Raw genomic sequence first — 57,248 nt, 5'->3', positions numbered from 1 at the left:
AGTCGGTGATCGACGACGATGCCGTGCGGTTCCGGCACGAGCGGTTCCTGGTGTCGCGCCTCGCGACCGGGATCGTGATGATGGCCTGCCTCCCGCCTTATCTGCTCTGGCGGGGCGTCCCCAGCGGTCTCGAAGTGCTGGCCATCGCCAGCCTGATCCTTCCGATCTTCGCCGCCGTGTTCCTGTCGCGGACCGGGATCCTCTGGGTCGCCCATGCGATCTCGTCGGCGGGTCTCACCGGCCTCGTGGTCTGCCTCGCCCAGATGTCGGGCGGGGTGAATTCCGCCGCCGCGATCTGGTTGGTGGCGATCCCGTTGGAAGCCGTCGTGTCCGGCTCGCGCCGCGCGACGCTGGCCGCCGCCTTCATCGCGATGATCGGCGCCCTGGTCGTCGCCTTCCTGCCGCCGGGCAGCATCTCGCTGCCCCTCCTCGACCTGTCCCGCTCCCTGGCGATGCCGGTCTTCGCCATCACGGCCATCGGTCACGTGGCCGCCCAGGCCCTGGAGCATCTGCGCCACGAGGACCGCTGGCTGGCCCGCATGCGCGACAACGAATTGCGCGACCGCATGCTGCTCTCGGCCATCGACGACCTCGTGACCTGGCACGACCGGAACGGTCGCGTCATCGATGCGAGCGCCTCCTCGACACGTTTCGTCGGAATCGAACCGGGGCGCCTGCGCGGACACGGCCTGCTCGACCGCGTCCATGTGGGAGACCGTCCGGCCCTGCTGCAGACGATCAGCGACGTGGCCGCCAGCGGCAAACCCGCCACCGTCCAGTTCCGGCTGCATCTCGACGCGGCCGCCCAGCGCGCCGAAGGCGAGCCGCGGGTGATCTTCGCCGAAATGCGGGCCCATTGCATCGTCGGCACCCTGTCGGGGATCGAGGGATCGAGTGTGGTTTCCGTGACCCGCGACGTCAGCGAGCACCGTCGCCACGCCGAGGAACTGGAGCGCGCCCGCGCCGAGGCCGAACGCGCCGACGACCTCAAGAGCCGGTTCCTCGCCACCGTCAGCCACGAATTGCGCACGCCCCTCAACGCCATCATCGGCTTCTCGGAAGTCCTCGCCGGGCAAAGCTCCATGACGCTCGGGCCCGAGCGCAGCCGCGAATATGCCGAGATCATCGGCAGTTCCGGTCGCCATCTCCTGGACGTGGTGAACGCGCTCCTCGACATGTCGCGCATCCAGAGCGGCAATTTCGATTACGTCCCCGAGGTGGTGAATGTCGGCGCGCTGGTGCGGACCTGCTGCGACCTGATGCAGCTGAGGGCCGACCAGGGCGGGATCACGCTGGTGCGCGGCACCGACGGGTTGGGGATCGACATCATGGCGGACCCCCGCGCCTGCCGTCAGGTGCTCATCAACCTCCTCTCCAACGCGGTGAAGTTCACCGCGCCCGGCGGGCGGATCGAGGTCTCCGTCCGGCGAAGCGCGGCGCATCTCGACATCGTGGTGGCCGATACCGGGATCGGGATCGGCGCGGACGACCTGCCGCGTATCGGCGCGCCGTTCTTCCAGGCGGGCAGCGGCTACGACCGGACGCATGAGGGGACCGGCCTCGGTCTTTCGGTGGTGCAGGGCCTCGTCGGCCTCCATGGCGGCAGCATCTCCATCGAGAGCGCCGAACGCCAGGGCACCAGCGTGACCGTGACGCTTCCCCTCGATTGCCGGCGCGGATCCAGCACCGCACCGCCGGCCCCGATCCGCACCGGCATCCGCCGTTCGACGCCGCTGCCGAGCCTCGACGGGACGGTGGTGCCGGTGCGCCGACCGATGGGGCTGTTCGACCCCGCACCCGAGGCGGTGAGCGAACGCTACATCCCGATGCAGCGCGCGGGATGAGAAATCTCCGCGACCCCCAAGGCCCCACGCGCGCCTCGTCCCGGCTTCGATGCCCCGGACGAGGCGCGCGCATTCCGTACCGGCACGGCGTTTCGCCGGGGCCGGTTTTCCGTTCCCGGCTCGATCTGTCGGGCCGTCGTCTGCGTTCGAGGGGATAGACCATGCGCGAACCGCTGCCGAAGCGCGACCAGCGCGAGATCGTCGTGCCGACCAGGGCGGCGCAGGCCTCCGCGCCCCGCCGCAAACCCGCCTCCGGTCCCGCCCGGCGGCCCGCCTCCGGCTGGTTCCGGAACGTCGTGCAAGCCGTCGGCGGGTTCGGGCGGTTGTGCCTGCGCCGGCCGGGAGAGGTGCTCGGCTCGGTCGTTGCCATCGGTGCAGTGGCGGCCGTCGCCCTGAATGCGCTCGGCTACCAGGGTGGCCGCCACCCCGCGCCGCTCTTCCCCACCCTCGGCAAGGGTGCCGGCACCACCACCGCCGCCAAGCCGGTATCCGGCCAGGCAGCCGAGCCGGCGAAACTGGCGGAGGCCGCGCCGCGCAAGATCGAGGTGCCGAAGCCCGAGACCGCTCCCGAGCCGAAAGCCGCGCCGGCCATCGAGGCGGCCAAACCCGCGCCCAAGCCCGCGCCGGCGGCGGCGTCGACCAAGCGCGATGTCATCGCAGACATCATCAAGGCCGGGGAAACCACGGCGTCGGTGACGCCGAAACCCGATCAGGCCGTGGCGCAGGCACAGCGCGCCCTGGTGAAACTCGGTTACGGACCGCTCGTCGCCGATGGCGTCCTCGGCCCCGGCACACGTGCGGCCATCGAGAAATTCGAGCGTGACCGCAAGCTCCCGGTCAAGGGCGTCGCCGCCGGCCGCACCTTGCGCGAACTCGCCTCCCGTGCCGGCTCGACCAAGGGATAAGGGTCGGATCCGGCGTTCGGCCTCTGTCCTCTGTGTATGAGGGATTGAAAGCGGCAAGGCCGCTTTCGGTGTCGACGGCGCGCGAACGCGCGAAGCCCCCGCGATGTCGGCGTGGAACGGTCAAACGGGAATCGTCGTTCCTGCCCGCTCGCGCCTCTCTCCTGACGGTTCAGGAATGGCGGAGATTCTGGCCGAACACCGTTTGGCAGTTCCGGCCAACCAGTCCTTTCTCGAGCAGGGCAAGTCCCTGAACGGTCGGCCACGCTCGGGGTAAATAGAACGGCGAGTTAATCTGCCGTTCAGATAGGCGCTTTGCTCAAGTAAGCTGCATTTTGTTGGAACGGTATTTGGCAGGTCTCCGTTTATTGCTCCGTAAAGACTACAACAACTGGAGCAACCTTATGTTGAAGCAGATTCGCATCGTCGCCCTCACGACCACGTTCGTCCTCGGTGGCGCTGCCCTGGCGGTCGCGCAGTCGTCGTCCACCGTCGGAACCGGCGGCTCTTCCGCGGGCGGTGGCACCAGTTCTTCGACGGTCGGTACGGGTGGTTCGTCGGCTGGCTCCGGAAGCGGCTCGGGCACGTCCTCGACGCTGGGCACGGGCGGTTCGTCGGCCGGTGGCGGCAACAGCTCCTCGACCGTCGGCACGGGTGGTTCGTCCGCCGGCACGGGTAGCGGCTCGGGCTCGACGGTCGGTACCGGCGGTTCGTCGGCCGGCAAGGGCACTAGCGGCTCGACGGTCGGCACCGGTGGCTCGTCCGCCGGAACGTCCGGCGGCGCCGGCAAGTCCGGCAGCGCCGCTGGCCACGACAAGAGCGGTCCCGGCAATTCCGAGAACGCGCCCGGCCATAACAAGCGCTGAGCCGCAGGTCTGACCCCTCGGGCGCGGTTCCCCGGAGCCGCGCCCATCCCGCTTCCGAGGAGAGTTGCACCATGGCGCGTATGATCCTGCCGCTTCTCGGCGGCGCCCTCGCCATTGCCGGGGTCGCCGCGAGCCATGCCCAGACCAGCACCGTCACCGCGGGACCGAACGGCGTCTCGGGCGGCACGACGGTCACCACCGGGCCGAACGGAAAACCCTGTAAAATCGTCTCGTCCGATGCGGCGAAGAACACCGGAGCGGTGTCGAGTTCGGTCACGGCCGGTCCGGACGGCGTGAAGAGTTCCTCCACCGGGGGCCCGTCCGTCACCACCCGATCCGCCGATGGCACGATGAGCAGCTCGGCCTCGAGTTCGAGCTCCGGCAACGGCACCACGATGACCACCACCGGCGACGGCGACTGCGTGGTCACCGTTCCCAAGGACAAGAGGTGAGGCTGACATGACGATGACCAAGGTTCTTCCCGCGCTCGCGGCCCTCGGGCTCCTCCTCGCGCCCGCCATCGCCGATGCCCAGACTCGCGGCAGCGCGACGGGCGGCAGCGCCGGTTCCGCCGCCGCCGGCGGCACGTCCGCCTCGACGGTCGGGACGGGCGGCACCTCGACGGGCTCGGACGGCGCGACGGGCTCCTCGCTCGCGACCGGTGGCAGCGCCGCCGGCGGCAAGAGCAAGGATCGCTCGCACGTGAACGAGACCGGTAACGGTGGCCTGAACGGACAGGCCAAGGCGATGTCCCATGACGGCGGCACCTTCTCGAAGTCGCAGACCAAGACCAAGGTCCGCGATGGCGAGAGCGTCGAATCCCGCACCAAGACGATGTCGCACGAGCCGGGTTCGAAGCCGGTGAAATCGACCACCACGACCGGTTCGACCGTCGCCCAGTAGGTCTTCCGGGCAGACCCGATCCTGGCGTGCTAAGGCTGGACGCTTCTCTGGAAACCCAACGGGACCGCCCCTCGCAAGGGTGGTCCCGTTTGTGTCTGATCCAGGCGCAGGAGCCTTGTCGATCAACCCGGCACCGGTCGATTTATAGACCCGAGACGGGCGATCGCCATCGAGCGTCGGATCCAATCCGGGCATTGGTCCACAGAGGCCGATGCTTGCGCCAATCCATCGGTGCTATAGGCGGGCCATGCCTCGCCTGCGCTCCGATTTCTGGGTCTCGGCCCATCTCCGCCGTCTCGCCGTCGAGGGGATCGACGCGGTGCAGCGACGGCGCGGTGCGCCCGAGGCGGGAGCCATCTTCGTGAAGGTCGACCGTCTGGATGGCCGGGCGGACCTTTATGGTCCGGCCCCGCAATCCCTCGTCGATACCGGGGACGGGGCGGACCGCAGCTTCGTCCGGCTGATGAGCGAAGCCTCGCCGCCCGATGTCGAACTCCGCATCGGCAAGGAACTGCGTTTCGACGACGATCTCTGGATCATCGAGATCGACGACCGCGCAGGCCGCCACCATCTCGATCTCGCCGAATAGAACGACGCGGGCTCCGGCGGACCGTCAGGCCGTTCCGGACTGCCGCACCCTGCCGGGAAGGGCCGGGCGTAGCGGGGCGCGCTCGGTGGCGGGCATGCGGGGACGCACCGCGTCGGGGGCCGCGTAGGGCTGGTGGGCGGAGCCGCCGTTGAGCCGCTCGGCCAGTGGCATGTCGAGAACCGCACAGAGAAGGTCTCGGGCCGCACCGCGCGGGATGGTGCGGAACAGCTTCACCAGATCGTAGACCCGGTCCACGGAGCGGGCCACGGTCTCGTTGAGGGTGAGGAAGACATACACCGCCTCTTCCTCGTGCAGCCCGACCGCGCGAAGCGCCAGGGTCAGGAGGTCGTAGCGGCGGCTCGGGTCGGGTGTCCCGGCGAGAAAATTGCGCTGCAGCCCGAGCATGTCCGACAGTGCGCCGACGAAGCCGGCCACGTCCTTGCGCCCGGAGAAACCCGTGAGGATGGCTCCGGCCTCCCGCGGCAGGGGCGGCGCTGGCCGAAGTGCGGCGCGCGAGCCCACCGCCCGGCCGATCGCCTCGCGGAGTTCCTCGTCGGAGTACAGAAACAGTGGTCCGAGATCGCCCGGAGCGAGGTCGGGACGGGCGAGCAGCGCCTGGGCCAGGTCCGGCCTGGTACGAGCGCGACCGACCAGGAGCGCGACGGTGGTGCCCTGAAGGCTGAGCTGCCAGTTCTCGGCAAGCGCGAGATCGATGGCCGCGACGTCGCGGGAGGCCATCTCGTCGATGAGGCTGCGGCTCAGATCGGCCCGTCGGGCGATGGCGACGGCGATGTCCGACCCGTCCGCCAGTGCGGCCTCGATCACGAGCGCCGACAGGTCCGGCGCCTGCGCGATGACCAGATCCCTGATCTCACCGCCGCGTGCGGCGAGTGCGGCGAGGACGGATTGCGGGGTCGCGGGGAAGGGCGCCAGCTTGCGCGCCACGATCTCGGCTGTCTCGTCGTCGACGGTCGGGATCAGGCCGCCGGCCAGGGATTCGAAGGCCTCCACCGTCTTCCTGTCCCGCGCGGTCGCGGTGAGGAAGAGATCGGTCTGCACCCGGAGGATGACAGGTTTCAGATCGAGGTCACCGAGACGCGACAGTTCGATCAGGCCGGAGAAGTCCGGCGCATCGTCGAGAGATGGGGACATGGCACTTCGTTTACGCAGAACTCGCTGGACACAGCTTTAGCGAGCTTGCGTGAACCGACCTTTAAAGGGCGACGCCGCCGCGCCGCCCTTCTTGCCCCATTGCGGGATCAGCCGACCAGACGCGCCTTGTTCTCAGACGTGGAATCGGAACCCTTCGGCGGGGGGAACACCACCGGTGTCACGGCACCGGGTGCCATCGGACCCGTGGCCGGCGCGGAGGGTTTCGACACCATAGCGGCGCCGTTCACCGGCTGGGGTTCGGCGGGTTTCGCAGGTGACGCGACGGGCGCAGGCACCGGTGCCGGCATCTCGTTGCCCTGCAGGGCTGGCGCGAGGGCCGGTTGGCTGCGATCGTCCTTGTCGACGAGGTCGCCGGTGACATCGTCGCTGGACGGCCCCTCGAGCAACTCGGTCGGCGCCTTCCAGACGAAGGCGTCGAGATGGCCGGTGACCGGCGAGACCGGCGCCCAGCGCTCCGAGGCGATCCCGTCCGCGATCCACATCGGGTCGCGCGGGGCGTGGGCGGCCTTGGCCAGCCATTCGCGTGCCCGGCCTGTTCCCGCACCGTGCTCGGCCTCTTCGATCTTCGCCATGGCGAGGCAGGTGCGGACGGTCGGACGCTCGGCGAGAAGGGGCGCCAGCGCTTCGCGGGCCTTGCCGAATTCCTGCGCCTCCAAGGCGGCCTGCGCCATGGCGAGGCGGGCTTCGGGGTGCCAGGTGGAAATCTTGGCGAGGGTTTCGGCCCGGGCGAGCCGGTCGCGCACGGAATCGCCCACGCGCAGGCCGAGATAGACCTTGGCAAGGTCCGGGTGGGGATTGGCGCGCCAGGCCGCTTCGACGATCTTGGCCGCTTTCCTCAGGTCGCCGCGCCGCGCGAGCAGGCGTCCGGCGATGCAGGCGGCCGGGACGAGGTCGGGCGCGAGCTTGACCGCATCGAGAGCGCGCTGCGTCGCCGCTTCGGGCTCGCCGGCCTCGCGGGTCTGCGCTGCGGCGGTGAGAAGGACCGCGCGCTGGCGACGGGCGAGCCCCTTCTCGATGAGACCGAGGGAGGCACGGCGCTCCACCGTCTCGACGGCGCCGCTCCAATCGCCATCGGCGCATTGCGCCTCCAGCACGGCCTCGTTGGCCCAGGTGACGCTGGGAGCGAGGCGCGCGGCCTCGGACGCATAGGCACGGGCGGCCACGTCGTCCTCGCGGCGGCGGGCTTCCACGAACAACCCGCGCAGGCCGAGCACCCGCGTCTCGGGATCGTTGACCATGCGCTGGAACGCGTGTTCCGCCGCCTCGCGGTCACCGGAGATCTGGGCGGCCTGCGCCTTCAGGAGGAGCGCCAGGGGCTCGGCACCGAGCAGACGCTCGGCGTCGCTGGCATGGCGACGCGCCGCCAGGGGATCGCCCGAGCCGACCGCGACCATGCCCCGCGAGAGGGCGGAGAAACCCTTGGCCCGGCGACGCTCCTTGGAGCCACGGACCAGGGCCTCGGGAAGCGTGATGATTCCCCTCACCACGGCCCAGATGAACCCGATGACGATGGCGGCGATGAGCACCCCGATCAGGGCGATGGCGAGGCTCGTGGCGACCTCGTACCCGTTCCACACGATGGTGACCGTGCCGGGCCGGTCGGCGATCCATGTCGCCCCGAAGGCGGCAATGGCGAGGAGGGCTAGAAAGGCGAGGGCGCGCCACATGGGATCACGAACTCCGGAAGGTGGCGTCGGCCGGGGAGGGGACGCGAGTATCGGGAAAGGCGGGCAAGCTGCGCCCGCACACAATGATCGAGACGACGCCGTCCGGCGATCCGCGCAGACGGACGGACCTCACCGGGCTGTACCGGTCGACGGCAAGGCCTTGAACGCGTCCGCCAGCAGCATCCGCGCGGCGTCACCCGCCGCGGCCCGCGAGGCGAGCTTGGTGCCAAACTCGCCGAACTGCCCGCGTACATCCTCGGGCAGGCCGGCAAAGGCCTTGGCCGCCTCGGCAATGGCACCGCGATCCAGGGCATCCTGCACCTTCGGCACGGCATCCTCGGTGACGGTTTCGCCGGGCTTTGCCGGCGCGTCGACCTTGCGGACTTGGACGATGGATTCGGCCATGCTCATCAGGCGCTGCTTGATGTCGCCTGTCTCGGCCACCGATTTCGCCTGGGCCGCCTTGCGGTTCGCGGCGATCCGCTCGGCGATGGGACGGAACTCGGCGGCGAGAGACGCGGCCGTCGGAGCGCCCTTGTCGGCGAAGGCCGCGACGGCGCTGAGCCGTGCCGGATCGCCGGGTTCGGAGCTGCGCAGGGCCGCCAGTGCATCGGCATAGGGCGAGCCGGTATTCAGCGCGCCGACGATGCGGTCCGCCGCGACGACCCGCATGGCGGCCTGGACGGTGGAGGCCTCCGCGCGGCTGGCCAGGGCCTGATCGAGGCCGGCGATCTTCTCGGATTGGGCCTGGATGAGCCGCTCCACGCCCTTGGCCGCTTCGGCCGCCTGCGCCTTGTTGGCGTCGACCGCCTGCTGGCTGGCCTGCGTCGCGGTCTGGACCGCTTCCGTCGCGGCCTTCACGCGGCTCTCGAGGGTTTGCTGCAGGCTCGCGAGCTTCTGGTTCAGCGCTTCCCCGGCCTCGGCATTCGCCTTGGTGCGCGTCTCGAGTTCACCCTTCAGGGCGGTGACCTGGCTCGCAAGCCCGTCGTTGGCGGCGGGCTTGGCGGCGGTGTCGACCTTGCCCTCGACGGCCTTCAGCCTGTCCTCGAGACCGGTCAGGGTCTGGGGGGTGATGGCGGTGAGACCGGCATTGCCGGATTGGTCGCGTCCCGGCTCTTCCTGTAGAGCCGCCACGCGCTGGTCGAGCCCATCGAGCCGGGCCATGAGATCCGGCGGCAGGGTCGCGGCTGGCGCGGATCCGTCACCGGTCGGCGCCGTGGTCGGTACCGCGGACACGGATCCCGCCTTCTGCAGCGCCTCCTTGGCGATGGCATCGGCCGAGCGAATGGATTCTTGCAGCGGCTTCAGGCCGGCCTCGTTGGCGCCGATGCGCTTGTCGAGGGCGGCGAGGGCCTCCTTCGGCGCAAGCGCGGCGATCTTCTGGTCGAGGGCGGCGATGCGACCGTCCTCCGCGACGCCCAGGGCACCGGAGCGCTCCACGGCGAAAAGCAGGCCGGCACCGATGACACCACCGAGGAGCCCGGCCGTGGCGACCGAGCCGAAGCCCGCGCCGCCGCGCCTGGGTTCGGGCGCGGCAACGGCCGGACCGATCTTGGGTGTTGTCGAACCGGCGCTCTTCGCGTCGGAGGGCGCGGACGGCTTGTCCGGGCTGCCCGTGAAGGTGGTGGAGCCGGAGGGTTTGGTCGCGCTCGAAGCAGGACCGGTCTTGGTGGCCTCGGGGGAATCGGAAATCCGCTTCGCCTTCAGGTCGATGATCGGCCCGTCGGTGATCTCTGCCTTCTGCGGCGTGGATTGCGGGCCGCTGGTGGCCGCCCCGGTTTTCGGCGCATCGTTACGCATCGATGACGCACCGCTCGCCGCCGGACCTGCGCCGATGGGGCCGGAACCGGCAGGCTTCGCCGGCTCCGACTTCGCCGGATCGGGCTTGGACAGATCGGGCTTGGGGCCACCCGCCTTGCCGGCGTCGAAGCTCGATGCGGCAGATTTCGGCGGCTCGGATTTGACGGGCTCCGCCTTCGGCGCATCCGCTTTCACGGGGCTGGACGGAGACGTGCCCGCCTTCGCGGCGTCGGGCTTCAGCTCAGCCGGCTTCACGTCGGCCGGCTTGCCGTCCGAAGGTTTGGCGACCGTCGATACCGGTGTCGTGCCGGCGACAGGCGTCTCGGCCTTGGCCGGCTGGGCCTGTGATCCTACGGGCGGCACGATGGGCTTTGCTTCGCCTGAACTTGCGGAGCCGGGATTCGAAGAGCCAGGATTCGTGGAGCCCGGCTTGGCGGTGGCAGGATTCGTGGAGGCAGCACTCGTGGAGCCGGGAATCGGTGTGCCGGGCTTGCCCACTTCAGGCTTGCCGGTTTCGGGCTTGCCGGTCTCGGGTTTGGGGCCGTTCGCCCCGGTGGGCGTTCCCGGACCTTTTCCGTCGCTGTTGGGTGGATTCACGGGCTTCTTGCTCCCTTCCCGACTTTCGTCTGCCGCATTCCGCAACCTGGCGCGTTCCGCGCTCCGTTTGCCGCCCTGCGGTCACAGCTTGTCATTCGTCCTAGCACCGAGGCCGCCGCCTCGGCGAGACCGCTTGTCAGAATCCTGATGTCAGGCCCGCGAGAAGTGAATCCTCATTGGCCTGTCCGGCAACGAAATGGGGAGCGATCCCAACCCGAGCCAGGGGAGCCGCCACGTCCGCCGACAAGCAGTAATGCCTGAGCGCCGCGAAAGCTCCGCCATATCCCGCCTTGATGGCGAGTTCGCAAGCCGTCGCGGCGCTTCTTCGTGAGTAGTGCAACACGCCTGTCAGCGTGGACGGGGGCGCGAGCGCCGACGCCACCAATGCGGGCAGCGACGGCACGGCTCGTGCGCCATAGGCAATGTGGCTCGTCAGCCGGAAGCCGGCTCGTGTCAGGGATGCCTCCGGTTCCGCCTTGCGGTCCTCCCCCGCCACATGCAGCAGGGATGCTCCCGGCGAGACTTCCCGCTCCACGAGGCCGACGAGATCGGCGGCGTTGCCGTCGGCCGTCTTTACCGATGTAAACCCGCATTCCCGTGCCAGCGCCGCCGTGCGTGCACCCACCGCGAAGACGGGGACGCTATGAAGCGGGTGCCATCGCGAGGCTTGCCGAAGCGCGTTCGCGCTGGTGACGACGAGACCGTCGAAGGGGCCTTCCGGCAGGGGAGCATCCGTCGCCGCCACCACGAGGACCGGCGCCACCAGGGGCTCGAAGCCCAGGGCGGAGAGTCGCTCGGCCGTGCGCGTGGCGCCCGGCTCGGGCCGCGCGATCCAGATTCGTGTCGCCACCATGGCTTCGGATTCGCTCCTCGGCGGGCCGTTGGCAAGCCGCTTCGATGACACGTCGTTGCCGGTGGACGACCATCGCTGGCTCCGGCCGTCGTTGCCCTCCACCGTCATGCCCGGCTAGGGTGGGAAACCTTGTCTCCGTGAAATCCAAAGCATCGTCATGAACGTCCTCGGCATCGAAACGACCTGCGACGAGACGGCCGCCTCCGTCGTGATGCCGGGCGAGGACGGGCGAGGCCGCATCCTCTCCAACGAGGTTCTGAGCCAGATCGCCGAGCACGCGGCCTATGGCGGCGTCGTGCCCGAGATCGCGGCCCGCGCCCATGTGGAGGTGCTCGACCGCCTCGTCGCCCGTGCCCTCGACGGCGCCGGAATGAGGCTGTCGCAGGTGGACGGCATCGCGGTCGCGGCCGGGCCGGGCCTGATCGGCGGGGTGCTGATCGGCCTCGTCACGGCCAAGACCCTGTCGCTGGTGGCGCGAAAGCCCCTCATCGCGGTGAACCATCTGGAGGCGCATGCGCTGACGGCCCGGCTCACTGACGGCATCGGCTTTCCCTACCTGCTGCTGCTGGCTTCCGGCGGGCACACGCAGCTCGTGGCGGTGAAGGGCGTGGGCGATTACGTCCGCCTCGGCACCACTGTGGACGATGCCATCGGCGAGGCGTTCGACAAGGTGGCAAAGCTCCTGGGCCTCGGCTATCCAGGCGGCCCCGAGGTCGAGCGCATGGCCGAGACCGGCAACGGGGAGCGTTTCGCCCTGCCGCGGCCCATGCTCGGCCGCCGCGAGCCGAACTTCTCCCTGTCGGGCCTCAAGACCGCCCTGCGGATCGAGGCCGAGCGGCTGGCCCCGCTCTCCAGCGCCGATGTGGCCGATCTCTGCGCCAGCTTCCAGGCGGCGGTGGTGGACGTGGTGGTGGACAGGGTCCGTGTCGCCCTGCGCGAGTTCGGCTCCATCGCGGGCCATCCGACCGCCCTCGTCGCCGCCGGCGGGGTCGCCGCCAACGGCGCGATCCGGCGTGCGCTGACGACACAGGCAAACGAGGCCGGTCTCGCTTTCGTGGCCCCACCCCTGTCCCTCTGTGGCGATAACGGCGCGATGATCGCCTGGGCGGGAATCGAGCGCTTGCGCCTCGGCCTCGTGGACGATCTCACCGCGCCCGCGCGCGCGCGCTGGCCCTTCGCCGAGGCGGCGGCGGTTGCCTGAGGGTCTTTTGAAAGGGACCGTGCCGCCCGTCGCCCTGCAGAGGCGCTGGCGCGACCTCGTCGACCGGCGTCTTCCCCAAGCGGCCCGTGCCCGGCCGGAATGGCCGGTGCGCCTCGATCATTGTTTCGCGCGCATCCTCCTCGACAATGCCTGCGGCGGTCCCTGGCGCGAGAGCGTCGCCCCGCCCGCCTGGGCGAACATGCCGCCCGACCGGCTCTCCCTCGCCATCGATCTCGGCGAGGCGGTGCTGGCCGAGAAGGCCGATCTCGGACTCCTCAACCGGCGTTCCCTTGCCTGGCGCGGCAAGATCCGGCGCAGCGTGCCGCCGCCGGTTCCCGCCTCGCTCAAGGGGCAAGGCTTCGTCCTCCGGCGCTGGCTTCGTGCGGACGATCGGCCTTTCGCGGATCTCAATGCCGATGCGGAGGGGATGCGTCATTTCCCCTCCACCAAGAGCCGGGGCGAGAGCCTGATCGAGGCGCGCGCCATCGACCGGCGCTTCGAGTCCGACGGGTTCGGGCCCTGGGCGCTCGACGTGCCGGGGGAGGGGTTCGTCGGCTTCGTCGGCGCCATGCGGCTGATCCGACCCATGCCGTTCGGGGGTGGGGAGACGGCGGGCGCGACGGTGGAGATCGGCTGGCGACTGGCCCGCTCCGCCTGGGGACGCGGCCTCGCCACGAGAGCCGCAAAGCTCGCCCTCGACGACCTGTTCGGGCGCTGCGGCGTGCCGGCCGTGGTGGCCTTCACCGCCGCGTGCAACACCCCGTCGCTGCGGGTCATGCACCGGCTCGGCATGGTGTTCGCCGAGGATTTCCTGCATCCGGCCCTCCCGGCGGACGACCGTCTCCAGCCGCATCGGCTCTATCGGCTGAAGGCGGGCGGGACATCCTCGATCGGGGACCAAGCGCCAGAGGACCATCGATCATGAGCGAGCGGATTGCGGTGGTAGGCGGGGGCGCCTGGGGAACGGCGCTGGCCAACGCGGCGGCGGCCACGGGGCGGCCCGTGACCCTGTGGCTGCGCGACGGGGAGGCCGCCGCTCGGCTTCAGGCCAGCCGCGAGAACGCCCGCTACCTGCCCGGCGTGACGCTGCACGACGGCATCCGCGCCACCGGCGAAGCGCGCGATCTCGCCGGGGCGGGCATCGTCCTGCTGGTGACGCCGGCCCAGACCCTGCGCGGCGTTCTGGGAACCCTGCGCCCGTCCCTCGATCCGCAGGCGGCCATCGTCCTCTGCGCCAAGGGAATCGAGCGGGGCAGCGACGCCTTCATGAGCGCGGTGGCGGCCGAGGCGATGCCCGGCGCGCCCGTGGCCGTCCTGTCCGGCCCGAGCTTCGCGGCGGATGTCGCCCGCAACCTGCCCACCGCCGTGACTCTGGCCGCGGAGGATGGCGCCCTCGCCGGCCGCCTCGCCGCCGCTTTGTCCGGCCCGGCTCTGCGCGTCTACCACACCGACGACGTGCGCGGCGTCGAGATCGGCGGGGCGGGCAAGAACGTGCTCGCCATCGCCTCCGGCATCGTCGCGGGGCGCGGCCTCGGTGAGAGCGCCCGCGCCGCCCTGATCGCGCGGGCCTTCGCCGAGCTGATGCGCTTTGCCCGCGCCTATGGCGGACGGCCCGAGACGCTGATGGGATTGTCTGGCCTCGGCGATCTCGTCCTCACCGCCTCTTCGCCGCAATCGCGCAACTTCGCCTTCGGCCAGCGCCTCGGCGCCGGGGCCACCCCGGAGGAGGCGGCGGGCGGCAAGCTCGCCGAGGGCGCCTTCACCGCCGCCGCGCTCATCGCCCTGGCGCGCCGCAACGCGGTGGAGATGCCGGTGGCCGAGGCCGTGGCCGCCATCGTCTCCGGGGGAGCGAGCGTAGATGCCGTGGTGGCGGGGCTCCTCGCCCGTCCCCTCAAGGGGGAGGCCGAATGAGCACGGGGCCGATCCACGCCTTCCTCGCCGGCACGGGTCGTGATGGCGCGCGGCGCAGCCTCGCCGACATCCTCGCCTTCGACGATGCGCGGATCGAGGGCGTGCACGACTACATCCAATGGTGCTTTCCCCTGGCCAAAGCCAGCCGCGCGGTGCCGGGCGCCCCGGTGCTGGGGCGCGACGAGGCCGAGGCGATCCGCGCCGACGAGACCGCGCGAGCGGGCCTGCGCTCGGCGCTCGCACGGATGCGGCTCTTCTATACCCGCACCGACGGCTGGCTGCGCCCCTACGACCACAACCACCTGCGCATCACCCGGATACTCACCGCGAGCCGCAGCCTTCTCAGTCCGGACGAGGCGGAGGCATTCCACGCCTTCGTGACCGCGCGCAACGCGCAAGCCGGCTCGCCCATCAACGAAGACAGCTTGCGCTACTGGGGATCGGCCCTGCACGACGCCTGACGGCTACGCTTTCCCGCGCTAAGGAGGCGCGACGATCGAAAAGGCGAGCGATGGCGTACTGGCTCTACAAATCCGAACCCAAGACCTGGTCCTGGGACCAGCAGGTCGAGGCGGGGGAGCACGGCACGCCGTGGAACGGGGTGCGCAACCACGTCGCCAAGCTCAACCTGATGGCGATGCAGGTGGGCGAGCGCGGCTTCTTCTACCATTCCAACGAGGGCAAGGCGGTGGTGGGGATCGTCGAGGTGATCCGCCCCTACTACCCCGACGACACCGACCCGACCGGCCGGTTCGGCATGGTCGACCTGCGGGCCGTCGAGCCGCTGAAGAAGCCGGTGACCCTGGAGGCGATCAAGGCCGAGCCGCGACTGAAGGCGATGGTACTGGCCAACAATTCCCGCCTCTCGGTCCAGCCGGTGACGGAGGAGGAATGGGCGATCGTGCGCGGGATGGGTGGGCTCGTTTAGAGCTTCCCCACCCCGTCCGACCAAGCGATCAGCCCATCATGAATTGCGCCACGGCACCCTGGAACGTCTCCGGCGCTTCCTCGGCGACGAAATGGCCGCTCTCCTCGACGATGACCGTCTCCAGCCGATCGCTCTCGCGGCTCAGGGCGTCCGACAGGCGCGAGCCCACCCCGTAACGGCCCGTGATGGCCAGGACCGGCATTGCGAGACGGCGTCCGGCGAAGCTGGCCGCGAGCGCGGCGTCGTCCTTGAGAGCGCGATAGTAGTTGAACCCCGCTTTCATGCCGCCGGGCAATGCATAGTGCCGCGCGTACTCCGCGATCGCCTCGTCCGTAACGGCCTCCTTGCGGTGGGACCACGCCCTGATCTGGTCGCGGATATAGCCACGCTCCCGACCGGCCGTGAGCTTTTCGGGGATGTCGGGGGCCATGTGGAATCCATAGTGCCACGCTCCGCCCTGGAGCGGGTCCATGTTCTCCGTGCCGGGAAGAAGGCAATCGGCGAGGACGAGTCGGGAGATCTGGTCGGGGTGCAGATGCGCCAGGACGTAGGCCGCCTTGCCGCCCATGTCGTGCCCGACCACGCCCGCACGGCCACCCGCCTCGTGGTCGATCAGAGCACGGATATCCTCCGCAATCGTACGTTTGTCGTAGCCCGATACGGTGCGCTCCGAGAGACCGAGCCCCCTGAGATCGGGCGCGATGACGGTGAAGCGGTCGGACAAGGCGGCCATCGTGGCCTTCCAGGCCGCCCATGTCTGCGGCCAGCCATGCAGAAGGACCAGGGGCGGGCCGGATCCGGCGACGACGTAATGCATGCGGATGCCATTGAGCTGCGCGAAGCGACTGGCCGCTCCCGGCGGCAGCACGCCCGCATCCAGCCCGGAATCGGGCACCGCCCCGAGCGCGGGCGCGATCCCGAGCGCGAGGGAGGCGCATGCGGCGGAACGGAGGAGGTCTCGGCGCTGGATCGGCATGTCGGCATCCGTCATGGTTGCGATGCAGAATGGTTGTCCGATGCCGACGCAGCGTCTACGCGCTGGACAGCGCTCGTTGCCATAACCAGGGGTTATGCGTGGATCTCACCGTCGCCCTCCGAGCCTTCATTCGCACCGTGGAGCGCGGTTCGATGACGGCGGCCGCCGAGGATCTCGGGATCTCGCAGCCGGCGGTGAGCAAGCTCCTTCGCAATCTCGAAGCGCATACCCGCGCCCGGCTGCTGGAGCGAAACTCCCGCGCCATCCGGCCGACACCCGTGGGCTTGCGTCTCTACGAAGCCTCCAATGGCGCCCTCGCCACCATCGACGCCGCAATCGACGAGGCTCGGAACGAAGCCGGGACGATCGGAGGTTCCCTGCGCGTGCATGGCCCGGTTTGCTTGGGAGAGAGCCGCCTCCACCGGATCGTCGCCGACTTTCAGGATCGGCACCCGGCCGTCTCGGTCCGCCTGACCCTCGAGAACCGCTCGGCCGATCTCATCCACGAAGGCTTCGATCTCGCCATCCGCATGGGCCGCCCGGTCGACCAGGAGGCGATCCTGCGTCGGATCGGGCTGGTCCAGCGCATCCTCGTCGCGGCACCGTCGTATCTCGAGACACGCGCTTCGGTCACCGAGCCGCACGATCTCCTCGACCACAGCCTCCTCGTCACCGACACGGTGTTGTCCCGGGCCGATACATTGCCCCTGTGCCGGAACGGTGAGACGGTCGAAGTCCCGGTGCGGCCGGTGCTGACGACCAACAACGCGCGCGTCCTCATCGACGCCATGTTGTCGGGGCGGGGGATAGGGACGGCGCAGGTCCAACTCGTCACGGAGGAACTGGCGAGCGGGCGTCTGGTCAGAGTCCTGGGTGATCACGAGATCCGGCCGACCGAGCTTTACCTCACCTACTCCTCGGCGAAGTTCCTACGGCCGACGGTGCGCGCCTTCGTCGATTTCGTCGTCCCGGCCCTGCGCCGGATCGACGGCATCGTCTGATTGCCGGGGGGCTATCTCACCCCTGCCGCTGCGCCTGCGTCACCGCCACGTGGATGAGTTCGGCCAGCGTCCGAACGCCGAGCTTCTGGCGCATCTGCGAGCAGGCGTTGGTGACGGTCTTGTAGCTCACCGACAGGTCGCTCGCGATGACGCCATAGGACTTGCCCTGGGCCAGCCGGGTGAGGATCTGCTGCTCGCGCGGGGTCAATTGCGATTCCGGCGTACGGCGCGGGTCTGTGCGCAGCATGGCGACTTCGGTGGCGAGGCGACGGTCGAGATAGACCTGGCCGGAACGGACCTTCTCGAAGGCTTCGTACAATTCCACCGATGCATGGTCCTTCAGCACGTAGCCCAGCGCCCCAGCCTCCAGCGCTCGCGATACGATCACCGGATCGTTGTGCATGCTGAAGACCAGGATGCGAATGCCGGGCGAGGCGCTGCGCATCCGGCGGATGAGATCGAGACCCGCGAGCCCGCTGCCCTGGAAGGTCAGGTCGCAGATCACCATCGAGGGGCGCAGGCGGAAGAACAGGCGGTAGCCCGCCACCGTGCTGGTCGCCTCGGCGATCCGCTCGATACCGGCGTCTTCGAGGACGCGACGGCAGCCCTGGAGGACGATCGGATGATCGTCGATCACGAGGACGGGCGCTTGGGTCGATGTCGGTGTGAACGCGTTCATACGGAAACGATCGGGCTCGTGTCCTCGGTCCGCTCGGGATCGAGCGGTATCACTATCCGGACAACCGTCCCCGGCGCCGCGTTGTCAAGGTGAAATGTGCCGCTGAGCGCTTCGACGCGCTCTCGCATCCCCGACAAACCGATTCCACCGCGGAAACCTCCGTCGAGATCGGACGTGCGTTTCTCCGCCAGCCCGGTGCCGTCGTCGCGGATCTCGACCCGCAACGCGTCGGAGGCGTGGCTCTCGCTCACCTCCGCCATCACATGGCGCGCCTCCCCATGCCGGACCGCGTTGGTCATGCTCTCCTGGATGCAGCGGAAGACGGTGAGGTCGACGAGGTCGCCGTAGCCGCGGGCGAGGTCGGTGAAGCGGCCTTCGAACACCGTCTCGGAATGGCGGCTGCGAAAATTCCGCAGGAGAAGCTGCAGGCACTCGGCCAGAGGCACCTGACCCAGGGCATGGGGACGCAGGCGATTCAGAAGGTCGCGGTTCAGCCCCTGCACCTGCCCGACGATGGCGCTGATCTCGTCGGCGCGGGCGGTGAGCTTGGCCCGGTCCGGCTGGCTCTCGGCCTGCGCCATCCGCGTCACCGAGGCGGCATTGGCCTCGAGCGCGAAGAGGCAGGGGCCGAACTCGTCGTGGAGTTCCAGCGCGGTGCGCCGCCGCTCGTCGTCCTGCGCCGTGAGAAGCTGCCGGTTGAGGCGGCCATTGGCGGCGCGGGCTTCGGAGAGCGCCTCCGCGACGCTGTTGAAGCGCTCGGCGATGATGGCGAGTTCGCGTGAGGCGGGCGGGTCGAGCCGCACCGTGTAATCGTGCCGCTCGAGCTGGGTCAGGCCGTCCGCCAGCTGCGTCAGGGGAGCGAGGACGCGGCCGAAGGCGATGTAGAGGGCGCCGAGAAGCCCGAGATTGAGGCACAGGCTCGCGAGCGAGAGGGAGACCGTGTAGCCCCAGACCTCGTCGATCTCGTCGAGGGGTTCGGTGGTGATGAGCGCGGTGCCGATCCGCTGGCCCTGCGCCACGATGGGCAACTCGTCGCGCTGTGGTGCCGGGGCGATCAGGGCGGCGAACCAGCGCGGGGCGAGATGGCTCTCGCGGCGCGCGCGCGGGTTGGCCAGGGCGACCTTACCGCCCTCGGCATCGAACACCGCGACGCGGACATGGCGGAGGTCCTGCACCCTTAATTCCAGCGTGCGCAGCAGGCTCGCGGGGGAGGCCGATTGCGCGAGGCCGATCGTGTCGGCCACGACCAGTTCGATATTGGCGAGGGTCGCCTGCATCTCGACCTGCACGGCCGAGCGGGCATTGACCACGATGAGGCTGAACGAGACCACGGCCGCCAGCAGATCGATGGCGAGGACGAGGACGACGAGGCGTGCCCGCGTCGGCAGGGAGGCCCAGCGTAGGCGCGGCGAGGCGCGTCTGGCCGGTTCCACAGGCGGGGGGCCGGGGGGAGATAGGGTCATCGTCGATCGTACCGGGATGGATCGGGTGCGGCTGTGCGCTTGTAGCGATAACCCATCCGCTGGGAATGCGCGCATGCGGGATGGGGCGCACAGCGCCCGTTTCACCCCGACGCCGCGACCATCTGAAAATGGCGCTCGGCCGCAAGTGCTCGACGGATACCGAGCGTTAAGCGCCAATGCTTTATCCAGATACATGTGAGCGACGACACGGGCGTGACTGGCACGATGTCCGAGGACATCTTTGTGCCCGAATGTCGGCATCACGTCCGTTCCGCGCCGTCGCGATTCCGTGACGGTCAAACGTTTTTTCGACCATTGTTAGAGAACTCGCCCGATGATGCAGGTTGCCATCGACCCGAGCGAAAGGCGCGACGCTGGCTCCCGCAAGCCCGTCGCTGACAAGGTTGTTGCTGACAAGCCGGTCGCGGCCAGGCCGGTGAAGCCTGGGTCGAAGCTTGGGTCGAAGCCCGCCGCGCGCGGTCGCATGGTCGTTCTCGGAACGTTGGGCTGCGTCGCCGTGGCCGGCCTGTCCTACGCGGCCTATTCGGCGATGGGCAGTCTCGCTGGTCCGCAGGTGGCGCGGCCGAACCTCTACCAGATGCAGAAGGCGCAGGCCCTCCAGGCCAAAGCGGCCGATTGGCCCGACCTGCGCGACGGCGTGCCCGCCCTTGCCTCGGTCGCCGGATCACCCGCGGCGGTCCGGGATACCGGCATTCAACTCGTGGAGAGGCGGGCCCTCGTCGAGGAGCCGGTTACGGCCGAGGCGATGTCGAAGGTTCAAAGTCCCGCGCCGGTCGAGGCCGCTGCCAAGGTCGAAGCACCCCCGAAGGTCGATACTCCCGTGACGCTGGCGGCGGCGACGCCCGCTCCCTCGATCGTCAAGGCCGAAGCGCCCCGTCCGAAGGCGCTGCCGCCGATCGAGCCGGTGAGCCTGGCGCTGCCGCCCAACGCACTCTCGCCCATCGTGCCGAACCGCGTCGCTTCGGTCATCGCCCCGAGTGCGGCCCAGACCATCCGCGCGCGCTCGGCGGCCACGAGCTTCGCGTCGCTTCCCCCTGAGCCGACCCGTGCCGAGGCCGGTGCGGAAACGTCGAAGCCCAGCGCCAGCGTAGTCGTGAAGCCCGCCGCCAGTGTCGCCAAGCCGAGTGTGGCTGTGGCCAAGCCCAAGCCGGCCAAGCCCGCGAAGCCCGTGCAGGAAGCCAGCGCCGAACCCGCAGCGGCACCCGCAGCGGCACCGGAACCCGAACAGAGCGAAATCTTCGGCCTGAAAGTGCCGTCCCTCGCCCCGGCCGGTCGCAAGATCGCCGAGAGCGTGGAAGCCCTCGGCAACGCCGTGAAGAACCTGCCGAACCAGTTCTGACCCTCGACGATGACGGGGGCCGTTGACCTGATAGCCCGTCCGGAACCTAGATCTCGTCCCGTGGCGGGTGCCCGAACAGGGCCTTGTAGGCGCGGCTGAACGCGGCCTCCGACGTATAGCCGACCCGCAGCCCGATCTCGCCGACCCGTGCCTCCCGCCTCGCCAGCATGTCTCGCGCGAGGCTGAGCCGCCACTCGTTCTGGTATCGCAGCGGCGAACGTCCCACGAGTTCGGTGAACCGCTCGGCGAAGCCCGAGCGGGACATGCCGGCGAGGCCTGCCAATTCGTCGATACGCCAGGGCTGCATCGGCCGCTCGTGCATGGCCTTGAGCACGCGGGCGATGCGGGCATCGGAGAGACCGCTTAGCCAGCCGGACGAATGCCCGAGATGGACCCAGGTCCGCAGGGTGCGAATCACGAGCAGATCGATGATCCGCGAGATCATCAGGGCCGCGCCGGGCTGCGGGTCGGTCGTCTCCCGCATCATGAAATGCACCATGCCATCCAGCCATTCCGCCCCTTCGGCGTGTCGGATGTGGATGAGGTCCGGCAGGGCCGCGATCATGCCGCGAAGGCTGTACGGGTCGAACCAGAACCGACAGACGATGACCGTCGCCGGCGTGGGTGATGCGACCAGCCGCGCCGCCCCGGGGCCGCGTGGCAGGAGCATGAGGTCGCCGGTGTCGAGCACGAGCGGTTGTCCGGGGCTTCCGCCGACCTGAAGCGCACCTGCGGCGACGACGAGAACATGCGCCGCATCGACGTCCAGTTTCAGCGGCTCGCCGTGCGAAACGGTCCGGGCCTGGACCCGGTCACCGTTCAGCCGAATCTGCGCCAACACCTGCGACAGGAGATCGGCGTTCTCCGCGCCGGGGGAAACGATCTCCGGACGATCGGTCAAGTCTTTCGGCGGAACCGTCATGGCCGATGCGGGGTCCAAAAATTATACATGCGGTCCTTGGAGACGTTTCCCCCCTGTGGCGATGGGCAAGGTCTCACGAGAGCCGAGGATACCGCAAGGCCTTCAGCGCGCTGGCGCTGCTTTGCCGATCCTCGGAGCGACAGGCATAGGAGAAGGACATCGACATGCCAGTTCCCGCGTCGACACAATGGCTAACATCCTACTATTTCGTCCGTGCCGGCGTTGCCGCCGCCTGGGTCGCCGCAGCCGTGACCGTCGGACGAAGCGTATCCCCGGTCGCGGCGGTCCTTCTCGTGGCGTATCCCGCCTGGGATGCAGGGGCCAATCTCGTCGATGCGCAGCGCAGCGGTGGATGGAGAGCCAATCCCAGCCAGATCGGCAACGCCGCGATCAGCACCGTCACCGCTCTCGCGGTCGCCGTCTCCCTCGGCCTCGGCCCCCACGCGATCCTCGCGGTGTTCGGCTGCTGGGCCATCCTCTCCGGAATGTCGCAGCTCGCCACCGGCATCCGGCGCTGGAACGGCGGTGCCCAATGGGCGATGGTTCTCAGCGGGGCGCAATCGTCGCTCGCGGGCCTCTTTTTCCTTGCGAAGGCGAACGACGTCGCAACGCCCGGCATCATGGACGTCGTACCCTACGCCGGCTTCGGCGCCTTCTATTTCCTCGTCTCGGCCGTGTGGCTGGCGGTGGCACGGGCGCGGCAAGCCTCGGTGGAGGGCACAGCGTGATGTCGGGATCGGCAATCATGGCCGGGTTCCATGGTCCGGCCTCCTCGCATCACGGTCGCGATGCCGTGTTGCAGATGTGCGGGATCGAAACTGAAGGTGACGGCGCGATCGTCGAAGAAGAGGCGACCCGAACATGACGCGAATCCTGCCATGGCGTTTGGCATTCTGGGCGTGTCTTCTGGCGGCCGCCGCTGCGCTCGCCCATCCGATGGAGCGGGAAGGAGCGGTCATGAACGTCGACTGGCGAGTGGAGCCTCATGCCGGGATCGGCCGTCTCGTCTTCGGTCTCACGCCGGGGGAGGTCGCCTCCGCGGCGGTCCCGGTCTACGGCACCCCGACTCCGCTCATTCGAGGAGCGGATGCGGCGGCCGATACCGAAGGACTGATCGCCGCGTTGGGACCATCTCTGTCGGCGGCCGACATCTCCACCATGAGGCGAGCCGCCACCGATCTGGCGAGCCTGGACCGGCAGAACCTCGAGAAGGACCGCACGCCCATCCTTCTGGAATATCGCAACGGCCGGTTGGATGGCGTGACGGTCGAAGCGCGTCATGCCGAGACGCATTTTCGGAACGAACGGATCTTCTCCCTCGATGCGCGGGAGGTGCTGCGCCTGTTCGAGCGGGCGAACGGTGCCCCCGGCCGATTCCGCTCCACCGAAGCCGCCTTCGACAACCTCGCGGTCTCCCTTTTCTCGTTCAGTAGGGTCTCACCGGACGGCAAGGTCCGGGTCTTGCGGGACGACGACCCGGATTTCACCGAGCGCTCCGTCACCCTGCGCCGCGCGCCCTACCGGCCCGCGAACGAGATGGATCAGTTCGTTACGGCGTCGTTCGAGTGATGGAGCGGTGTTGCCGGTACTGCTCTTTCCCCTTGAGTGGCTGGCTTCATACCTCTGCTTTGACAAGCAGACGGCGTCCCTCTCCCCCTTGTGGGGAGAGGTCAGGAGTGGGGGTGGCGCCGCTAGCCTCTGCCGGTCGAGGGTCACCCAACCACCCCCACCTCCAACTCCTCCCCACAAGGGGGAGGAGGGTTAGGACGGCGCATCCCGCGACATGCGGGAATGCCGTAGCCGCACATGGACGGAGGGAGAGAAGAAGCCTTCAGCGCGGACGGCGCTGCGGCGGCTTCTTTCCGGCTTCGCGTTCGTGGCGGGCGGCGCGGGGGCTCTTGAACCCCTTCGGGCCCTCGGCCTCACGCTCGGGCTCGCCGCCGAGAAGCGCCTCGACCTGGATTTCCGGCGAGCCGTTCTTGGCGAAGGTGGCGGCGAAGCGCGAGGCGGCGCCGCCACGAATCTCGAACTTGGTCTCCCGGTCGAAGATGCGGATGGCGCCGATCTCCTGGCGGCCGATATTGCCGCGACGGGTCAGCATCGGCAGGAGGCGACGCGGGTCGGCATTGTCGCGACGGCCGAGATTGAGCCGGAACCAGACCGAGGGGCCTTCCGCATCGATCCGTGCCGAATCGGCGGGGTCGTAGACCTTGCGCTCCTTGCGCTCGGGGCCGGCGCCCGGATCGGTCACGTCCTCGGGCTCGGGCAGGCGGGCGCGGTAGATCTTGGCGAGAGCGGCGGCCAGTTCCTGCGGCGTGCGCTGGGCGAGCAGCGCCTCGCCCATGGCGAGGTCTTCCTCGGAGGGCGTCTCGGTGAAGAGCGGGTCCTGCCACATACGCTCGCCGTCGAGGCGGCGGATCTCGTCGGCCGTGGGCGGGGCGGCCCATTCGGCATTGACCTTGGCGATGGCCAGCATCTGCTCGGCGCGGCGGCGCTTGGAGGCCGGGATCAGCAGCACGCTGGTGCCCTTGCGGCCCGCGCGCCCCGTCCGGCCGGACCGGTGCTGCAGCACCTCGGCATCGTGGGGCAGGTCGGCATGGATGACGAGGCTCACCGTCGGCAGGTCGATGCCGCGTGCGGCGACGTCGGTGGCGACGCAGACCTTGGCGCGGCCGTCACGCAGGGCCTGGAGCGCGGCGTTGCGCTCGCCCTGGCCGAGCTCGCCCGACAGGGCGACGGCCGAGAAGCCGCGCTCGGTGAGCACCGCCTGGAGATGGCGGACGGCGTTGCGGGTGTTGCAGAAGACGATGGCGGTGGGCGCATCGGTGTAGCGCAGGGTGTTGACCACCACGTGCTCGATCTCGCGCGGCACCACCCGCACGGCGCGGTAGGTGATGTCGGTATGGCCGCGCTCCTGGCCCTTCACGGCGATGCGCAGGGCGTCGTTCTGGTAGCGCTCGGCCAGACTCGCGATCGCCTTCGGCAGGGTCGCGGAGAAGAGCAGGGTGCGCCGCTCCTTCGGGGTCACCGAGAGGATGAATTCGAGGTCGTCCCGGAAACCGAGATCGAGCATCTCGTCGGCCTCGTCGAGGACGGCGACACGCAGGTTCTGGGTGGCGAGGTTACGCCGCTCCAGATGGTCGCGCAGGCGGCCCGGCGTGCCGACGACGATATGGGCGCCCTCGGCGAGAGCCCGGCTCTCGCGGCGGGGGTCCATGCCGCCGACGCAGGCGATGACGCGCGCTCCGGTCTCGGCATAGAGCCATTCGAGCTCGCGCTGGACCTGAAGCGCGAGTTCGCGCGTCGGGGCGATGACGAGGGCCAGCGGCGGGCCGGGCGGATCGAGCCGCTCGGCATCGCCGAGGAGCGTGTCGGCGAAGGCGAGGCCATAGGCGACGGTCTTGCCGGAACCGGTCTGGGCCGAGACGAGGAGGTCGCGGCCCTGGGCCGCCGCCTCGATCACGGCACTCTGGACGGGGGTCGGGTCTTCGTAGTTGCGGGCCTCGAGCGCTCGGACGAGCGGGGCCGGCAGGGTAGGAAAGGGCACGGGGCAGAGGCCTTGCAGGCAGACAAGGCAAACCCTGCGGATTCGAGTCACCCTGAGTGGCGACGTCGCTGCATCCGGTCGTGGGTCCGGCCTCGTTCGGTTACGGAGCGTGTGCTTCTAGCCGCAATGCGGCGCTGACGCCACGCCCCATGCTGCAATGCTTCCAAGCGTGGTTTGCGTGCATCCCGTGGCGAAGGCACCGGGCGGACCCTCCCATCCAAATCCTTACCGCGGCCAATGCGGGCACGATCGGTGAAGGCGGATCGCCCAAAACGACGTCCGACACGAAAGGGGGCCCCGACGGTTGCCCGTCGGGACCCCACATTGGTTTCGAGTTCGGCTGTGTAAGATCAGATGCTCGGTGCCCGTTCACACCGAGCATCGTTCATCATGCATGTCGAACAAGCCTGGGCCCGTCCGAAGACACGGATCGGATCAGCTCCAAGTAAACTCGTTGGTCAAATGGGCCATGGGCGTCTGGCCGTTCACTTCGGCCACGTCGATATTGGCGCCGATATTGCCCTCTCCCCAGACGATGTTGCCCGGATTTCCCGCATTTTGGTACGAGGAATTGGTCACCACCGTATTTTCGTTCACGCCCCAGAGCAGCGCGTTCGAGAGAGGATCTCCCCGTCCCTGATCCGACGCGATGTTGTCGAAGGAGCGCGTGAAGTCGAAGGTGTTGTTCTGGCCGTAATCCGCGAACGCGCCGTTGCCCATATGGATCGTATCGACGTTGCGGACGGTGCCGTTGTTCGACCCCTCGAAGATGACTCCCTGACCGCTCGGCGAATTGTTGCCGTCGATCACGCCGTTCGAGACGGTGACGTTGTCGCTGTAATAAACCGAGATGTTGTCCTCGGTCCAAGCGACGTTCGGGTCGTTGTGGACGTAGAAGTTGTTGAGGCTGCTGTCCGGCGACTGGCCCATTTGCACGAGCTGTCCGCGGGGGAAGGGCCCGCGCATATCGTAGCCTTCGATGTTCTCCAGTTCCGCACCCGGCGAGTATTGGATGAGCACGCCCGTCGAGGTGTCGTGGAAGGTCGCGTTCGTTACGCTCAGGTCGTCGGCTTCGAAGGCCGAGATCCCGTAATGGTCCGGGGTCCGTTCGGCGCCCGTCTCGGGTGCGCCCTCGTTGAAGACCTCCACGTTCTGGATATCGACGTTGTCACCATCCATGACGCGGATGCCGGCGCCTTCCTCGGTGCCGCCGTTTCCATTGAAATGGATGCGGACATTCTCGACCGTCACATTGTCCACGCGATCGATGTCGATGCCGGGACCGCTATCGACGTAGATGTCCATGTCCCGAATGACATCGCCTTCCTGGGCGACGATCGTTCCATCGTGGCGCGTGAGAGGAGCGTTGCCGCCCTCGGTCGGGGGCTCGTCCACGGGTGCCGGCTCGGAGGGCTGCGCGACGACCGGGGGTTCTTCGGGCGAGGGCGTCGCTCCGATATCGGGCACCACCACATCCGGCCCCTCGGGGATGGGAGCCGGAGTGTCGACCTCGGGTACCGAACCCGAGAAGCCTTCGCTGAACGCGTTCGTGTAATGGGCCATGGGCGTCTGGCCGTTCACTTCGGCCACGTCGATGCCGGCACCGATATTGCCCTCTCCCCAGACGATGTTGCCCGGATTTCCCGCATTCTGATACGAGGAGTTGGTCACCACCGTATTCTCGTTCACGCCCCAGAGCAGCGCGTTCGAGAGAGGATTTCCCCGTCCCTGGTCCTCTGCGATGTTGTCGAAGGAGCGTGTGGAATCGAAGGTGTTGTTCTGGCCGTAATCCGCGAACGCGCCGTTGCCCATATGGATCGTATCGATGTTGCGGGCGGTGCCGTTGTTCGACCCCTCGAAGATGACCCCCTGACCGCTCGGCGAATTGTTGCCGTCGATCACGCCGTTCGAGACGGTGACGTTGTCGCTGTAGTAAACCGAGATGTTGTCCTCGGTCCAAGCGACCTTCGGATCGTTGTGGACGTAGAAGTTGTTGAGGCTGCTGTCCGGCGACTCGCCGAATTGTACGAGCTGTCCGCGGGGGAAGGGCCCGCGCATATCGTAGCCTTCGATGCCCTCGAGTGTGGCGCCCGGCGAGTATTGCACGAGGACGCCCGTCGAGGTGTCGTGGAACGTCGCGTTCGTCACGCTCAGAGCCTCGGCCTCGAAGGCCGAAATCCCGTAATGGTCCGGGGTCCGCTCTGCGCCCGTCTCGGGTGCGCCTTCGTTGAAGACCTCCACGTTCTGAATATCGACGTTATTGCCCCGCATGATGCGGATGCCGGCGCCTTCCTCGGTGCCGCCGTTTCCATTGATATGGATGCGGACGTTCTCGACCGTCACATTGTTTACGTTGTCTATATCGATGCCGGGACCGCTATCGACATAGATGTCGAGGTTGCGAATGACATCGCCTTCCTTGGCGACGATCGTCCCATCGTGGCGTGTCAACGGAGCCGCGCTGGCGCTGGATGCGGATGTCGCCCCGGCGTCTGACTCCACCACCACAGGGACGTCGGAGGCGGGTTCCGTGCTGTCGATGACCGGAACCGTGCTTGAGACGCTGCCGTCGGCAAGTCCCGAAACGACGTCGGATATCGGGCTCGACCCCAGGCCCGTGTCGGAGGCGGAACGCGCGTCGTCGCACGATGCGACGTGATGTTGCGAATGCTGCATTCAATTTCCAGTTGTGTCTGCGGCCGGTCCTGATGCCGACCCTCTCAATCCGCTGCTGTTTTGGCCACGGATCCCCATGAGCATCGGCGTTGTTTGCCGACACTATTCCCAAGATTATTGTCGCACTGATGAGCGAATAATCGGATCGTACGAATTACCAGCCGGCACTAAGAAGAACTTCCTCTGTGCCAATTGGCAAATGTACAGATCGGTACACTTCAGTATTCTAGTTCTTTATTGTCACAACAAATCTTAGTGAGCAGATCTTGTTCAAAATGTGTCACGGATGATTTTCGATCATTGGCGCGAGGTTCGCCGGTCTCGCCTGAAAAGCGGGTCGTATGCCGGTGCGTGCATTGTGGCGGATGATTACTACCGGACGGAAACGGGGCTCTCGCACAGGATGCCGCTTCCCTTCCGCCGAGGTCCCGGAACCCCTTGGTGCGCGACCGCCTGAGCCCGGCCCTTCGCAATCGCGACCATGGCGGCGGCTATGTGGCGTGGCGGATCTCGCCGAGGTGGCAGTGGCCGCGAATGCCAGTGACGGCGGGCTTTGCCGCCGTCCGCATTGGCGGATGCTACTTCGCTAAAGACCGAGATAGCCCCGATGCGCACTTTCTCGAAGAACGCGCGGCAGTGATGATGGTGGCGGTGCGCTTCCCATCGGAGCAGTCAAACGCAATCGCCTGGATAGCGTCGAACGATCGTTCATATCATCTCAGTGGAGACGATCCGATGATATACAATGTTCAGACATTGAGGGCGATCGCGGCCTATCTCGTTGTTGGCTTTCACTGCCAAATCTTGCTTTTCGGTGATCTGAAATATTCAATGGGGGCTTGGGGCGTCGATATATTCTTTGTGATAAGCGGGTTCGTGATGGCCTACACCACCGACGGCCGGAACGTGAGCCCACGTCAATTCATCGTCAAACGACTGGTTCGCGTCCTTCCCCTATACTGGTTCATGACAATCGCTGTCTTTCTCACGGCCCTATCGATGCCCTTTCTATTCCGCAGCGTCGATGCCGGGCCGGCGCAGCTGCTCATGTCGCTGGCGTTCATTCCGTTTGAGAAATCGAGCGGTTTGATCCAGCCGGTATTGTTCCTCGGATGGACGCTCAATTACGAGATCTTCTTTTATTGCCTCTTTTGTCTGAGCCTGTACATTCAGGCGGAATTAAATCGATACCTTTGTCTCAGCCTCACCATGGTCGCGCTCGTGATCCTCGGAGCGATGTTTCGCCCCGAGGATGTGCCCGGCCGGTTTTATACGGACCCGATCATACTCGAGTTCGTTGTAGGCATATGGATCTATTACATCGCGCGACACGTCGCGATCTTACCTAGCCTTTTCAACGTCCCGATGATCGGCACCTTGGGCCTCGCCAGTTTCGGTCTTTTATTGGCGGCGGAATTTCTTTGGCCGACCGTTCCCCGCTTTATCGGCCTTGGTCTGCCGGCAGCTTCACTCGTCCTCGCCGCGATCTTGCTGGAAACCAAGGGCGCCGTCTCGAAAACCGACTTTGCCATAAAGCAGGGCAACAGCAGCTACGCGCTATACCTGACGCATTTCCTGTCCTATCAACTCTGCGAGAAGATTGTCTTCAAAATTTTCGATCCACAGAGCCTCTATTTGAGGTTGGCCGCATTCGTTAGTGCGATGGCGCTCGCCGGAATTCTTGCCTGGATCGTGCATCGTCAGATCGAAATCCCTCTGACCCAAAGCGTCAGGGATGTGTTCACTGGCTTCTGGCGTCGATCTCCCGCCCGGCCGTAGCATCGGGTCGGCGGACCTGAATGGTCGGTGATTCGAACGGCCGGCTGGGGCCTTTCGAGAAGCCCCATCCCCGTCGTGACCCGGGACCTGCTAAGGGAGGCCCTGGTGCATGGGGCCAAAGAAGACTCTCAGGCAGGAACCTTAGATGGACGTGCTCGTCATCGGCGCAGGAATCGTCGGCCTCGCGGTGGCGCGGGCCCTCGGCCGGCGCGGGCATTCCGTCATCGTCGCCGAGGCCGAAGGGGCCATCGGGACCGGCGTGTCGTCGCGCAGTTCCGAAGTCATCCATGGCGGCATGTACTATCCCGCGGGCTCCTTGCGGGCGCGTCACTGCACGCGTGGCCGCCGGATGCTCTACGAGTTCTGCCGGAGCCACGGCGTGCCCCATGCGCGTCCGGGCAAGCTCATCGTCGCCACCTCCGAGCCCGAGCGGGCCGCCTTGGAGGGAATCGCCGAACGCGGCCGGGCCAATGGCGTCGAGGGCCTCGCCTTCATCGAGGGCCGGGAGGCCCGCGCCCTGGAGCCGAACCTCGCCTGCGTTGCCGCATTGCATTCGCCCGAGACCGGCATCGTCGACAGCCACGGCCTGATGCTCGCCCTGCAGGGGGATATCGAGGATGCCGGCGGGGCCATCGCCTTCCATAGTCAGGTCGGCGCGATCCGGCGCGAGTCCGGGGGCTGGCAAGTGGAGGTCTGTGGCGAGGACTTGTCCTTCGACGCCGTCGTCAATGCCGCCGGCCTCGGCGCGCAGGCCGTGGCGCGGGCGGTCGAGCCCTATCCGGGCGAGCGCATCCCGAGGCAGGTCCTCGCCAAGGGCAGCTATTTCGGGTGCCTCGGCCGTCCGGCCTTCTCGCGGCTGATCTATCCCGCGCCTATGGAAGGCGGGCTCGGCATCCATCTCACCCTCGACCTCGCCGGTCGGATGCGCTTCGGGCCGGATGTGGAGTGGGTTGACGCGCCGGACTACGCGGTCGATCCGGCCCGCACCGAAATCTTCGCCCATGCCATCCGGCGCTATTGGCCGGGACTGCCTAAGCATGCGCTGACGCCGGATTACGCCGGTATCCGCCCTAAACTCACCGGACGGGGCGAGGCGGCGGCGGATTTCCTCATCGACGGGCCGGCCGAGCACGGCCTGCCGCACCTCGTCCACCTGTTCGGAATCGAGAGCCCCGGCCTCACATCGAGCCTGTCGCTGGCCGAGGAGGTGGCGGATCGGCTGGTCGGGGCCGAGCCGTGAGGGCTGCCGGATTCCCACATCTCCCCGCTGGCTTTTCCTTCATCCGAGAGGGTTCAACCCGAAGCGCGACGTGCTCCCTCTCCTGGAAGGAGAGGGCGATCGTATATGGCACCACGCCGTCATTCCAGGTCGCCACAGGCGAGCCTGGAATCCAGAGCCGCCGACAGTGTAAAGTCCGGCACCACTTGTGTTTCTGGATCCCGGGCTCCGCTGCGCGGACCCGGGATGATGGGGTGGTGCCAGCGGGTTTCTGACAGGCAAATCGGCATATGCGATCGCCCTGCCTGGAAGGAGAGGGCTGGGGTGAGGTGTGGTCCATCTCCGGAAAGCTCACACACCTCACCCTGTCCCTCTCCTTCCAGGAGAGGGGACCCGCGTCTCCTGTGAGATGTGTGACTATCGTAGGCCTGAGGTCGGAGCGTCGGCCCGTTGACACTTCTGCTGGGCGCGCAATCGTCCTGAGATGCAGCGTCCGGCTTCACGCCCTAGCGCGCATGGTCCTGAGAGGCCTCAAGCCATGACCGAGATCCAATTCGTCGCCTTTGTGGTGACCCCGCTCCTGGCCCTCGCCGTCGGCGGGGGCGTGGCATTGTGGGCGCGTCACTGGGCTTAAGGCGCCTCCCCGGCCCGCCAGCGTTTGCCTGTCCGCTCAGCCGCCGAAACGTTCGGTCCTGATGCGTCCCGGTTCCAATCCGACATCGAGGAGCAGGTCCGCCGCGTTGCCGACGAAGGCGTTTCCGCCGCAGATATAGACGTGGCGCGGAGCCCCGAGCTTGCCTAACGCTTCGCCGATCATCGCCCCGTCGATCCGGCGGCCACCGGCGCGCGTCAGATTGAGCATCAGGTCGAAATGCGCCTCGTCACGGGCGCGGACAGCCAGTTCCTCCGCGGCGATCGCTTCATCCGCCTCTCGCACCGAGTAGAGCAGCAGGGCGGGCACCTGAGGCGCCGCCGCCGCGCGGTGGCGCAGCATCGCCAGCAGCGGCACCACGCCGGACCCGCCGCCGACGAGGAGGAGGGGGCCGCCATCCTCCGGGCGCCAGACGAACGAGCCGCCGATGGGGCCGCGCAGCTCGATCGTGTCGCCGATCTCCGCCACGGAATCGAAGAAGCCCGAGACTTCGCCTTCGGGCAGGCCCTCGATCATCAGTTCGATCGTGCCGTCCGTGCCCGGCGCCGAGGCGATGGAGTAGCTGCGCTGGGCCTGGTAGCCGTCGGGAGCCGTCAGGCGCACGTCCACATGCTGTCCGGCCAGCATCGGCCGGTCGAAAGCGGTCCGGAACCGGTAGCTCTTCACCCGCCGCGTCACCGGCTTGATGGCGAGGAGGGTGGCTTGTTGCCAGGGGAGGGGCCGCGCGGCGGGCTCAATCACCGGTGAAGCGCTGCTCACGCCAGGGATCGCCGTACATGTGATAGCCGCGCAGTTCCCAGAAGCCGCCCTCGTCCTTCTTGGTGAAGCGCAGGCCCTTCACCCATTTGGCGCTCTTCCAGAAATACAGGTGCGGCACGAGGAGCCGGGCCGGGCCGCCATGGTCGGGCTCGATCGGCTGCCCCTCGTAATGGGTCGCCACCATGGCCTTGGGGCCGGCAAGATCGGCGACCGGCACGTTGGTGGTGTAATCGTCGTAGCCTTCGGCGAGCAGGTATTCCGTCGGTGCCGAGATCCCCGCCGCCGCGAGGATGTCGTCGATGCTGACGCCCTCCCAGCCGGTGTCGAACTTCGACCATTTCGTCACGCAGTGGATGTCGCCGCGCCAGGAGGTCCGGGGCAGGGCGGAGAACTCGTCCCAATTCCAGCTCTTGATGGGCCGCGAGCCCTCACGCAGGGTGAAGCTCCAGCTGTCCATGTCGATGCGCGGGTTCGGACCGATCTGCAGGACGGGAAAGTCCTGTTCAAGATACTGGCCCGGCGGAAGCCGCTCCTGCGTCGCCTCCGGTGGCCGTCGTCCCGTGAAACCGCGTGTGGCCATGCTCGTCTCCGTCGTCGCGCTTGCCGTGCGACTTCCTTCGAGCTTCAGAACCAGCGGGTCAAGCGGAGCCCGGAGACTCGCCCTCATCCTGCGGATGTCCCGGCAGGATGCCTTCGGCCACGAAGAGAATACCCTCCGGCCGGTACGAGATCTTCGCCGTGCCGTCGATCTCCTGTGCCAGAGCCCGCTCGATCAGCCGCGATCCGAACCCCTTTCGTGTCGGCACGGCCACCGGAGGACCGCCTGTCTCCTGCCAGAGAACGCGGAAGGAAAAGGAGGCCGTGTCGTCGAGGAGGCTCCAGGACAGCCGGATCAGGCCGGTATCGTTGGACAAGGCCCCGTATTTCACCGCGTTGGTGGCGAGTTCGTGCAGTGCCATGGCGAGCGCCAGGGCACCGCGCGGCGGCAGCCTGATCTCGCCGCCCTCGACATGCACGCGCTCCCGCCCCTTGCTCTGGAACGGGGCGAGGGCGCGTTCGGCGATGTCGGCGATGGAGGCGCTGTCCCAGGCCTCCTCGGTCAGCACATCGTTCGCCGCGGCAAGCGACACCACCCGGGCTTCGAGAGACCGGCCCGCCTCCTCCAGGCTGGGGGCGGTTCGCAGGGTCTGGCGGATGATCGACTGGATCAGGGTGAGGGTGTTCTTCACCCGATGGGTCAATTCGCCGGCGAGGAGCGAGCGATGCTCTTCCGCGTGCTTGCGCGCGGTGATGTCGAGGGAGACTCCGGCCATGCTGACGGGCGTTCCATCGGGACGGTAGACGGTCTGCCCGCGGATATGGACCCAGCGCAGGTCACCGGACGGCGTGACGACCCGGTACTCGATATCGTAATCGATGTTCTGCTCGATGGATCGGCGCATCTGCGCTTTCATCCGTTCGCGGTCGCCGGGATGGATCGCGGCGCTCATCTCGCGGTAGCTGAACGGCTCATCGGGATCCCGGCCGAAATTCGCCCGGAAGTGGTCGGACGTCTCCAACGTCATCGCGACGAGATCGAGGCTCCATGAGCCGATCTGGCCGGCAGTGAGCGCGAAGCGCAGATTCGTCTCGCTGCGGCGAAGCGCGACGGTGCGGCGCTCCACCTCGGCCTCCAGCGCGTCGTGGTCGTTCTGCAACCGGACCAGACGGTCCTTCTCCAAAGTCACGTCGTATTGGGAGGCGAAGAAATACGCGACCTTGCGTTGCGAATCGAAGACCGGCGCGATGAGGAGGCGGTTCCAGAAGACCTCTCCGTTCTTGCGATGGTTGAGCAGGTCGATCTCGATCGGAACGGCTCTGTCGATGGCGTCGCGAATGCGGGCAACGGCCGCCGGATCGGTCTTCGGGCCCTGAAGGAACCGGCAGTTCCGGCCGAGGATCTCGTCGCGGGAGTAGCCGGTGGCGCGCTCGAAAGCGGCATTCACGAAAACGATGGGGATGTCCGGCAGGTTCGGGTCGGCGATGACCATCGGCATCCGCGTGGCCCGGAGGGCCGCGGCGAAAGGGTCCGGTCCGTCGACGGTGCGGGCGATCTCCGAGGCGATCCGCTCCTGTTCGGAAAACCGGATCACGATACGGCGCCCAGGATGGTCCAATGTCTCACGCGTTGCCTCGACCTAGAATCCGACCCGTGCGCGATGAAGCGATTCGGACATTATTCGTTGTACGCGTGAGCTAAGCTTAAGCAAGGCTTCATCTCGACTTATCTGACAGCGCTGTCGTGAAGAGTTCCCTGGCCGTTATTTCGCCTTGATTTGTGTATGTTTACATACAGAACACCGGTCCTTTGGCTGAAGCGGTGCTTTTTGACGAAATCGACCCTTTCAGACGCCGGGACGCTGCCCAGAACGCGGAACGCCCGCCGCGGTCGAACCGGGCGGGCGTCCTGACGATCGGTGAAAGGACGTTCAGCAGCCTTTGGCGGCATCCGCCGCGGTGGGCTTGCCGTCCTGCTGCTTCGCGACATCCGAGGCCGAGGTCGCGGTGTTGGCACCGACATTGTTCATGGCGCCGACCGTGCCAGGCGACTCGGCCTTCGCGCCGGGGCTGACATTGCCGGTCGCGCCGGGATCGACCTTCGAGCTCTTGTCGTTCATGGCCGCCTTCCCATCCGCCGTGGAGCCGGTGGCACAGGGAGCGGCAAGAGCCATGGCGGAGCTGAGCATCACGATGGCGCCGGCGCCGATGAGCTTGGAAATCTGTCGCATCTGTTCCTCCAGGAAGTATTTCTCATGTCGTAATGGATGGCATGCGTCATTCGTTCCAATATTTTTCCGGATTGTCCCGCATCTATAAGGACAAAATTGCAGGTCATGCGTAACGTCGGCCACCATTTCCTGCAGCGCTCTGACGGTTGTTTCGAGAATTGTTTTGCGCCGCACAAAAGGCGGTTCCATTAATGGTTCAGGGCTCGAAACCATAGTCGAATCATGCTGTTATCTGGTGATTCTTGACGTCTATCGTATCGGTCAGAACCTCGCGGAGAAGACTTGCCAGGCGTTCTACCGCTGGATTTTTCACCGCCGGCGCCGTGAGCAGCCTCAACGAGAGGCAGGGCAGAGGCGGCAGGCCCGCGTTTAAGGGATCGAGCGCCTCAAGGGAGACAGGTAGGCCATGGGGCGTGCGCACGGTCAGGCCGAGCCCGGCCGAGACGGCCGCCCACAGGCCCGCGAGCCCCGGACTGCTGAACGAGATCCGCCAGGGAATGCCGGCCGCGTCGAGCGCTTCGAGGGCCGCGTGCCGGAAGATGCAGGGCGATCCGAACAGGATCAGCGGGAGTGGACGGTCCGCGCTCTGTACGATGCCGTGGCGTGGCCCGATCCAGGCCATCGGCAGGGTTCCGATGACGGTGCCATCCCGCTCGACGCCATCCTCGTCCCAGAGGAGGGCGAGGTCGAGCTCCCCGGCCTCCAGGCAAGGGCGCAGGATGGCGTTTCGATCCACATGGGCGTCGATCCTGACGCCGGGATGCAGGCGCGCGAAACGGCCGAGCGTCTCCGGCAGCCAGGTCTCGGCGAAATCCTGGGGCAGGCCAATGCGAACGCTACCCGTGAGGGCTGGCGAGCCGAGGGCGCTCACGGCGGCATCGTTCAGGTCGAGCAGCCTGCGAGCATAGCCCAGCATTATCTCGCCCGCCTCGGTGAGGACGAGCCCGCGCCCATGCTTCTGCACGAGTTGCTGGCCGACCTGATCTTCGAGCTTGCGCAATTGCAGGCTGATCGCGGAAGGCGAACGGCCGAGACGCGAGGCGGCCTTGGCGAAGCTGCCGAGATCGATCCCGACCACGAAGGACCGCAACACGTCCATATCGAGGTTGGCCGGCACGATCATTGAGGTTTTCCGAACGGACGCTTCAGAATTACGAGATTTTCCAAACTATCCTGAAGGGTCATCATTCGACCGTCAATCGCGGAGCGTCCGCGATCCGAAGGGGAGGAAGACCTGATGCCGTTCGTGAATGTGAAGATCGCCGGTCCGGCCATCGCTGCGGAGCAGTTCGACAGCCTGCATCGCGGCGTGACGGAGCTGATGGCCGGGGTGCTCGGCAAGAACGCCGACCTGACGTCGGTGCTGGTGGAAGAGGTGCCGCTGCAGGCATGGCAGGTGGGAGCCCGGCCGCTGGGCTGCGCCGCCCATATTCAGGCAGCCGTGACGGCGGGCACCAACGATGCCGAACAGAAGGCCCGCTTCATCGCGGAGGCCAATACCCTGCTGCATCGGGTGCTGGGGGATGGGTTGCCGCTGGCGACCTATGTGGTGGTCCAGGAAATCGCGGCCGAGGCGTGGGGCTATGACGGCCTGACCCAGGAGCACCGGCGGCTCGCGCGCTGAGATCCGGCGGGCCGGATGGTACGGGTTCGGACAATCGGCATATTGCCGACCTCGTTCGGGCGACGTTCACCTGTGTCATCCTAGATGAGCACGGTAGAGGCCTTTGCCGGCCTTACTGTCGCGTCGAACGGGACCGTGGGGGCATTCCAGTGTCCGTCGGCCGCGTCATTCGCGGCGTAGGACACTCGAGAAGTGATGTCTGCAGCCCCGTGAAGATCGCCCTCCTCGCCCACCTCAAATATCCCATCGCCCAGCCCTTCTCGGGAGGGCTCGAGATGCACACTCATCTGCTCGCGAGCACCCTGCGTGCCCGCGGGCACAGCGTGACGCTCTACGCCTCCGAAGGGTCGGATGCGCGCGGATGCCTGAAGGCGGTCTGCCCGCCCACCGGCAGCGCCGTCGACGACGAATCCGCCCTGCGGATCGACCGCGCCGAGCTCGCCGCCTACGAGGCGATGGTGGCGGATGTGGCGCGCGGCGACTTCGACATCATCCACAACAACAGCCTGCATTACCTGCCGTTGCTGCGCGCCCGCGATCTCGGCGCGCCGATGGTGACGGCGTTGCACACGCCGCCCTTCGAGCCCTTCGTGCGCGGCGTGAAGGCGCGGGCGGACGACATGACCTTCGCCGCCGTTTCGGAATCCCTGGCGCGCGAGTGGCTGCCGCTCATCGACGAGCCGCTGGTGATCGGCAACGGCATCGATCTCGACGCCTTCGCCTATTCGCCCGTCCCCAAGGGCGAGCCCCATGCGATCTGGATGGGACGCCTCGTCCCCGAGAAGGGGCCGCATCTGGCCATCGATGCCGCCCGTGTCGCCGGCATCCCCCTGAAATTCGCCGGTCCGCAGAGCAACCGCGCCTATTGGGACGCCGAGATCGCGCCGCGCCTCGGCCCGGACATCACCTATCTCGGCCATCTCGGCCATGCCGAACTCGCCCGCCGCGTCGGCGAGGCGCATGTGGCCCTGTGCACGCCGCGCTGGGAAGAACCGTTCGGCCTCGTGCTGGCCGAGTTCCTGGCCTGCGGCACGCCGGTCGCGGCCTTCGCCCGCGGCGCCATCCCCGACATCCTGGACGAGACCTCGGGCGTTCTCGCCGTCGCCGACGATCCGGTGGATCTCGGCCGTGCACTCGCCCGCGCCATCCGCCTCGACCGGCACGATTGCCGCCGCCGGGCCGAGCACCTCTTCGACGCCGACACCATGACCGACCGCTACGAGGCGATGTACCATGCCGAAATCCGCCGCTGGTCGACCCCCGTCTCCGTCCGTCCGGTCCCGGCCGGCGCTCGCGCATCGCTTCTCGACAATGCGTAACAACCCGCTCTCCCTCGGCCGGGCCGTCGTCTGCGTGCCCGCCCGCAACGAAGCCGAGGTGCTGCCGCGCCTCGTGCGCTCCCTCGACCGGCAGATCGGTTCGGGAGACGGCGCGCTGCTGCGGGTCGTGATCCTGGCCAATAACTGCACCGACGCGACGGTGTCGCTGATCCGCGAGATGGAGCGCAACGGCGAGACGCGCCATCTCGATCTCCGCGTGATCGAAGCGGTGGTGCCGCGTGAGGTGGCCCATGTGGGCACCGCGCGCCGGATGGCGCTGGATGCGGGGGCCGACTGGCTGGATTCCGACGGCGTCGAGGATGCCGTTCTTCTCAGCACCGATGCCGACGCCGTCGCCGCCCCCGGCTGGGCCCGCGCCAATCTGGTGGCCCTGGAACATTCCGAACTCGTGGGCGGCCGTCTCGTCATCGAGACGGAGGAGAGCGAGAACCGGGACCCGGAAATCCACGCGCTCCATCGCCGGATCGAACAATACTGGGTCGCGGTGCGCGCCCTCGAAGAGGCCATCGATCCCCCTGCCCACGATCCCGCGCCTCGCCACGGCGACCATGTGGCGGCGAGCCTGGCGCTTCGCGCCGCGCTCTACCGGGAAGTCGGCGGGCTGCCCGCGATCCCTTGCGGCGAGGACAACGCGCTGGTCGCCAAGGTCCGCCTCGCGGGCGGCCGCGTCCGCCATTGCCCCCATGTCTCGATCTCGGTGTCCGATCGCGGCACCGGCCGCGTCACCGGAGGGATGGCCACCGAGATGGCCCGTCGCGCCCGCGTCGTCGCGGGCGAGGAGGCTTACCTCCTGCCGCCGGCGAGCCACTGGCTCGCCGTGATCGAGCGCCAGCGTGCGTTCCGCCTCGCCTGGGGCGCCAAGGGTGGCCCGGAAGCCGGATTGCGGGCGCTCGGCGTATCGGCGGAGGACATCGCCGCCATCGAACCGGGGACCTGCGTCAACGCCATTGCCTTCGCCGAGCGCGTGGGAGAGCGGGTCGGCGAGATCGGGCCGGAGCCGGCCCATGTCCCCCTCGACGAGGCCATCGCGGGGCTCGATGCCCTCCTCGCCCGGCTGATCGACAGGCGCACGGCGCGCGTCGCGTGAGCGAGGCGGCGGCGCACCGGCGTCCCGTCGGCTACTATGTCCACCATCAGGGCGCCGGTCACTGGCAGCGCGCGGATCTCATCGCCGCCCGCCTGGACCGGCCCGTGACCCTCATCGGCACCTTTGCCGAGATCGACACCTCGCGCGCCAACGGCGCGATCCTAGATTTGCCCGACGACCGCCTCACCGGCTTCGACGGCCAGGACGGCGAGGCGATCCGGCCGGACTGCTTTCATTATGTCCCCGTCGGGATCGACCGCATCCGCGACCGGATGGGGATGCTCGCCGACTGGATGGCGAAGACCGATCCGGCCCTGCTGATCGTCGACGTGTCGGTGGAGGTGACGCTCCTCGCGCGGCTCCTCTCGGTGCCGACCCTGGTGGTGCGCCTCGCTGGGAACCGCACCGACATTCCGCATCTCGAAGGCTTCCGCTCGGCGGAGCGCCTGCTCGCCTTCAACCCGCCCGAGATCGAGACGGCCGGAACGCCGGACTGGGTGCGGGCGAAGACCCTCTATGCCGGCTTCCTGGCCGATGCCCCCAAGGCAGGCGCGTCGGAAGACGGCTCCATTGCGGTGATCTACGGGCGAGGCGGGGCCGGCGGCTCGGTCTCCGACCTCGCGGCCGCCGCGCGTGCCGTGCCCGACCGGCACTGGCACGTTCTCGGCCCGGTGGAGGCACCGACCGCCGATCTCCCGCCGAACCTGCATCTCCATGGCTGGGTCGCCGAGACCGGCCCCTATCTCGACCGCGCCGCCTTAGTGATCGGCGGCGGCGGCGACGGCGTCGTCGCGGCCGTGGCCACGAGGGCGAAGCGCTTCCTCTGCCTGCCGGAACCCCGCGCCTTCGACGAGCAGACGGCGAAAGCGGAATCCCTGGCGAAGCTCGGCGCGGCCATCGTCCGCCAGGCATGGCCGGACGCCTCGGACTGGCCGGTTTTGATTCAAGCGGGCCTTGCCCTCGATCCGGCGGTGATCGGCGGGCTGGTCCAGGCCGACGCCATCGGCCGCACGGTCGCGATCATCGAAGACGTCATTCAGGGGATCGAGCGCCGCCGCGCGCGGAGGGTTTAGTGCCTGTTTGATCTGATATTCCAAGCTCTTACCTCATCCTGAGGTGCCGCGTAGCGGCCTCGAAGGAGCCCCCCAGGGATCACATCGGCCTCTGGAGCCCTCCTTCGAGGCCTCCGCTGCGCTCTGGCACCTCAGGATGAGGTGGAGGGTGGGATAAACCGGTCCTCGACGTCCGAGAGAGAAGCCTGCACCGCTTCTGCGCGCAAACACCTAAAACGGCCGGTCCAGCGGTACCCGCGCGGCTTCCATCTCGTCCGCGGTCGGCATGCGTAGGATCGTCGGCGCCTCGCGCCAGGTCGGCGGCAGCAATCCCAACCGCGCGAAGGCATCGAGCCAGCCGTCCATGGGCCAGAGTCCGTGCCGGGCATGGAAGCGGGTGGCGTTGGCGATGATGTCGGCGAAATGCTGGAGCGGCGGGTCGAAGGCCCCGTGATACTGGTGGTAGGCGTGGCCCCCGGCACTGAACAGGATCGGGATGCCGGCGGCATCGGCCCGGAAGGCGAGGTCGGTATCCTCGGCGCCGTAGCCGTCGAAGGCTTCGTCGAATCCGCCGATCCGGTCGAAGGTCGTGGCCCGGACACCGAAGGCGAGGGACCAGAACAGGCCGGGATTGTCGGTGCGGGCAAGGCCCGCAGCCGGGAAGTTCCGCACCGGATGGGTATGGCCCGACGCGCGCAAGCCCGCCTCGGTCCAGCCATCGTCGACGGCCCGCGCCGGCAGGTAGCTCACCTCGCAGCAGATCAGGCCGTCGGCTAGCCCAAGATCCGCGTCGAGGCTCGCGACGAGATCGCCCGAGGGAATGCAATCCACATCGAGGAAGATCAGATGATCGCCGCAAGCCGCGCGGCGTCCGGCATTGCGGGCACGGGCCAGCGGCAGGCCGCCGCTCGGAAGGACGATGCGGCGGATGGGAAAGCCGTGATCGGGGAGGGGGGCGGGGTTCGCCCCCATTTCCACCACGATGCATTCGGCCGGATGCGTGCCCCGGCCGAGGCCTTCGAGAAGGCGCGCCAGATGCGCGTCGCGGCCCTTGTTCAGGGTGATGACGGTCGTGCTCACGCAGCGTCCGCCGGCATGGAGACGAAGATCTCGTAGGGGCCGAGGAAGCGCGCGATCATTTCTGGCGCGAGGCGAAAACCCGTCGGGTCGTCGGAGATGAGGTCGGTGGTCTGCGAACGATGCGCCGCCACGGCCCTCGCCTTCGCCGCCACATGCGCGCTGACATCGACGCGGTAGCCCGACGGAGGGGCGCCGACTTCCGTGCCCTGCGGCAGGGTCCAGCCCCAGACCGGATAGGCGAAGGCCTTCGTCGCGCCGAGCTTCGGCTGGGCGAGCCTCACGATGGCGGCCGCCGCCTGATGATCGCAATGGGGATCGTGCGCCCAGGTCACGCAGACCGCGCCGGCCCCGCTCTCTTTGGCCACGGACGCCACCACATCCGCCGCCGCCTGCGCTTCGGGGCCGCTGCTCGACACTCCCGCATCGGGCAGGCGCAGGAACGTGACGTTGGCGGGAGCGAGGCCGAGCGCCGCCACCGCTTCCAGCGTCTCCTCCTCGCGCAGCGCCCGCAGGCGGAGCGGCGGATAGAGGGCGGAATGGGTGTGCGAGCCGCAGCCGTCACTGACGATGACGAGCCGCACCTCGCGCCCCCGCGCGCAGGCCTCGGCGATCAGGCCGCCGCATCCGAGGCTCTCGTCATCCGGATGCGGGGCGACGACGACGAGCCCGCCACCATCGGTGAGGGCATCGAGACCCGCCACGGGGAGATTCTCGGCGGCGGTGAGAAAGGCGTCGGCATGCATGGAAGCGAGTAGTCCCTGTGAAAGGATGGCAGCGCCATCGCCATGATTGTCCCAACCCGTTCCCTGTCACCACGGCATTCACCGATTTCGCGGGCAGCGCGGCTCTCCTCCCCACAAGGGGGAGAGGGACGCGGTCATCCTGAAACATCAGATGGGTGAATGCCGCAGCTATGAGGGGGATTGGGCGGGACCTCCGTAGCGAAGATCAGTGGAGTGTATCGACCGAACCGGAATGTCGCCTGAACAAGTCACGCCGCGCCGTAGCGGTCGTTGAGGCTCGCGGCGAGGCCGTCGGCGAATTTCGCGGCGGCCACGGGCAGCATCCGCCCACGCAGCTGGCCGAGAATCAGGGTCATGGGGGAGAGGTCGCGTTCGTCGATGGGCCGGCTGACGAGGCGGTGGTCATTGGGGATGCCGCTCGGCACCTGCAGGCTCACCACATCCTCGCGCAGGGCGAGGTTGCGCAGGAATTCGAGCGAGCTCGATTCGACGGCGGGGCGAAACGGCGTTCCCCGGCGCGCCAGCGCATCGTCGAGATGATGGCGGATCGCCAGCGACCGGTCGGGCAGGGCGAGGGGATGAGTGAGGCATTCGCGCAGCCGCACCGGCCCTCCCTCTTGGGCCAGGGGATGCGAGGCGCGCATCACCACGCAGAGAGTCTGCCTGCAGGTGAACAGGGCGTGGAGATCGACCGACGGCGGCGGCTGCAGCACGAGGGCGAGGTCGGCCTCGAAGGAGACGAGGGCCGCCACCGCCTGGGCATGGTCGCGCACCTGGACCGTGAACGAGACGAGGGGAAAGCGCGCCCGGTAGGCCCGGACCTCGTCCGGCACGATCTGGTTCACGAAAGCCTGGCTGCAGGCCAGCGCCACATGTCCACGCCGCACGCCGGACAGATCGGCGATCTGCGAGCGGACCCGCTCCATATCCGACACCTGATCCCGGATATGACGCACCAGCAACTCGCCGGCCGCGTTCAGCCGCATGCCCTGCGCCAGCCTCTCGAAGATCGGCGTCCCGAGTTCGTATTCGAGGTCCTGGATCTGCCGCGTGAGCGCCGAAGGCGCGATGTTCAGGGCCTCCGCCGCCCGGCGGATCGAGCCCCGCCGCGCTACCTCGGAAACGTAGGTCAGGGTGCGCAGATGCTTCATGGGGCCTGTTCGATCAGGGCTCTCAGCCGCGACTCGCGCTCAGGTCGATCGTCCCATCAGACCACCTCATCCTGAGGTGCCCGCGTCAGCGGGCCTCGAAGGAGGCCTCCAGATGCCGCAGCGATCCCTGAAGGGCTCCTTCGAGGCCGCTCCGCGGCACCTCAGGATGAGGTGAAGTCTTGGACAAACGACCCGAACATGCGCCTGGAGGGTGATCTCCAAGGCACCGCTCCGCCCTACGCCAGGTGTTGCGAAATCCGCAACACCATCGTCGATAACCAGCACTCGTTTGCAACGGCCTCCCGACATACCCTCTCCGGGTTCACATCATGTCGGAGCTGGCTCAGATGATTCGTCGTCGCACCTTCCTCGCCGGCCTCGGGGCCGGCCTCGTCGCCGCACCGTCGGTGCTGCGGGCCGAGACGCCCATCGTGATCCGGATGGGATCGCTGAAGCTGATCCATTCCATCGCGCCGTATTTCTACGCCCAGTTCGCGCCGCCCGGCGTCACCGTGGAGGTGATCCCGTTCGAGAGTCCCACCGAGTGCAAGAACGCGGTGGTGACGAAATCGGTGGATTTCGGAACGTTCGGGATCGCCGCCGGCACCCTGGGCGCCGCGGCCGGTGAGCCCATCGTCGTCATCGCCTCCACCTGCAATCGCGGCATGGCCATCATCGCCAAGACCGGGTCGGGCATCCAGAAGGTCGCCGACCTCAAGGGCAAGCGCGTGGCGATCTGGCCCGGCTCGACCCAGGAGGTCTTCGCCCTGGAGCGCATGCGGATGGAGGGGGTGAGCGTGAAGGACATCACGCCGGTCCGCATCTCCTTCAGCGAGATGCACATCGCCCTCGCACGCGGTGACGTCGACGCCTATGTCGGCGCGGAGCCCGCCCCCGGCGTCAGCCTCTCCACGGGAATCGGCACACTGGTCGAGTATCCCTACGGCACCGAGATGGGCTCCCTCAACATGGTGTTCGGCGCCCATCGCGACACGCTGGCCGAGCGGCCGGAGGTGGTGAAGACCATGCTGGAGATCCACCGCAAGGGGTCGGATTTCGCGCAAGGGAATCGCGACGCCACCGTGGCGATGGCGGTGCAGAAGCTCGGCCAAAAGCGGGAGGCCATCGAGCTCTCCGTACCCAATGTCGAATTCAAGTGGAAGCTCGGCGAGACCGAAGTGAAGCAGGCCAAGGCCTATTCCGAGCACATGCTGGCGGCCCGGCAGATCAAGCGCCTGCCCGACTTCTCCAGCTTCATCGATACCCGCTTCGTCGATGCGATGAGGGATTCGTGAGCGCGCCGGCCGTTTCCGCGCCGGCGGTGGCGGAGGTAGCGACCCGCCGCGCGCTTCCGAGCTTCGCGAGCCTCAAGCAGGCGTTGCTCGCGCTCACGCTGCCGGTGGCGATGGGCATTGCCTGGCATCTGCTCACGGTCGGCAAACCCTACAGCCTGATTCCGCCGCCCTCTGAGGTCTGGATGGCGATGGTGGATCTCGCCATCGGCGGACCGGAGGGGGATGCCTTCAGCGGCACGCTGCTCACGCATCTCACCGCCTCGCTCACCCGCGTCTTCGGCGGGTTCGGTCTCGCTGCCCTGGCGGCGGTCCCCCTCGGCCTGCTCATCGGCCGGGTTCCGCTCATGCGTCAGCTCCTCGACCCGACCCTGCAGATCCTGCGCCCGGTGCCGGTGACCGCCTGGCTTCCGCTGGCGATGATCCTGTTCGGCCTGGGTCCGCGCTCGGCCTATTTCCTCGTCTTCCTCGGCGCGTTCTACCCGATCCTGGTCAACACCATTTTCGGCGTGCGCTCCGTCGAGCCGCGCCTGTTCGAGGCCGCCGCCATGCTCGGCTGCCGGGGTTCGGCGCAGTTCGCCCGCGTGGTGCTGCCGGCGGCACTTCCCTCGATCTTCACCGGTCTGCGCCTCGGCCTCGGCTTCGCCTGGGTGGTGATCGTCGTCGGCGAGATGACCGGCGTTCCCACCGGCCTCGGCGCGATCATCATGGAGGCCCGGCAACTCTCGCGCACCGAGATCGTGATCTGCGGCATGATCGTGATCGGCGTCGCCGGCTTCGTCTGCGACCGGGCCGTGATGCTGATCGGCCAGCGCCCACTCGCCTGGAGCCCCTCACATGGCTGAGCCCACCGTGCCGATCCTCGACATTCGCGGCGTGTCGAAATCCTTCGCCGTCCAGGGCCGCACGGTACAGGCTCTGAGCGGCGCGAACCTCAGCGTGGCCAAGGGCGAGTTCATCTGCCTGCTTGGCGCTTCGGGCTGCGGCAAGTCCACCTTGCTCCGCATCGTTGCCGGGTTCGAGACGGCCACCGGCGGCGAGGCGCTGATGTGGGGCAAGCCCATCGAGGGACCCGGCCCGAGCCGGGGCATGGTGTTCCAGGATTACGGCCTGTTCCCCTGGCTCACCGTGCGGGACAATATCGGCTTCGGCCCGAAATCGCGCGGCCGGCCGGCGGCGGAAATCCGCGATACGGTGGAGCGCTACATCTCCCTCGTCGGGCTACAGCGCTTCGGCGACGCCTTTCCGCACCAGCTCTCCGGGGGCATGAAGCAGCGGGTCGCCATCGCGCGGGTGCTGGCCAACGATGCCGAAATCGTCCTCATGGACGAGCCGTTCGGAGCGCTCGACGCCATGACCCGCGAGCGGCTGCAGGACGAGCTCCTCGATCTGTGGAGCCGCACCGGGTTGACCGTGCTGTTCGTGACCCATGCCATCGAGGAGGCGATCTTCCTCGCCGACCGGGTCGTGGTCATGTCCCCGAGCCCCGGCCGGATCGACGCGATCCACGCCATCGACCTCGCCCGCCGCCGCGACGTCTCGAGCCCGGCCTTCAACGACGTGCGCCGGATGCTCTCGGCTCAGCTCCATAGCCACCACGCCCCCGTGGCCGCATGAGCGGCGCGGCGTCGCGATCCGGCGACTGGCGCCGGATGGACCGCGAGACCCTGAGCCGCGCCTACGACAACACCCGCGCCGTCGCCGATTCTGCCGCCCGACTGTCCGGTTGGCGGGCGCGAAGCGCCGCGTTTCGCGCGCTCCACCCCCACACGCTCGACCTCCCCTATGGGCCGGCCGAGCGGAACCGGATCGACCTGTTCCAAAGCGGGGCGGAGGATGCGCCGCTCCTCGTCTTCATCCATGGCGGCTATTGGATCCGCAATACGCGCCAGGATTTTGCCTGCATGGCCGAAGGAGCGTTGCATCACGGTCTCGATGTGGGTTTGGTGGGATATACCCTGGCGCCAGATGCCAGCCTCACCGAGATCGCCGCCGAGATCCGGGCGGCGCTGCGCTTCCTGCGCGACCGGGATGAGGGGAGGGGGCGCCGTCGCCTCGTCGTTTCGGGCTGGTCGGCCGGCGGGCATCTCGCAGCGCTTGCCATGGCGTGGCCCGAGGTCGATGCGGGCCTCGCCATCAGCGGCGTGTTCGATCTGGAGCCGATCCGGCACACCGAGCTCGACGACCGCCTGCACCTGACCGATGCGGAAGTCGAGACGCTCTCGCCGATCCGGCAGGTACCGCATTCGGATAAGCCCCTCGCCATCGTGTGCGGATCGAACGAATTGCCCGAATTGCGACGGCATTCCGCTGATTACGACCGCGCGTGGCGGTGCGCCGGGAACGCGTCACGCTTCGTCGAACTGCCCGGCCACGACCATTTCTCGATTCTCGACGAGCTTATCCGCCCCGACGGCGCGCTGACGGCCCTCGCCGTGGAGCTCGCAGGGAAGGGCCCGTAGCGCTCCTCTCGCCGTACCGAAGCCGGCCCGTCACTCCGAATTTTCGCCGCGCAGGCACGCCTCCTGAGCCTCGCCCGCTCGCCGCGCGCTCCTCGCATGGCGTCCGATGACGGCTTCCCCCTTCTTCGCTGCGAGCAGGTCAGGGTCGCCCCAGCGCGCCAGCATGGCCTGAAATGCCTCGTGCCGCTCGCGCAGAAAGGGAATTCTCCCCCCGGCACTGTCCCTGCACGGATGAGGTGGGTGGATTGCGCCGCAGGGCACCCAGCCGGGCGGGATCGGAGCCGTGGCGGGATGGGTTCGGCCGAGACGCAGGATGCTCGGCAGGAGATGGGTCCTCGGGCCGACCGGGGCCGATCCCGCTTCGATGCGGATAGGCGAGAACACCTCGATCCGCCCGATTCGGGTGACGAAGACGCGATGAGGACCGGCGGCGACGAGCTGAGCGGCGATGGGATCGCCGGGTCCGAATAGGTTCCCTCCGGCGGCCCTTCTAAGCAGTGCGATCGTCCCGGGATCGTTCGTCCGAATACAGGCATCGACAGCGAGTAGGTTTAGACCGAGATCGAACACTATACCGTCGCGGTCCTCGGGTTTTGCTGCATGGTGATCGGGGCCGAGTTCGGTGATGACCGACCGTCTATTCATGGCGCAGGCATCATCGGGCAGGCATAGGGCCACGGCATGACTCCAGCCGAAGGCGAATCCTGTTTCGTAAGCCACTGGTCGACAGTCGGCGTCTGGGTCGAGGGCGATGGCTCCCCGTGTCGTGGTCAGACCCATCCGCGCGTCCGGCAGGGACCGCGCTTCTTCAGCCGGGTCCCGGAGAAAGCTCGCAACCGCGCCGAAACTTCCAAAACTCCAAGTGGTAGAGGGATCTTCGAGCGCCTTCGCCATCAGATCCGCGACCGCGCTCCTGAAGGCTGCGGCCGGTGAGCGCCTTGTCGTGAGAAACGCGTCGGTGAGTAGCTCCATCGCGGCAGATTACCGGGGCGGAGCGTCGTGCGCGAGACGCGATCACAGGCGGCACTGAAATTGCTGCGGACCCGACGCGTTCGCCCTCGCCGGGCGCTTCCCATCGTCGTCTCGACCGGGCAGTCTCTCGGCCTGATCATTCATGGATTTCGAGGATGGACCTGAATTCAGTCGGCGCCGTCGCCACGCCGAGGACTCGCCTCGACTTGGCCGATTGGCAGGACGGCGATGCGTGGCTGGCCGGTGGGACGTGGCTGTTCTCCGAGCCCCAGCCGCATACGCGCCGGCTCGTCGATCTTTCCCGGCTCGGCTGGCAAGCACTTGAGGTGAGTGAGCGTGGCCTTTCCATCGCCGCGACCTGCACCATCGCCGACTTGTTTCGTCTCGATCTGCCGGTCTCTTGGCGCGCGTCGCCGCTCTTCGCGCAATGCTGCCGGGCGCTGCTCGGATCGTTCAAGATCTGGAACATGGCCACCGTGGGAGGCAACATCTGCCTCGCGCTGCCGGCCGCGCCGATGATCGCGCTCGCCACGGCCCTGGAGGGCACCTGCCTCGTCTGGACGCCGGAGGGGGCGGACCGTGAGGTTGCCATCGTCGACCTCATCGTCGGCGCGCAATGCAATGCCCTGGCGCCCGGAGAAATTCTTCGGCGTGTCGATCTTCCTGTGGCCGCGCTGGAACGCCGGACCGCGTTCCGCCAGATCTCTCTGAGCCCCAATGGACGTTCCGGTGCCCTGTTGATCGGTACCCTGGACCGAGGCGGTTCTTTCGCTCTGACCATCACGGCCTCGACGCGTCGCCCGCTGCGCCTGGTCTTCCCCGCGCTGCCGGATGAGGCAGCGCTTACCGCTGCCATCACCGAAGCGGTGCCGATGGCGATGTACCATGACGACGTTCACGGCGCGCCGGATTGGCGGCGGCACATGACCTTCAGCCTCGCCGAAGAGATCAGGCGCGAATTCGAGAATGAGACTCCGGCATGATCCTGCATGTCAACGGCCAGGAGCAGGCTGCATCGCCACGGCCCGGCCAATGTCTGCGCACGATGTTGCGCGAACTCGGCTGGTTCGGGGTCAAGAAGGGTTGTGATGCCGGGGATTGCGGCGCCTGTACGGTCCATCTCGACGGCGAGCCGGTCCATAGCTGCCTGCTGCCCGCCTTCCGCGCCGAGGGGCGCCGCGTCACCACGATCGAAGGGCTGGCTGGGTCCTGCACGCCGGAGCTCGGTGAGACGGCGGGATTACACCCGATGCAGCAGGCTTTCCTCGACGCCCAGGGGTACCAGTGCGGCTTCTGTACCCCCGGCATGATCATGACCGCATCGGTCTTGGATCAGGGGCAAAGGAGCGATCTCGCCACCGCGTTGAAGGGCAATCTCTGCCGCTGCACCGGATACGGCGCCATCGCCGAAGCTATCGCGGGGGTGGCGCGCGTCGAACGCCTCGCGGATGGTGACGGCGAGCCGTGCGGGCGCAGCATCCCGGCCCCGGCGGGGAGGGGGATCGTCTCGGGCGATGCCGCCTTCACCTTCGATCTGGCCGTGCCCGACCTGCTCCATCTCAAGGTGCTGCGCTCGCCCCATGCCCATGCGCGGATCTCGCGGATCGACAGGGCGGCTGCTCTGGCCGTGCCGGGTGTCGTGGCCATCTTCACGCATGAGGATGTGCCGGCGAAGAGCTTCTCCACCGGGCGGCATGAAAATCCCCTCGACGACGCAGCGGATACGCGGATTCTCGATCCGATCCTGCGCTTCATCGGCCAGCGGGTCGCGGCCGTCGTGGCCATCAGCGAGGAAGCGGCCGAGGCTGGTTGTGGGGCGCTCCTCGTCGATTACGAGATCCGCGATGCGGTGCTCGATCCAGACGAGGCCATGCGACCCGGCTCACCACTGGTCGTCCATGACAGTGCCGACCAGCCCGGAGAGGATGCGCCGCCGCGCCTCTCTCATCCTAATCTCGCTGCAGAGGTACATGGCGAGGTCGGCGACGTCACGGCGGGGTTCGCAGAGGCGGACCTGATCCATGAGGCGACCTATCACTCCCAGCGCGTGCAGCACGCCCATCTCGAGACCCACGGGGCCCTCGGCTGGCGCGATGACGACGGCCGCCTCGTCATCCGCTCCAGCACCCAGACGCCGTTCCTCACCCGCGATGCGCTGGCCGACCTCCTCGAGCTTGAGCGCGACTCGGTGCGGGTGCTCTGTGGCCGGGTCGGCGGCGGCTTTGGCGGCAAGCAGGAGATGTTGACTGAAGATCTCGTGGCGCTCGCCGTTCTCGCCACAGGTCGCCCCGTCAAATGGGAGCTGACACGTCAGGAGCAGTTCAGCGCCACCACGACACGCCACCCGATGCGAGTGACCGTAAAGATGGGTGCCCGCCGGGACGGCACTTTGACGGCGACCGCGCTGAATGTGGTCTCCAATACCGGTGCCTACGGCAACCATGCCGGCGGCGTGATCCATCACGGCTGCAACGAGGTGATCGGCGTCTATCGCTGCCCCAACAAGCGTGTCGACGGATATGCGGTCTATACGCATACTCTGCCGAGCGGCGCGTTCCGGGGCTATGGCTTGAGCCAGACCATCTTCGCGGTGGAATCGGCCATGGACGAACTGGCGCGCGGCCTTGGCCTCGACCCGTTCGAGATGCGCCGCCGCAACGTCGTGCGCCCCGGCGATCCGATGGTGTCGAACAGCCTCGAACCGCACGACGTGGAATACGGAAGCTACGGCCTCGATCAGTGCCTAGATCTCGTCGCAGCCGCCATGCGCGAACTCGCCCCGGCGGACATTCCTTCCGCTGACTGGCTCGTCGGCACAGGGATGGCCCTGGCGATGATCGACACGATCCCGCCGCGCGGGCATTTCGCCGAAGCGCGGATCGCGCTTCGAGCGGACGGGACCTACGCTCTCGATGTCGGTACCGCCGAGTTCGGCAACGGGACGACCACGGTTCATGCGCAGATTGCGGCCTCCGCCCTCGGCACGATCCCGGACCGCATCTCCCTTTGCCACGGTGACACCGACCGCATCGGCCACGACACCGGTGCTTATGGATCGACCGGTATCGTGGTGGCCGGGCAGGCGACGTTGAAAGCCGCACTCGCGCTGTCGCAGGGCCTCCGCGAGGCTGCCGCCGAGAGGGGAGGGGGGGCTCCCGATCAATACCGTGTACACCGCGACGGCGTCTCGAGCCCGTCGGGGGATATTGGCTTCTCGGACCTCCTTTCGGATGGCCCCATCGTGCGCAGGGGCAAGGCAGATGGCTCGCCGCGCTCCGTCGCCTTCAACGTCCAGGGTTTCCGGGTCGCAGTGCACCGGTCGAGCGGCGAAGTGCGCATCCTCGATAGCTTGCATGCCGCCGATGCCGGCCGGGTCATGAACCCGATGCAATGCCGTGGGCAGATCGAGGGTGGCGTAGCCCAAGCGATCGGTGCGGCCTTGTACGAGGCGGTGCGCATCGATGACGAGGGGCGTGTGGTCACGCAGACGTTCCGCAACTATCACATCCCAGCCTTCGCCGATGTACCCCGCACCAAGGTCTTTTTTGCCGACACCTACGACCGCATTGGCCCGCTCGGCGCGAAATCCATGAGCGAGAGCCCGTTCAACCCAGTTGCTCCGGCACTTGCCAATGCCATCCGCGACGCGACGGGTGCACGGCTCACCGCGACCCCGTTTGCGCCGGACCGTATCTACCTGTCGGTGATGGAGGCGGTAGAGCATCGGGACAGCCCGGTATGACATCGGCCATTTTTCGATGATTTCGTACCGGTGAAGAGAGCTGCGCTCAACGACGTTTGGTCGAGTGAAGCTGTTGAATGTTTTCTGCTACGCTCTTCTTCGCCGAAGCGACTTATACTTCGGCGGGAAGTTTTCAGAGAACCGTTTCGATCAGCCCGAGACGCTTGGCTTCGTCAGCTTCGATGTACCAATTGTACGGCGCCTTCTCGATGACCTCGTCGAGGGTGACGTTCGAGCCGGCGACGAGGTTGGCGAAACCCTCGTTCTGAATCTCGATGGAGGTCTCGATCTCGTGCAACGTCGCTTTTAGGCTGGCGATGCATGTGGTCAGCGGGCCGTGGATCTCGAGGGTCTTCGCCATCTTGCGTTCATGAATCATGAGCCGCGTCCCCCGCGTGAGATAGCGGTTGGGGCGGGCGAAGAAGCTCATGAGGGTCGTGCCGGCGGAGTAGATCGCGGCCTTTCCGAGGAAGACAAGGCGACGGTGAGGCGTGACCTCGCTAGCGAAGCGGATATCCTCGCCCATCATACGGGCTACTTCGGGGTCGCCGCCGAGGGTCGTGAGTTCGACCACCACAAGATCGCGCTCGCAGGCGGCGTCGAACTGGCGACGGAAGTCCTTGTACATCGCATTGTCGACCGGGCCCGACAGCAGGATGGCGGGGGCCTTGAAATCCGGGGCGGAAAGAGGCGAGGTGTCCATTGTCGATCCTTGGCCGGGCTGCGCGGGGAGCGGTTTCCCGCAGGACTCATGCCCGGCTCTTGTCGGATCAGAATCCCCAATCCCGTCGGCAGTTGCGGTGACGGCGAAAAATTGCGACCGGGGCGGTGAAGCCATCCGCACGGCCCGGCGACGGATCTGGACTTTTCAGCCCACCAAGCCTATATCGAGCCTGCGTTTGATGACCGGTTCGTAATAACGTTTCAGGACCCGGAGGGCAGTACTCCGGCGCCTCCACCAAAAGCGCATCGTGATGCGTTTCTGATGGGGGCGAAATAGGATCGACTGGGCGGTAAAGGGATCGCGAGAGCGTCGGTAAGGACTCGACCGGTTTGGCGCAGGTAACCCCTGTTCCAAGTATTTGGCCAAAACTCTAAATGCCAACGATAACGTTGTCATGGATGCCCGCCTCGCGGCGTAAGCATCTTGCGGTAGGGTAACCGTCGAAACAGAACCCGGGGCTTCGGCCCCGGGACCCACTTTATCTCACTCATTTGATGAATATCAGTCAGCCGCGGCACTGCCGTTTTCGGCTCTATTGTCGTATGTTTGTCGCATAAATCTCCCATGCAAGATTTCAGCGTCAGACCGTCCGGCACGTCACAACAATTCCTGCTGCGTGATCGTGCCAGCAGGTCGTGTGTGCGTACGCACATTCGTGCTCTAGAACTTTTCCAAAGCGTTGCTGTCTGGTGTGCCTGCGCTAATTCGCATCATCAGGGAAAGCTGTTGACCATTGAGCGTTTGCCGGAGGCTGGTCGAAGCTTCGCGAAGACTTCCGCGACATGGCTCAACGGAATTTTATGTCTATGGCTCAGGTTCGGAGAACGCCATGCATGGCACTGAAGACCTCGAACTCAACCGGCGCGATCTGATGGCAGGAGCATCAGCCTGTGCCGTCGCCGTTGCCTGTCCCTCCGCCGCGTGGGCTGCTTCTCGCGATGCGTCAGGCCCCGTCATGTCCAAGGTTTCGCTGACCGTGAACGGAACGGCCCACGAAATCGACCTCGATACTCGTACGACCCTCCTCGACGCCGTCCGCGAGCACCTTCACCTGACGGGTGCAAAGAAAGGGTGCGACCACGGCCAATGCGGAGCGTGCACGATGATCGTCGACGGCCGACGCATCAATTCCTGCCTGACCCTGGCGGTGATGCACCAGGGCGATACCGTCACCACCATCGAAGGATTGGGGAAGCCTGGCGAGTTACATCCGATGCAGGCAGCCTTCATCAAGCATGACGGCTACCAATGCGGGTTCTGTACGCCGGGCCAGATCTGCTCGGGCATTGCGGTCCTCGATGAGATCAAGGCTGGCATCCCAAGTCATGTCGCCGCTGATCTCACCGCGACCGCTTCATTCACCACTGACGAGATCCGCGAGCGTATGAGCGGCAACATCTGCCGCTGCGGTGCTTACTCCAACATCGTCGATGCCATGTCCGAAGTTGCGGGGAGGCAGGCATGAAGTCTTTTACGTATGAGCGGGCAACATCACCGGCCGAAGCCGCTGCGTCCATCACGCGCGTCCCCGGCGCGAAGTTCATCGCCGGCGGCACCAACCTCCTGGACTTGATGAAATTACAGGTGGAGACGCCGACCCACCTCGTCGACGTCAACGGCTTGGCTCTCGATACGATCGAGCCGACGGAGGAGGGGGGCTTACGGATCGGTGCCTTGGTGCGCAACACTGATCTGGCGGCCGACATGCGGGTGCGGCGCAGTTACGCCGTGCTGAGCCGGGCTCTTCTGTCCGGTGCCTCGGGCCAGTTACGGAACAAGGCGACCACGGCCGGCAATCTGCTTCAACGAACCCGCTGCCCCTACTTTTATGACACTGCGCAGCCCTGCAACAAGCGCCAGCCTGGAAGCGGTTGCTCCGCCATCGGGGGTATCAGCCGCCAGCTGGCAGTGGTGGGTGCCAGTGAAGCCTGTATCGCCACGCATCCCGGCGACATGGCCGTGGCCATGCGGGTCCTCGACGCTCATGTCGAGACGGTGAACGGTGAGGGAGTTACCCGGACGATCCCCATCGCCGCGTTTCATCGCAATCCGGGAGACACGCCGCAGATCGAGACGAGCCTGCAGCCCGGCGAACTCATCACCGCTGTCACGATCCCCAAGCCGGTGGCGGGGACGCATATCTACCGCAAGGTCAGGGACCGCGCCTCCTACGCGTTCGCTTTGGTCTCCGTGGCGGCCGTTATCCAGCGCGACGGAAGCGGGCGCGTGGCAATCGGTGGTGTCGCTCCGAAGCCCTGGCGTGACGAGGCCGCCGAAGCGGAGCTTCCGAAGGGAGCGAAGGCCGTGACGGACCGTCTGTTCGCGGATGCGAGGCCGACTGACGACAACGCCTACAAACTGAAGCTGACCGAGCGCGCACTTGGCGCCGTCCTGACCGAAGCGAGGGCCTGAACCATGAAGTTCGACACTCCCGCGGGTCGGAACCCGATTGACGAACTGAAGGTGGTGGGCAAGCCCACGGACCGGATCGACGGTCCGTTCAAGACGACGGGCAGGGCGCAATACGCCTACGATTGGTATGATCCGAAGTCGAAGGCAGCCTATGGCTACGTCATCGGCGCGACCATCGCAAAAGGGCGGATCAACGCGATGGATCTGAGTGCTGCCAAGGCGGCACCCGGTATCCTGGCTATCGTTACCGCTGAGAATGCCGGCCCCCTCGACAAGGGCAAGCTCAACGCCGCCAAGCTTCTGGGTGGCCCGGAGATCGAGCATTACCATCAAGCCATAGCGCTGGTGGTGGCCGAAACCTTCGAGCAGGCGCGCGCAGCCGCAGCGCTCGTGCGGGTCGACTACACCGAGACCAAGGGCGCCTTCGATCTTGCGGCGGTGAAGGACACCGGGAAGCCGGAGAAGCTCGCGAGCGCGCCCTCCGATACATCGATCGGTGATTTCGAGGGGGCTTTCTCGGCGGCGCCCATCCAGCTCGATGCTACCTACACGACACCCGACCATGCTCATGCGATGATGGAACCGCATGCCTCCATCGCCTCCTGGGACGGCGACAGCCTCACCGTCTGGACCTCGAACCAGATGATCGATTGGGGGACGCGGGACCTCGCTCTGACCCTACGTATGCCGAAGGAGAAGGTTCGCCTCATCTCCCCCTTCGTGGGCGGCGGGTTCGGCGGCAAGCTGTTCCTGCGTTCGGAGGCTGTGATGGCCGCCTTGGGCGCGCGAGCCGCCAAGCGACCGGTGAAGGTCGCCCTGACGCGGCCGCTTACGTTCAACAACACGGTTCACCGCCCCGCTACGATTCAGCGTATCCGGCTCGGCGCGACGCCGGACGGAACTATCACGGCGATCGGCCACGAAAGCTGGTCCGGCAACTTGCCCGGCGGCAAGCCGGAGGCTGCGGTGCAGCAGACCCGCCTGCTCTATGCCGGCGCCAACCGCATGACCCAGACCCGCCTCGCCATGCTCGATTTGCCGGAGGGCAATTCCATGCGCGCGCCCGGTGAGGCTCCTGGCCTGATGGTGCTCGAGATCGCCATGGACGAGATGGCCGAGCGTATCGGGATCGATCCGGTGGAGTTCCGTATTCGCAACGACACGCAGGTCGATCCCGAGAAGCCTGAGCGCCGGTTCTCCCAGCGCAGCCTCGTCGAATGCCTGCGCCAGGGCGCTGCAAAGTTCGGGTGGGACAAGCGGATCGCGAAGCCAGGTCAGGTCCACGAAGGACGCTGGCTCGTCGGGATGGGTGTCGCTTCCGCCTTCCGCAACAACATCAACGTCAAGTCCGGCGCGCGTGTTCGCCTCGACGATCGAGGCGTCGTGACTGTCGAGACCGATATGACCGATATCGGCACCGGCAGTTACACGATCATCGGCCAGACGGCCGCCGAGATGATGGGATTGACCCTCGACAAAGTCGTGGTTCGACTTGGAGATTCGGCCTTCCCAGTCTCTTCGGGCTCTGGTGGCCAGTTCGGCGCGAACTCTTCGACCTCGGGCGTGTACGCCGCCTGCGTTAAGCTACGCGAGGCAGTCGCAAGGGCGCTTGGCGTCAACTCGGACGATGCCGTATTCACGGATGGATATGTCCGCTCCGGAAACCGTTCGGTGCCCCTCGCGGATGCGGCGAAAGCTGGGGAGCTCGTCGCCGAGGATACGATCGAGTTTGGTGGCGATCTCTCGAAGACCTATCAGCAATCGACGTTCGGAGCCCATTTCGTAGAGGTCGGTGTCGATACAAGCACTGCCGAGATCCGGGTCAGACGCATGCTCGCGGTCTGCGCCGCAGGGCGTATCCTCAATCCGAAATCGGCGAGGAGCCAGGTCATCGGCGGTATGACGATGGGCGTCGGTGCGGCGCTGATGGAGGAACTCGCCGTCGACACACGGCGCGGTTTCTTCGTCAACCACGACCTCGCGGGTTACGAAGTACCGGTCCATGCCGACATACCGCACCAGGAGGTGGTTTTCCTGGATGAGACCGATCCGATCTCCTCGCCGATGAAAGCCAAAGGCGTTGGCGAACTCGGGATCTGCGGTGTCGCCGCGGCGGTGGCAAACGCGGTGTACAACGCAACCGGCATACGAGTCCGGGATTATCCGGTCACGCTGGACAAGCTCATCGACCAAATGCCCGACGCTGCGTAGCGCTCTCGAAGGCGTGCGATCCGCGCGCCTTCGTCTCACTCAATGACAAGGCGCGCCGACGTAAGCCGGCGGCCCAGCCGCCGAGCTGCGCTCGGGAGCAATTTTCCCAGAAATAGCAGAGCGTTATCGAGCCTTGCCATGTCCTTGTTTCATGGGATTGTCGCGAAAGTTTCAGTGTCCTGTCATTTTGGCATTGACGAGAGTGAGGGGTGGGTCTAGAAGCCTGTTCATCGGCGGCGGCCAGCGGGGACTTCGGTTCGGCGGGCGGCTGTTGTGTCTTCTGGGCACTGATGGATGGATGATCTGGCTGCTTAGCTGGGT

51 protein-coding genes and 1 other RNA gene (1 of these 52 running past the window's edge) are annotated in these 57,248 nt (G+C 67.2%); 32 read left to right on the top strand and 20 right to left on the bottom strand.

The features are described from left to right. From ASF32_RS08000 to ASF32_RS07975, 6 genes are all read left to right on the top strand, one after another. Positions 1-1,844 carry the 3' portion of an ATP-binding protein gene (locus ASF32_RS08000; RefSeq protein WP_056426076.1) on the top strand. It extends 70 nt beyond the left edge of the window, so the window shows 1,844 of its 1,914 coding nt (coding positions 71-1,914); its start codon lies beyond the left edge, outside the window; its stop codon occupies positions 1,842-1,844. A 161-nt stretch (positions 1,845-2,005) separates the two neighbouring features. Then, the gene (locus tag ASF32_RS07995) at positions 2,006-2,749 is read left to right on the top strand and encodes a peptidoglycan-binding domain-containing protein (protein WP_056426074.1); all 744 of its coding nucleotides are present in this window, start codon (positions 2,006-2,008) and stop codon (positions 2,747-2,749) included. Positions 2,750-3,150: 401 nt separating this feature from the next. After that, positions 3,151-3,612 (top strand): hypothetical protein, encoded by a 462-nt coding sequence (locus ASF32_RS07990; RefSeq protein WP_056426073.1) that lies wholly within the window; start codon positions 3,151-3,153, stop codon positions 3,610-3,612. A gap of 71 nt (positions 3,613-3,683) precedes the next feature. After that, a complete protein-coding gene (locus ASF32_RS07985; RefSeq protein WP_056426070.1) occupies positions 3,684-4,064 on the top strand; it encodes a hypothetical protein in 381 nt (126 codons plus the stop codon). Positions 4,065-4,077: 13 nt separating this feature from the next. Next, positions 4,078-4,515 (top strand): hypothetical protein, encoded by a 438-nt coding sequence (locus ASF32_RS07980; RefSeq protein WP_244477917.1) that lies wholly within the window; start codon positions 4,078-4,080, stop codon positions 4,513-4,515. 247 nt (positions 4,516-4,762) lie between these two features. Next, positions 4,763-5,104: a DUF1491 family protein gene (locus ASF32_RS07975; protein ID WP_056426063.1), complete on the top strand. Its 342-nt coding sequence runs from the start codon at positions 4,763-4,765 to the stop codon at positions 5,102-5,104. Between the two features lie 24 nt (positions 5,105-5,128). On the opposite strand, the gene ASF32_RS07970 is transcribed toward ASF32_RS07975, so the two are convergent. The 4 genes from ASF32_RS07970 to ASF32_RS07955 form a co-directional block, all read right to left on the bottom strand. Further along, complete coding sequence (locus ASF32_RS07970) at positions 5,129-6,256, bottom strand: DUF2336 domain-containing protein (RefSeq protein ID WP_056426060.1); 1,128 nt, start codon at positions 6,254-6,256, stop codon at positions 5,129-5,131. A gap of 107 nt (positions 6,257-6,363) precedes the next feature. Further along, positions 6,364-7,944: a heme biosynthesis HemY N-terminal domain-containing protein gene (locus tag ASF32_RS07965; RefSeq protein WP_056426058.1), complete on the bottom strand. Its 1,581-nt coding sequence runs from the start codon at positions 7,942-7,944 to the stop codon at positions 6,364-6,366. Positions 7,945-8,073: 129 nt separating this feature from the next. Further along, positions 8,074-10,341 carry a hypothetical protein gene (locus tag ASF32_RS07960; protein ID WP_056426055.1) on the bottom strand — a complete coding sequence of 756 codons (2,268 nt, stop codon included), beginning with the start codon at positions 10,339-10,341 and terminating at the stop codon, positions 8,074-8,076. A 136-nt stretch (positions 10,342-10,477) separates the two neighbouring features. Beyond that, complete coding sequence (locus ASF32_RS07955) at positions 10,478-11,194, bottom strand: uroporphyrinogen-III synthase (RefSeq protein ID WP_056426244.1); 717 nt, start codon at positions 11,192-11,194, stop codon at positions 10,478-10,480. Positions 11,195-11,351: 157 nt separating this feature from the next. Between ASF32_RS07955 and tsaD the strand changes: the two genes are divergently transcribed. From tsaD to ASF32_RS07930, 5 genes are read left to right on the top strand one after another with little or no spacing between them, the layout of a single operon-like run. Beyond that, entirely contained in the window at positions 11,352-12,395 is a 1,044-nt protein-coding gene (tsaD, locus tag ASF32_RS07950) for a tRNA (adenosine(37)-N6)-threonylcarbamoyltransferase complex transferase subunit TsaD (protein ID WP_056426052.1), read from the top strand. Between the two features lie 19 nt (positions 12,396-12,414). Then, on the top strand, positions 12,415-13,320 hold the full coding sequence (locus tag ASF32_RS07945; RefSeq protein WP_082470020.1) for a GNAT family N-acetyltransferase: 906 nt from the start codon (positions 12,415-12,417) through the stop codon (positions 13,318-13,320). Further along, positions 13,317-14,306, top strand: coding sequence for an NAD(P)H-dependent glycerol-3-phosphate dehydrogenase (locus tag ASF32_RS07940; protein WP_056426046.1), 990 nt, complete (start codon positions 13,317-13,319; stop codon positions 14,304-14,306). The genes ASF32_RS07945 and ASF32_RS07940 overlap by 4 nt, the downstream gene beginning before the upstream one ends. Beyond that, positions 14,303-14,767 (top strand): opioid growth factor receptor-related protein, encoded by a 465-nt coding sequence (locus tag ASF32_RS07935; protein WP_056426043.1) that lies wholly within the window; start codon positions 14,303-14,305, stop codon positions 14,765-14,767. The genes ASF32_RS07940 and ASF32_RS07935 overlap by 4 nt, the downstream gene beginning before the upstream one ends. A 50-nt stretch (positions 14,768-14,817) precedes the next feature. Next, complete coding sequence (locus ASF32_RS07930; RefSeq protein ID WP_056426040.1) at positions 14,818-15,234, top strand: EVE domain-containing protein; 417 nt, start codon at positions 14,818-14,820, stop codon at positions 15,232-15,234. A gap of 28 nt (positions 15,235-15,262) precedes the next feature. Here the strand turns inward: ASF32_RS07930 and ASF32_RS07925 are convergent, their stop codons facing one another. Further along, complete coding sequence (locus ASF32_RS07925) at positions 15,263-16,210, bottom strand: alpha/beta hydrolase (protein WP_056426241.1); 948 nt, start codon at positions 16,208-16,210, stop codon at positions 15,263-15,265. 98 nt (positions 16,211-16,308) lie between these two features. Between ASF32_RS07925 and ASF32_RS07920 the strand changes: the two genes are divergently transcribed. Continuing rightward, positions 16,309-17,211 (top strand): LysR family transcriptional regulator, encoded by a 903-nt coding sequence (locus tag ASF32_RS07920; protein WP_056426037.1) that lies wholly within the window; start codon positions 16,309-16,311, stop codon positions 17,209-17,211. A 16-nt stretch (positions 17,212-17,227) separates the two neighbouring features. Here ASF32_RS07920 and ASF32_RS07915 read toward each other — a convergent pair whose 3' ends face one another. After that, positions 17,228-17,890 carry a response regulator transcription factor gene (locus tag ASF32_RS07915; RefSeq protein WP_056426034.1) on the bottom strand — a complete coding sequence of 221 codons (663 nt, stop codon included), beginning with the start codon at positions 17,888-17,890 and terminating at the stop codon, positions 17,228-17,230. Beyond that, positions 17,887-19,353, bottom strand: a complete 1,467-nt coding sequence (locus ASF32_RS07910) for an ATP-binding protein (protein WP_056426030.1) — start codon at positions 19,351-19,353, stop codon at positions 17,887-17,889. The genes ASF32_RS07915 and ASF32_RS07910 overlap by 4 nt, the downstream gene beginning before the upstream one ends. 334 nt (positions 19,354-19,687) lie before the next feature. Here ASF32_RS07910 and ASF32_RS07905 point away from each other — a divergent pair, with 334 nt between their 5' ends. Then, positions 19,688-20,713, top strand: coding sequence for a hypothetical protein (locus tag ASF32_RS07905; RefSeq protein ID WP_056426028.1), 1,026 nt, complete (start codon positions 19,688-19,690; stop codon positions 20,711-20,713). A 46-nt stretch (positions 20,714-20,759) separates the two neighbouring features. Here the strand turns inward: ASF32_RS07905 and ASF32_RS07900 are convergent, their stop codons facing one another. Next, positions 20,760-21,635: an AraC family transcriptional regulator gene (locus tag ASF32_RS07900; RefSeq protein WP_056426023.1), complete on the bottom strand. Its 876-nt coding sequence runs from the start codon at positions 21,633-21,635 to the stop codon at positions 20,760-20,762. Between the two features lie 164 nt (positions 21,636-21,799). On the opposite strand from ASF32_RS07900, the gene ASF32_RS07895 reads away from it, so the two are divergent. Beyond that, the gene (locus ASF32_RS07895) at positions 21,800-22,363 is read left to right on the top strand and encodes a DUF308 domain-containing protein (RefSeq protein WP_056426021.1); all 564 of its coding nucleotides are present in this window, start codon (positions 21,800-21,802) and stop codon (positions 22,361-22,363) included. Between the two features lie 133 nt (positions 22,364-22,496). Beyond that, on the top strand, positions 22,497-23,204 hold the full coding sequence (locus tag ASF32_RS07890) for a hypothetical protein (protein ID WP_244483607.1): 708 nt from the start codon (positions 22,497-22,499) through the stop codon (positions 23,202-23,204). Between the two features lie 262 nt (positions 23,205-23,466). Here the strand turns inward: ASF32_RS07890 and ASF32_RS07885 are convergent, their stop codons facing one another. Both ASF32_RS07885 and ASF32_RS07880 read right to left on the bottom strand, forming a co-directional pair. After that, positions 23,467-25,182, bottom strand: a complete 1,716-nt coding sequence (locus ASF32_RS07885; protein WP_056426018.1) for a DEAD/DEAH box helicase — start codon at positions 25,180-25,182, stop codon at positions 23,467-23,469. A 435-nt stretch (positions 25,183-25,617) separates the two neighbouring features. Beyond that, positions 25,618-27,633, bottom strand: coding sequence for a right-handed parallel beta-helix repeat-containing protein (locus tag ASF32_RS07880; protein ID WP_162239894.1), 2,016 nt, complete (start codon positions 27,631-27,633; stop codon positions 25,618-25,620). A gap of 79 nt (positions 27,634-27,712) precedes the next feature. Here ASF32_RS07880 and ASF32_RS26825 point away from each other — a divergent pair, with 79 nt between their 5' ends. From ASF32_RS26825 to ASF32_RS07870, 3 genes are all read left to right on the top strand, one after another. Next, entirely contained in the window at positions 27,713-27,841 is a 129-nt protein-coding gene (locus ASF32_RS26825; RefSeq protein WP_280136548.1) for a hypothetical protein, read from the top strand. A 458-nt stretch (positions 27,842-28,299) separates the two neighbouring features. Beyond that, positions 28,300-29,637: an acyltransferase gene (locus tag ASF32_RS07875; protein WP_156467726.1), complete on the top strand. Its 1,338-nt coding sequence runs from the start codon at positions 28,300-28,302 to the stop codon at positions 29,635-29,637. A gap of 145 nt (positions 29,638-29,782) precedes the next feature. After that, positions 29,783-30,877: an NAD(P)/FAD-dependent oxidoreductase gene (locus tag ASF32_RS07870; RefSeq protein ID WP_056426010.1), complete on the top strand. Its 1,095-nt coding sequence runs from the start codon at positions 29,783-29,785 to the stop codon at positions 30,875-30,877. Between the two features lie 649 nt (positions 30,878-31,526). Here ASF32_RS07870 and ASF32_RS07865 read toward each other — a convergent pair. The 5 genes from ASF32_RS07865 to ASF32_RS07845 form a co-directional block, all read right to left on the bottom strand. Further along, a complete protein-coding gene (locus tag ASF32_RS07865) occupies positions 31,527-32,249 on the bottom strand; it encodes an FAD-binding oxidoreductase (RefSeq protein ID WP_056426006.1) in 723 nt (240 codons plus the stop codon). Beyond that, positions 32,242-32,847, bottom strand: a complete 606-nt coding sequence (locus ASF32_RS07860) for a sulfite oxidase-like oxidoreductase (protein WP_056426004.1) — start codon at positions 32,845-32,847, stop codon at positions 32,242-32,244. Before ASF32_RS07860 ends, ASF32_RS07865 begins: the two co-directional genes overlap by 8 nt. 58 nt (positions 32,848-32,905) lie before the next feature. Further along, complete coding sequence (locus ASF32_RS07855) at positions 32,906-34,399, bottom strand: PAS domain-containing protein (protein ID WP_056426235.1); 1,494 nt, start codon at positions 34,397-34,399, stop codon at positions 32,906-32,908. Positions 34,400-34,735: 336 nt separating this feature from the next. After that, positions 34,736-35,035, bottom strand: coding sequence for a hypothetical protein (locus ASF32_RS07850; RefSeq protein WP_056426001.1), 300 nt, complete (start codon positions 35,033-35,035; stop codon positions 34,736-34,738). A gap of 220 nt (positions 35,036-35,255) precedes the next feature. Further along, entirely contained in the window at positions 35,256-36,158 is a 903-nt protein-coding gene (locus ASF32_RS07845) for a LysR substrate-binding domain-containing protein (protein ID WP_056425997.1), read from the bottom strand. Positions 36,159-36,272: 114 nt separating this feature from the next. On the opposite strand from ASF32_RS07845, the gene ASF32_RS07840 reads away from it, so the two are divergent. The 4 genes from ASF32_RS07840 to ASF32_RS07825 all read left to right on the top strand — a co-directional run bounded on the left by ASF32_RS07840 (position 36,273) and on the right by ASF32_RS07825 (position 40,159). Further along, positions 36,273-36,659 carry a tautomerase family protein gene (locus ASF32_RS07840; protein ID WP_056425995.1) on the top strand — a complete coding sequence of 129 codons (387 nt, stop codon included), beginning with the start codon at positions 36,273-36,275 and terminating at the stop codon, positions 36,657-36,659. 209 nt (positions 36,660-36,868) lie between these two features. Then, positions 36,869-37,978: a glycosyltransferase family 4 protein gene (locus ASF32_RS07835; protein ID WP_056425992.1), complete on the top strand. Its 1,110-nt coding sequence runs from the start codon at positions 36,869-36,871 to the stop codon at positions 37,976-37,978. Then, positions 37,971-39,086, top strand: a complete 1,116-nt coding sequence (locus ASF32_RS07830) for a glycosyltransferase (RefSeq protein WP_056425990.1) — start codon at positions 37,971-37,973, stop codon at positions 39,084-39,086. Before ASF32_RS07835 ends, ASF32_RS07830 begins: the two co-directional genes overlap by 8 nt. Beyond that, positions 39,083-40,159, top strand: coding sequence for a glycosyl transferase (locus ASF32_RS07825; protein ID WP_056425987.1), 1,077 nt, complete (start codon positions 39,083-39,085; stop codon positions 40,157-40,159). Before ASF32_RS07830 ends, ASF32_RS07825 begins: the two co-directional genes overlap by 4 nt. Before the next feature lie 210 nt (positions 40,160-40,369). Here ASF32_RS07825 and ASF32_RS07820 read toward each other — a convergent pair whose 3' ends face one another. The 3 genes from ASF32_RS07820 to ASF32_RS07810 all read right to left on the bottom strand — a co-directional run bounded on the left by ASF32_RS07820 (position 40,370) and on the right by ASF32_RS07810 (position 43,112). Further along, positions 40,370-41,218 (bottom strand): galactosyltransferase-related protein, encoded by an 849-nt coding sequence (locus ASF32_RS07820; protein ID WP_056425985.1) that lies wholly within the window; start codon positions 41,216-41,218, stop codon positions 40,370-40,372. Further along, the gene (locus tag ASF32_RS07815) at positions 41,215-41,961 is read right to left on the bottom strand and encodes a PIG-L family deacetylase (protein WP_056425982.1); all 747 of its coding nucleotides are present in this window, start codon (positions 41,959-41,961) and stop codon (positions 41,215-41,217) included. Before ASF32_RS07815 ends, ASF32_RS07820 begins: the two co-directional genes overlap by 4 nt. 248 nt (positions 41,962-42,209) lie before the next feature. Next, a complete protein-coding gene (locus tag ASF32_RS07810; protein WP_056425978.1) occupies positions 42,210-43,112 on the bottom strand; it encodes a LysR family transcriptional regulator in 903 nt (300 codons plus the stop codon). A 347-nt stretch (positions 43,113-43,459) separates the two neighbouring features. Here ASF32_RS07810 and ASF32_RS07805 point away from each other — a divergent pair, with 347 nt between their 5' ends. Genes ASF32_RS07805 through ASF32_RS07790 form a run of 4 tightly spaced genes read left to right on the top strand, consistent with a single transcriptional unit; the run spans position 43,460 to position 46,866 of the window. Continuing rightward, positions 43,460-44,407, top strand: coding sequence for an NrtA/SsuA/CpmA family ABC transporter substrate-binding protein (locus ASF32_RS07805; protein ID WP_056426233.1), 948 nt, complete (start codon positions 43,460-43,462; stop codon positions 44,405-44,407). After that, positions 44,404-45,249, top strand: a complete 846-nt coding sequence (locus ASF32_RS07800; protein ID WP_056425974.1) for an ABC transporter permease — start codon at positions 44,404-44,406, stop codon at positions 45,247-45,249. Before ASF32_RS07805 ends, ASF32_RS07800 begins: the two co-directional genes overlap by 4 nt. After that, positions 45,242-46,021, top strand: a complete 780-nt coding sequence (locus ASF32_RS07795) for an ABC transporter ATP-binding protein (protein WP_056425972.1) — start codon at positions 45,242-45,244, stop codon at positions 46,019-46,021. The genes ASF32_RS07800 and ASF32_RS07795 overlap by 8 nt, the downstream gene beginning before the upstream one ends. After that, on the top strand, positions 46,018-46,866 hold the full coding sequence (locus ASF32_RS07790) for an alpha/beta hydrolase (protein WP_056425969.1): 849 nt from the start codon (positions 46,018-46,020) through the stop codon (positions 46,864-46,866). Before ASF32_RS07795 ends, ASF32_RS07790 begins: the two co-directional genes overlap by 4 nt. Before the next feature lie 30 nt (positions 46,867-46,896). On the opposite strand, the gene ASF32_RS07785 is transcribed toward ASF32_RS07790, so the two are convergent. After that, on the bottom strand, positions 46,897-47,760 hold the full coding sequence (locus tag ASF32_RS07785) for a hypothetical protein (protein ID WP_200919071.1): 864 nt from the start codon (positions 47,758-47,760) through the stop codon (positions 46,897-46,899). Between the two features lie 233 nt (positions 47,761-47,993). Here ASF32_RS07785 and ASF32_RS07780 point away from each other — a divergent pair, with 233 nt between their 5' ends. After that, the gene (locus ASF32_RS07780; RefSeq protein WP_056425965.1) at positions 47,994-48,821 is read left to right on the top strand and encodes an FAD binding domain-containing protein; all 828 of its coding nucleotides are present in this window, start codon (positions 47,994-47,996) and stop codon (positions 48,819-48,821) included. Then, positions 48,818-51,580: a molybdopterin-dependent oxidoreductase gene (locus ASF32_RS07775; RefSeq protein ID WP_056425962.1), complete on the top strand. Its 2,763-nt coding sequence runs from the start codon at positions 48,818-48,820 to the stop codon at positions 51,578-51,580. The genes ASF32_RS07780 and ASF32_RS07775 overlap by 4 nt, the downstream gene beginning before the upstream one ends. Positions 51,581-51,713: 133 nt before the next feature. Here the strand turns inward: ASF32_RS07775 and ASF32_RS07770 are convergent, their stop codons facing one another. After that, positions 51,714-52,283: a hypothetical protein gene (locus ASF32_RS07770; RefSeq protein ID WP_056425959.1), complete on the bottom strand. Its 570-nt coding sequence runs from the start codon at positions 52,281-52,283 to the stop codon at positions 51,714-51,716. 153 nt (positions 52,284-52,436) lie between these two features. Here ASF32_RS07770 and ssrA point away from each other — a divergent pair. The 4 genes from ssrA (at position 52,437) to paoC (ending at position 56,927) form a co-directional block, all read left to right on the top strand. Continuing rightward, positions 52,437-52,764, top strand: a transfer-messenger RNA (tmRNA) gene (ssrA, locus tag ASF32_RS24415). 369 nt (positions 52,765-53,133) lie between these two features. Continuing rightward, positions 53,134-53,769 (top strand): aldehyde dehydrogenase iron-sulfur subunit PaoA, encoded by a 636-nt coding sequence (gene paoA, locus ASF32_RS07765; protein WP_056425956.1) that lies wholly within the window; start codon positions 53,134-53,136, stop codon positions 53,767-53,769. Further along, entirely contained in the window at positions 53,766-54,716 is a 951-nt protein-coding gene (locus ASF32_RS07760) for a xanthine dehydrogenase family protein subunit M (RefSeq protein ID WP_056425953.1), read from the top strand. Before paoA ends, ASF32_RS07760 begins: the two co-directional genes overlap by 4 nt. A gap of 3 nt (positions 54,717-54,719) precedes the next feature. Next, positions 54,720-56,927, top strand: a complete 2,208-nt coding sequence (paoC, locus tag ASF32_RS07755) for an aldehyde oxidoreductase molybdenum-binding subunit PaoC (RefSeq protein ID WP_056425950.1) — start codon at positions 54,720-54,722, stop codon at positions 56,925-56,927. The last annotated feature ends 321 nt before the right edge of the window (positions 56,928-57,248 follow it).

This window comes from Methylobacterium sp. Leaf91 (assembly GCF_001422815.1).
Lineage (GTDB): Bacteria > Pseudomonadota > Alphaproteobacteria > Rhizobiales > Beijerinckiaceae > Methylobacterium.
Note: the sequence above shows the minus strand (reverse complement) of the source record. Positions and strands in the feature narration are given on the sequence as shown.

Coding starts and splice junctions, on each gene's coding strand:
- ASF32_RS07995 (WP_056426074.1), top strand. CDS start 2,006: ATGCGCGAACCGCTGCCGAAGCGCGACCAGCGCGAGATCGTCGTGCCG.
- ASF32_RS07915 (WP_056426034.1), bottom strand. CDS start 17,890: ATGAACGCGTTCACACCGACATCGACCCAAGCGCCCGTCCTCGTGATC.
- ASF32_RS07925 (WP_056426241.1), bottom strand. CDS start 16,210: ATGCCGATCCAGCGCCGAGACCTCCTCCGTTCCGCCGCATGCGCCTCC.
- ASF32_RS07860 (WP_056426004.1), bottom strand. CDS start 32,847: ATGGCCACACGCGGTTTCACGGGACGACGGCCACCGGAGGCGACGCAG.
- ASF32_RS07770 (WP_056425959.1), bottom strand. CDS start 52,283: ATGGACACCTCGCCTCTTTCCGCCCCGGATTTCAAGGCCCCCGCCATC.
- ASF32_RS07980 (WP_244477917.1), top strand. CDS start 4,078: ATGACCAAGGTTCTTCCCGCGCTCGCGGCCCTCGGGCTCCTCCTCGCG.
- ASF32_RS07795 (WP_056425972.1), top strand. CDS start 45,242: ATGGCTGAGCCCACCGTGCCGATCCTCGACATTCGCGGCGTGTCGAAA.
- ASF32_RS07940 (WP_056426046.1), top strand. CDS start 13,317: ATGAGCGAGCGGATTGCGGTGGTAGGCGGGGGCGCCTGGGGAACGGCG.
- ASF32_RS07990 (WP_056426073.1), top strand. CDS start 3,151: ATGTTGAAGCAGATTCGCATCGTCGCCCTCACGACCACGTTCGTCCTC.
- ASF32_RS07785 (WP_200919071.1), bottom strand. CDS start 47,760: ATGGCGAAGGCGCTCGAAGATCCCTCTACCACTTGGAGTTTTGGAAGT.
- ASF32_RS07935 (WP_056426043.1), top strand. CDS start 14,303: ATGAGCACGGGGCCGATCCACGCCTTCCTCGCCGGCACGGGTCGTGAT.
- ASF32_RS07780 (WP_056425965.1), top strand. CDS start 47,994: ATGGACCTGAATTCAGTCGGCGCCGTCGCCACGCCGAGGACTCGCCTC.
- ASF32_RS07760 (WP_056425953.1), top strand. CDS start 53,766: ATGAAGTCTTTTACGTATGAGCGGGCAACATCACCGGCCGAAGCCGCT.
- ASF32_RS07810 (WP_056425978.1), bottom strand. CDS start 43,112: ATGAAGCATCTGCGCACCCTGACCTACGTTTCCGAGGTAGCGCGGCGG.
- ASF32_RS07900 (WP_056426023.1), bottom strand. CDS start 21,635: ATGACGGTTCCGCCGAAAGACTTGACCGATCGTCCGGAGATCGTTTCC.
- ASF32_RS07975 (WP_056426063.1), top strand. CDS start 4,763: ATGCCTCGCCTGCGCTCCGATTTCTGGGTCTCGGCCCATCTCCGCCGT.
- tsaD (WP_056426052.1), top strand. CDS start 11,352: ATGAACGTCCTCGGCATCGAAACGACCTGCGACGAGACGGCCGCCTCC.
- ASF32_RS07965 (WP_056426058.1), bottom strand. CDS start 7,944: ATGTGGCGCGCCCTCGCCTTTCTAGCCCTCCTCGCCATTGCCGCCTTC.
- paoA (WP_056425956.1), top strand. CDS start 53,134: ATGCATGGCACTGAAGACCTCGAACTCAACCGGCGCGATCTGATGGCA.
- ASF32_RS07910 (WP_056426030.1), bottom strand. CDS start 19,353: ATGACCCTATCTCCCCCCGGCCCCCCGCCTGTGGAACCGGCCAGACGC.
- ASF32_RS07985 (WP_056426070.1), top strand. CDS start 3,684: ATGGCGCGTATGATCCTGCCGCTTCTCGGCGGCGCCCTCGCCATTGCC.
- ASF32_RS07805 (WP_056426233.1), top strand. CDS start 43,460: ATGATTCGTCGTCGCACCTTCCTCGCCGGCCTCGGGGCCGGCCTCGTC.
- ASF32_RS07830 (WP_056425990.1), top strand. CDS start 37,971: ATGCGTAACAACCCGCTCTCCCTCGGCCGGGCCGTCGTCTGCGTGCCC.
- ASF32_RS07850 (WP_056426001.1), bottom strand. CDS start 35,035: ATGCGACAGATTTCCAAGCTCATCGGCGCCGGCGCCATCGTGATGCTC.
- ASF32_RS07840 (WP_056425995.1), top strand. CDS start 36,273: ATGCCGTTCGTGAATGTGAAGATCGCCGGTCCGGCCATCGCTGCGGAG.
- ASF32_RS07870 (WP_056426010.1), top strand. CDS start 29,783: ATGGACGTGCTCGTCATCGGCGCAGGAATCGTCGGCCTCGCGGTGGCG.
- ASF32_RS07970 (WP_056426060.1), bottom strand. CDS start 6,256: ATGTCCCCATCTCTCGACGATGCGCCGGACTTCTCCGGCCTGATCGAA.
- paoC (WP_056425950.1), top strand. CDS start 54,720: ATGAAGTTCGACACTCCCGCGGGTCGGAACCCGATTGACGAACTGAAG.
- ASF32_RS07955 (WP_056426244.1), bottom strand. CDS start 11,194: ATGGTGGCGACACGAATCTGGATCGCGCGGCCCGAGCCGGGCGCCACG.
- ASF32_RS07890 (WP_244483607.1), top strand. CDS start 22,497: ATGACGCGAATCCTGCCATGGCGTTTGGCATTCTGGGCGTGTCTTCTG.
- ASF32_RS07930 (WP_056426040.1), top strand. CDS start 14,818: ATGGCGTACTGGCTCTACAAATCCGAACCCAAGACCTGGTCCTGGGAC.
- ASF32_RS07790 (WP_056425969.1), top strand. CDS start 46,018: ATGAGCGGCGCGGCGTCGCGATCCGGCGACTGGCGCCGGATGGACCGC.
- ASF32_RS07905 (WP_056426028.1), top strand. CDS start 19,688: ATGATGCAGGTTGCCATCGACCCGAGCGAAAGGCGCGACGCTGGCTCC.
- ASF32_RS07845 (WP_056425997.1), bottom strand. CDS start 36,158: ATGATCGTGCCGGCCAACCTCGATATGGACGTGTTGCGGTCCTTCGTG.
- ASF32_RS07895 (WP_056426021.1), top strand. CDS start 21,800: ATGCCAGTTCCCGCGTCGACACAATGGCTAACATCCTACTATTTCGTC.
- ASF32_RS07815 (WP_056425982.1), bottom strand. CDS start 41,961: ATGCATGCCGACGCCTTTCTCACCGCCGCCGAGAATCTCCCCGTGGCG.
- ASF32_RS07775 (WP_056425962.1), top strand. CDS start 48,818: ATGATCCTGCATGTCAACGGCCAGGAGCAGGCTGCATCGCCACGGCCC.